The sequence below is a fragment of the Micromonospora sp. NPDC051006 genome, assembly GCF_044456245.1.
GTDB lineage: Bacteria > Actinomycetota > Actinomycetes > Mycobacteriales > Micromonosporaceae > Micromonospora.
The window spans coordinates 78,990-128,757 of the sequence record NZ_JBITFP010000022.1 but is presented as its reverse complement, the minus strand read 5'-3'; the positions used below and the strand labels follow the sequence as shown (position 1 = coordinate 128,757).

The 49,768-nt window shown below is 74.2% G+C and carries 33 protein-coding genes; 9 read left to right on the top strand and 24 right to left on the bottom strand.

Features of this window, described 5'->3' with window-relative positions; genetic code table 11:
• Positions 1-347: 347 nt before the first annotated feature.
• The 3 genes from ACIBBA_RS26740 to ACIBBA_RS26730 are packed head-to-tail and all read right to left on the bottom strand — an operon-like array spanning position 348 to position 2,922.
• Positions 348-992: a response regulator gene (locus ACIBBA_RS26740; protein ID WP_396700683.1), complete on the bottom strand. Its 645-nt coding sequence runs from the start codon at positions 990-992 to the stop codon at positions 348-350.
• On the bottom strand, positions 983-2,113 hold the full coding sequence (locus ACIBBA_RS26735; protein ID WP_396700682.1) for a sensor histidine kinase: 1,131 nt from the start codon (positions 2,111-2,113) through the stop codon (positions 983-985). Before ACIBBA_RS26735 ends, ACIBBA_RS26740 begins: the two co-directional genes overlap by 10 nt.
• A 2-nt stretch (positions 2,114-2,115) precedes the next feature.
• A complete protein-coding gene (locus ACIBBA_RS26730; protein ID WP_396700681.1) occupies positions 2,116-2,922 on the bottom strand; it encodes a DedA family protein in 807 nt (268 codons plus the stop codon).
• Positions 2,923-3,022: 100 nt separating this feature from the next.
• On the opposite strand from ACIBBA_RS26730, the gene ACIBBA_RS26725 reads away from it, so the two are divergent.
• On the top strand, positions 3,023-3,703 hold the full coding sequence (locus ACIBBA_RS26725; RefSeq protein ID WP_396700686.1) for a carbon-nitrogen hydrolase family protein: 681 nt from the start codon (positions 3,023-3,025) through the stop codon (positions 3,701-3,703).
• Positions 3,704-3,730: 27 nt separating this feature from the next.
• Here ACIBBA_RS26725 and ACIBBA_RS26720 read toward each other — a convergent pair whose 3' ends face one another.
• The 5 genes from ACIBBA_RS26720 to ACIBBA_RS26700 form a co-directional block, all read right to left on the bottom strand.
• Positions 3,731-5,227 carry a protein kinase gene (locus ACIBBA_RS26720; protein ID WP_396700680.1) on the bottom strand — a complete coding sequence of 499 codons (1,497 nt, stop codon included), beginning with the start codon at positions 5,225-5,227 and terminating at the stop codon, positions 3,731-3,733.
• A gap of 135 nt (positions 5,228-5,362) precedes the next feature.
• Positions 5,363-5,566, bottom strand: a complete 204-nt coding sequence (locus tag ACIBBA_RS26715; protein WP_396700679.1) for a hypothetical protein — start codon at positions 5,564-5,566, stop codon at positions 5,363-5,365.
• A 2-nt stretch (positions 5,567-5,568) separates the two neighbouring features.
• Positions 5,569-6,633: a LacI family DNA-binding transcriptional regulator gene (locus tag ACIBBA_RS26710; RefSeq protein ID WP_396700678.1), complete on the bottom strand. Its 1,065-nt coding sequence runs from the start codon at positions 6,631-6,633 to the stop codon at positions 5,569-5,571.
• 149 nt (positions 6,634-6,782) lie between these two features.
• On the bottom strand, positions 6,783-7,664 hold the full coding sequence (locus tag ACIBBA_RS26705; protein WP_396700685.1) for a helix-turn-helix domain-containing protein: 882 nt from the start codon (positions 7,662-7,664) through the stop codon (positions 6,783-6,785).
• Positions 7,665-7,808: 144 nt separating this feature from the next.
• Complete coding sequence (locus ACIBBA_RS26700) at positions 7,809-8,048, bottom strand: DUF397 domain-containing protein (protein ID WP_350874693.1); 240 nt, start codon at positions 8,046-8,048, stop codon at positions 7,809-7,811.
• A 260-nt stretch (positions 8,049-8,308) separates the two neighbouring features.
• Between ACIBBA_RS26700 and ACIBBA_RS26695 the strand changes: the two genes are divergently transcribed.
• Both ACIBBA_RS26695 and ACIBBA_RS26690 read left to right on the top strand, forming a co-directional pair.
• A complete protein-coding gene (locus tag ACIBBA_RS26695) occupies positions 8,309-8,956 on the top strand; it encodes a GGDEF domain-containing protein (RefSeq protein ID WP_396700677.1) in 648 nt (215 codons plus the stop codon).
• A gap of 1,070 nt (positions 8,957-10,026) precedes the next feature.
• The gene (locus ACIBBA_RS26690; protein WP_396700676.1) at positions 10,027-13,281 is read left to right on the top strand and encodes a glycosyltransferase; all 3,255 of its coding nucleotides are present in this window, start codon (positions 10,027-10,029) and stop codon (positions 13,279-13,281) included.
• A gap of 79 nt (positions 13,282-13,360) precedes the next feature.
• Here the strand turns inward: ACIBBA_RS26690 and ACIBBA_RS26685 are convergent, their stop codons facing one another.
• The 3 genes from ACIBBA_RS26685 to ACIBBA_RS26675 form a co-directional block, all read right to left on the bottom strand.
• Complete coding sequence (locus ACIBBA_RS26685) at positions 13,361-13,630, bottom strand: hypothetical protein (protein WP_396700675.1); 270 nt, start codon at positions 13,628-13,630, stop codon at positions 13,361-13,363.
• 190 nt (positions 13,631-13,820) lie between these two features.
• Complete coding sequence (locus ACIBBA_RS26680; RefSeq protein WP_396700674.1) at positions 13,821-14,294, bottom strand: SRPBCC family protein; 474 nt, start codon at positions 14,292-14,294, stop codon at positions 13,821-13,823.
• Complete coding sequence (locus tag ACIBBA_RS26675; RefSeq protein ID WP_396700673.1) at positions 14,278-14,622, bottom strand: ArsR/SmtB family transcription factor; 345 nt, start codon at positions 14,620-14,622, stop codon at positions 14,278-14,280. Before ACIBBA_RS26675 ends, ACIBBA_RS26680 begins: the two co-directional genes overlap by 17 nt.
• A 153-nt stretch (positions 14,623-14,775) precedes the next feature.
• On the opposite strand from ACIBBA_RS26675, the gene ACIBBA_RS26670 reads away from it, so the two are divergent.
• Positions 14,776-15,426 carry a flavodoxin family protein gene (locus ACIBBA_RS26670; protein ID WP_396700672.1) on the top strand — a complete coding sequence of 217 codons (651 nt, stop codon included), beginning with the start codon at positions 14,776-14,778 and terminating at the stop codon, positions 15,424-15,426.
• A 70-nt stretch (positions 15,427-15,496) separates the two neighbouring features.
• On the opposite strand, the gene ACIBBA_RS26665 is transcribed toward ACIBBA_RS26670, so the two are convergent.
• Positions 15,497-15,979 (bottom strand): type II toxin-antitoxin system PemK/MazF family toxin, encoded by a 483-nt coding sequence (locus ACIBBA_RS26665; RefSeq protein ID WP_350874687.1) that lies wholly within the window; start codon positions 15,977-15,979, stop codon positions 15,497-15,499.
• A gap of 135 nt (positions 15,980-16,114) precedes the next feature.
• Here ACIBBA_RS26665 and ACIBBA_RS26660 point away from each other — a divergent pair, with 135 nt between their 5' ends.
• From ACIBBA_RS26660 to ACIBBA_RS26645, 4 genes are all read left to right on the top strand, one after another.
• Positions 16,115-16,552 carry an OsmC family protein gene (locus ACIBBA_RS26660; protein WP_350874686.1) on the top strand — a complete coding sequence of 146 codons (438 nt, stop codon included), beginning with the start codon at positions 16,115-16,117 and terminating at the stop codon, positions 16,550-16,552.
• A 57-nt stretch (positions 16,553-16,609) separates the two neighbouring features.
• On the top strand, positions 16,610-17,209 hold the full coding sequence (locus ACIBBA_RS26655) for a DUF4291 domain-containing protein (RefSeq protein WP_396700671.1): 600 nt from the start codon (positions 16,610-16,612) through the stop codon (positions 17,207-17,209).
• 74 nt (positions 17,210-17,283) lie between these two features.
• On the top strand, positions 17,284-18,036 hold the full coding sequence (locus ACIBBA_RS26650; RefSeq protein WP_396700669.1) for a DUF6928 family protein: 753 nt from the start codon (positions 17,284-17,286) through the stop codon (positions 18,034-18,036).
• Positions 18,036-18,557, top strand: a complete 522-nt coding sequence (locus ACIBBA_RS26645; protein ID WP_396700668.1) for an NUDIX hydrolase — start codon at positions 18,036-18,038, stop codon at positions 18,555-18,557. Before ACIBBA_RS26650 ends, ACIBBA_RS26645 begins: the two co-directional genes overlap by 1 nt.
• 197 nt (positions 18,558-18,754) lie before the next feature.
• Here ACIBBA_RS26645 and ACIBBA_RS26640 read toward each other — a convergent pair whose 3' ends face one another.
• Positions 18,755-19,252 carry an N-acetyltransferase gene (locus tag ACIBBA_RS26640; protein WP_396700667.1) on the bottom strand — a complete coding sequence of 166 codons (498 nt, stop codon included), beginning with the start codon at positions 19,250-19,252 and terminating at the stop codon, positions 18,755-18,757.
• Between the two features lie 170 nt (positions 19,253-19,422).
• Here ACIBBA_RS26640 and ACIBBA_RS26635 point away from each other — a divergent pair, with 170 nt between their 5' ends.
• Positions 19,423-20,673, top strand: a complete 1,251-nt coding sequence (locus ACIBBA_RS26635) for a hypothetical protein (RefSeq protein WP_396700666.1) — start codon at positions 19,423-19,425, stop codon at positions 20,671-20,673.
• Between the two features lie 36 nt (positions 20,674-20,709).
• On the opposite strand, the gene ACIBBA_RS26630 is transcribed toward ACIBBA_RS26635, so the two are convergent.
• The 11 genes from ACIBBA_RS26630 to ACIBBA_RS26580 all read right to left on the bottom strand — a co-directional run bounded on the left by ACIBBA_RS26630 (position 20,710) and on the right by ACIBBA_RS26580 (position 49,676).
• Positions 20,710-26,232 carry an amino acid adenylation domain-containing protein gene (locus ACIBBA_RS26630; RefSeq protein ID WP_396700665.1) on the bottom strand — a complete coding sequence of 1,841 codons (5,523 nt, stop codon included), beginning with the start codon at positions 26,230-26,232 and terminating at the stop codon, positions 20,710-20,712.
• Positions 26,232-29,357 (bottom strand): amino acid adenylation domain-containing protein, encoded by a 3,126-nt coding sequence (locus ACIBBA_RS26625; RefSeq protein WP_396700664.1) that lies wholly within the window; start codon positions 29,355-29,357, stop codon positions 26,232-26,234. Before ACIBBA_RS26625 ends, ACIBBA_RS26630 begins: the two co-directional genes overlap by 1 nt.
• Entirely contained in the window at positions 29,354-29,542 is a 189-nt protein-coding gene (locus ACIBBA_RS26620; RefSeq protein WP_396700663.1) for an MbtH family protein, read from the bottom strand. Before ACIBBA_RS26620 ends, ACIBBA_RS26625 begins: the two co-directional genes overlap by 4 nt.
• Positions 29,542-30,495 (bottom strand): TauD/TfdA family dioxygenase, encoded by a 954-nt coding sequence (locus ACIBBA_RS26615; protein ID WP_396700662.1) that lies wholly within the window; start codon positions 30,493-30,495, stop codon positions 29,542-29,544. The genes ACIBBA_RS26620 and ACIBBA_RS26615 overlap by 1 nt, the downstream gene beginning before the upstream one ends.
• Before the next feature lie 26 nt (positions 30,496-30,521).
• Positions 30,522-35,999 carry an SDR family NAD(P)-dependent oxidoreductase gene (locus ACIBBA_RS26610; RefSeq protein ID WP_396700661.1) on the bottom strand — a complete coding sequence of 1,826 codons (5,478 nt, stop codon included), beginning with the start codon at positions 35,997-35,999 and terminating at the stop codon, positions 30,522-30,524.
• Positions 36,000-36,010: 11 nt separating this feature from the next.
• Positions 36,011-39,526 (bottom strand): amino acid adenylation domain-containing protein, encoded by a 3,516-nt coding sequence (locus tag ACIBBA_RS26605; RefSeq protein WP_396700660.1) that lies wholly within the window; start codon positions 39,524-39,526, stop codon positions 36,011-36,013.
• Entirely contained in the window at positions 39,523-41,832 is a 2,310-nt protein-coding gene (locus tag ACIBBA_RS26600; protein WP_396700659.1) for a lantibiotic dehydratase, read from the bottom strand. The genes ACIBBA_RS26605 and ACIBBA_RS26600 overlap by 4 nt, the downstream gene beginning before the upstream one ends.
• Positions 41,829-44,966: a thioesterase domain-containing protein gene (locus tag ACIBBA_RS26595; protein ID WP_396700658.1), complete on the bottom strand. Its 3,138-nt coding sequence runs from the start codon at positions 44,964-44,966 to the stop codon at positions 41,829-41,831. The genes ACIBBA_RS26600 and ACIBBA_RS26595 overlap by 4 nt, the downstream gene beginning before the upstream one ends.
• Positions 44,963-48,439: an AMP-binding protein gene (locus ACIBBA_RS26590; protein ID WP_396700657.1), complete on the bottom strand. Its 3,477-nt coding sequence runs from the start codon at positions 48,437-48,439 to the stop codon at positions 44,963-44,965. Before ACIBBA_RS26590 ends, ACIBBA_RS26595 begins: the two co-directional genes overlap by 4 nt.
• 327 nt (positions 48,440-48,766) lie before the next feature.
• Positions 48,767-49,165, bottom strand: coding sequence for a DUF2267 domain-containing protein (locus ACIBBA_RS26585; protein ID WP_396700656.1), 399 nt, complete (start codon positions 49,163-49,165; stop codon positions 48,767-48,769).
• Between the two features lie 112 nt (positions 49,166-49,277).
• Positions 49,278-49,676, bottom strand: a complete 399-nt coding sequence (locus ACIBBA_RS26580; protein ID WP_396700655.1) for an NUDIX domain-containing protein — start codon at positions 49,674-49,676, stop codon at positions 49,278-49,280.
• Positions 49,677-49,768: the final 92 nt, after the last annotated feature.

Sequence of the window (49,768 nt, the reverse complement as noted above, 5' to 3'; positions counted from 1 at the left end):
GAACTCAACGGACGACCCCGCCAAACCCTCGACTGGCAGAATCCTGCCGAGGTACTCAACAAGCACCTCGTTGCAACAGCCGCTTGAAACCGCCGCCGAGGGACATCCCGACTTCATGGAACTCGAGTCGACCAACCCGACAACCCGCCTGATCCACTCGACATCGCTGTAATGGCGGTATCCACGCGGCCGGAACACCGCCATGTCGGCGACATGGCGGAAGCCCGCCGCCGCAGCCCCACGGCCGGTGGCGACGGCGGGTCGGCTGGGACGAGGGGCGGGGTCCGGGCGCGCGGGATCCGGCGCGGGTCCGGGGTCCGGGGCGCGGGTCCGGGGCGCGAGGTTGGTCAGCTGCCCAGGTAGCGGAGGATGGCCAGGACGCGTCGGCTGTAGCCGACCGCGCCGGACAGGTCGAGCTTGTCGAAGATGGCGTTGACGTGCTTTTCCACCGCGCTCAGCGACACGTGCAGTCGTTCGGCGATCGCGGCGTTGGTGTGGCCCTGGGCCATGTGGTGCAGGACGTCCTGTTCGCGCGGTGTCAGTCGGGTGAGCGGGTCGGCGCGGTCCGAGCCGGCAACCACCTGACGGACCACCTCGGGGTCGAGCGCGGTCGCTCCGGCGGCCACCCGGTCCAGTGCGTCGAGGAAGTCGTCCACCTGGGCGACCCGGTCCTTGAGCAGGTAGCCGACGCCCTCGGGACGGTCGGCGAGCAGCCGGGCGGCGTACCGCTTCTCGACGTACTGGGAGAGCACGAGAACCCTGGTGGCGGGCCGGCGTCGGCGGATCTCCAGCGCGGCGCGCAGGCCGTCGTCGGTGTGGGTGGGCGGCATCCGGACGTCCGTGACGACGACGTCGGGATGTTCCTGGTCGACGGCGGCGACTAGTTCGTCGGCGGTGCCGACCGCAGCGACGACGTGGTGGCCCTCCTCGGCGAGCAGCCGGACCAGACCCTCGCGCAGCAACGTCGAATCCTCGGCGAGGGCTATCCGCACGGCAGTTCCGCCAGCACGGTGGTCGGGCCGCCGGTGGGGCTCTGCACCCGCAACTGCCCGTCGAGGGCGGCCACCCGGCGCGCCAGCCCGGACAGGCCCCGCCCGGAGGGGTCCGCCCCGCCCGTGCCGTCGTCACGCACGCGCATCCGGACCCGCCCCTCCCGTACGTCGACGTCGATGGTGACCAGGGTAGCGGCGGCGTGTTTCGCGGCGTTGGTGAGCGCCTCGCAGGCCACGAAGTAGAGCACCGTCTCGATCTGCCGATCGGGTCGTGCCGCCAGGTCATAGCGGATCCGCACCGGAACGGTCGAGCGCTGCGCGACCATGCCGAGCACCTCACCCAGGTCGCTGTCGTCGAGCGCCGACGGGTAGACCCGCCAGGCCACCTCCCGCAACTCCTGCACCGCCCGCTGGACGTCCTCGTGGGCCTGCGCGATGAGGGCGGACGTCCGCTCGGCGTCCCGGCTGCGCCGGGCCCGGCCCAGCAGCATGCCGAGCGCGACGAGTCGCTGTTGCAGCCCGTCGTGCAGGTCCCGTTCTATGCGCTGGCGTTCGGCGTCCACCGCGGCGATCGCCCCGGCCCGGCTGGTGGTCAGCTCACGGACCCGCGCCTGCAGCGCGGCGCGCGAGTCGGGGTTGAGCAGCCGCCGGGCCAGCCGGACGTCGAGCGCGCCGACGCTGGCGATGGCCTGCACGTTGAGCAGCAGCAGCACCGCGCCGACGACGAGCTGCAGCAGGGTGTCGGCCACGGTCAGCTCACCGCGTACCGCGGCGCGCAGCACGATCGAGGCCAGCACCGCCCCGACGGCGAGCACCGCGAACGCCAGCCCGCCCAGCGCCCCGGGCAGCAGCCGGGCCGCGAGATAGCCGGCCTCCCGCCCGCCGACGGTACGCACCGGCGGCACCGCGTCGGCCGAGGCGAGCAGCCCGGCCAGCCGGCGGCGTTCCCACCGGAGCAGCGTCGCCGCGTACCGCGGGATCGCCGCCGCGACCCGGCGGCGGGCCGCCGGCACCGGCGCGGACCCGGCGGCGGCGACGGACGCGGCCAGCAGGAAGAGCAGCTCCCCGACCGCGGTCAGGACGCCGGCGGCGACACCGAGGACGACCCGTCCGCTCGGCACGGTCAGCGCGCCCCGCCGCCGGTCCGCTCGTCGGCGCCCCAGGAGCCACTGCGGTAGATGGTGCCTCGCCCGCCCGGGTCGGGCACGCCGAACGACGGCCCGGCCGGGTTGGGCGCGGCCGGCTCCTCGGGGTTGCGGGCGGCCCGCCGGGCGCGGAGCACCCGGGACACCACGAACCAGCCGACCGCTGCCACGCAGACCACGATGACGATGTTCTGCAGGACGCCGACGTAGCCCTCGACCAGGTGCCAGTTGTCGCCGAGCAGGTAGCCGGCGAGCACGAAGGTGGTGTTCCAGATCAGGCTGCCCAGCGTCGTGTAGAGCGCGAAGGTGGCGACCGACATGCGCTCGACACCCGCCGGGATGGAGATCAGACTCCGGAAGATCGGGATCATGCGGCCGAAGAAGACCGCCTTGACGCCGTGCCGGAGGAACCACGCCTCGGTCCGGTCCACGTCGCTGAGCTTCACCAGGGGCAGCCGCGCGGCGATCGCCCGGATCCGGTCCCGGCCGAGCGCCGCGCCGATCCAGTAGAGGGCGAGGGCGCCCACCAGCGAGCCGAGCGTCGTCCAGAAGATCGCCCCGACCACACTCATCCGCCCCTGGCCGGCGACGAAGCCGGCGAGCGGCAGGATCACCTCGCTCGGGATCGGCGGGAAGAGGTTCTCCAACGCCACCGCCAGTCCGGCGCCCGGGCCGCCGAGCCGTTCCACCAGGTCCGTGACGTAGCCGACCAGTCCATCCTGAGGTGGCTCGGCGTCCGCCGCGAGGCTTCCGGTGGCGAGCAGGACGTGCGAGGTTCGAATCATGCCCCCACGCTACGAACCGATCCTGAGAGGCCACCATGAGGCCGGCCACCCGACCGCGCGGCGGGACCACACCCGCGGGGGTGCGGGAAACCGCACCCCGCTGCGGCTCGCGGTGGCGCAACCACCCTGCGTACCGAAGGACGTCGCGGCGAACGCGGGGGCGCACGCCGCCGCGGTCCGGGCGGCGCGCGCCCGGGTGGTGGTCTTTCCGGAGCTGTCGTTGACCGGGTACGAGCTGGATGCCGCCGTCGTCGCGGCGGACGATCCCCGGTTGGCGCCGCTGGTCGAGGCGTGCGCCGATACGGGGACGCTGGCGCTGGCCGGCGCGCCGGTGCCCGGGGAGCACATCGGGGTGCTCGCGGTCGACGGCGACGGGGCCGCGGTGGCGTACCGGAAGATGTGGCTCGGCGGGGACGAGGGCCGTCGCTTCGTCGCGGGCGACCGGCCCGCAGTGCTCGACGTCGACGGCTGGCGGTTGGGGCTGGCCGTCTGCAAGGACACCGGCGTGCCGGAGCACGCCGCCGCCACCGCGGCGCTCGGCATCGACGCCTACCTGGCGGGCATGGTCGAGGCGGCGCGGGATGCCGCGGTGCCGGACGAGCGGGCGCGGCGGATCGCCACCGAACACCGGGTGTGGGTGGCGGTGGCCAGCTTCGCCGGGCCGACCGGTGGCGGCTACGCCGACACGGCCGGCCGGTCCGCGATCTGGACGCCGCAGGCGGCGTTGGCGGCCCGGGCGGGCAACGCGGCCGGCGAGGCCGTCCGGGCCGTCCTCGACTGAGCGGCCAAGCGTCGACGGCCGGCCGGGTCAGTCGTCCCGGTCGCTGGGCACGTCGAGCCGGTCGAGCAGGGCGTTGAGGCGGTCCGCGGTGTCGGCCGAGAGCTGTCGCCGCTCGACCTGCTCGGCGATCCGCTCCCGCAGGTCGTCGACCCGCTTGGCCCGGTCCTTCGGCTTGCCCCGGCCGAGGTCGGCCAGCTTGTCGCGCAGGTCCTCGACGGCCCGTCGGTCGATCTCGCCCCGCACCTGGGCCTGGGCCAGGATCGCGGCGAACTCGGCGGCCAGTTGGCGCAGCCCGACCGGGGCGGGCGCGGCGGTGGTCGGCGCCGGTGCCGTGCTCGACGGGGGCACGGGTTCCGGGCTGTCGGCGGTCACCGGCGCCTGCGGCGCCGCGCTCGTCGGGCCGGCCACCTGCGGGGTCCGTGGGTCGTCGTCGCCGAGGGTGAGCGCCGCGCCGAGACCGAGCAGGAGCGCGACCCCCGCCGCCACGAGGGCGACGAGCGGGCCGCGGGACCGTCGGGTCGGACGCTCTGGCGCGGCGGCGGCCGGACGCGGCGTGACCGGCGTGCGGTCGATCAGGGTGGGCGGGTGCGCGGACGCGCCGATCGTGCGCCCGGCGGGCGGGGACACAGGTGCGACGGCCGCCCGCCCGGCCGGCAGGGTGGGCAGGATCGCGGTGGGCGGGTCGGCCGGTGGGCCGGCGCCGAGCCGGTTGGCGAGCTGCGCCGCGGTCGGCCGCCGGGCCGGGTCGGTGGCCAGACAGGCGAGGGTGAGGTCGGCGATGTCGGGCGGCAGGCCGGGGATCCGCAGCGGCGGCACGGGGGTACGCCGCTCCCGCACCTCCAGCGCGTCCTCCCAGGTCTGCACGGGCAGCGGGGCGCGCCCGGCGAGCGTGCGGTAGAGCAGCGCGCCGAGGGCGTAGATGTCACTGGCCGGGTCGGGCGGCCCGGCGGCGAGCCGCTCGGGGGCGAAGTACGCCGGGGTGCCCATCAGCAGCTCGCCGGTCTGGCCGGCGAGCGGGTGGTGCGGGCCGGCGAGCGCGGCGATGCCGAAGTCGAGCACCTTCGCGCCGGTTTCGGTGAGCATCACGTTGCCCGGCTTGATGTCGCGGTGCACCACCCCGATCCGGTGGGCGGCGGCGAGGGCGGCGGCGACCTGCCCGGCCACCCGGACCGCGTCGGGCCAGGCGAGGGGGCCGCCAGTGAGGCGGTCGGCGAGGTTGCGCCCCTCCACCAGCTCCATCACCAGGTACGGCACGACCTCGCCGCCGGGCAACGTCGCCTCGCCGTAGTCGTAGACCTGGGTGATGTGCGGGTGGGTCAGCCGGGCGGCGGCCCGTGCCTCGCGTTGGATGGTGGCCCGCAGGTGCGGGTCGGTGGCGAACTCCGCGACGAGCGCCTTGACTGCGACGGACCGCCCGAGCACCTCGTCGTCGGCGCGCCACACCTCGGACATCCCGCCGAGCCCGATGCGCTCACGCAGAACGTATCGATCGTGCAGTCGGAGGGTGGGCGTGAACGGCGACATGGGCGTCCAGTGTGCCTGCCGCGGGCGGGGGCCCACCACCCGCCGTGCCGGATTACGCGCCTCGCGGCGCGGTGCGTGCCCGGATGATCGGTTCCGGACGTGGCGTGGGTCACTCCGGCACGGCGGGCGGCTCGGTCAGGAGCACTGGGTCATGCTCGGAGCGGGCCGGGGCTGGATCCGGTCGGCGAGGCGGCGCAGGGCGCCTGCGGCGGCCAGCCGGGTGGGCGCGAGGCGGGCCGGTCGGGGGCGTTCGGGCTGGATCGGGGCGTTCGGCCGGGCCGAGTTGACGTGGCGGTGCACCGCGTCGATGGCGGAGATGAAGCCGGCGGGCTGTTCCATGGTCAGCTCCTCTGGACGGGTCCGGTGGAGGTCCGGACGACGAGTGTGGTGGGCAGCAGCACGTGCCCCGCCGCGGGATCCGCGGGTGGGTCGAGCAGCAGTTCGGCGGCGATGCGGCCCTTCTCCTCGGCCGGCTGTCGCACCGTGGTCAGGCCGACCGCGGCGGCCTCGGCGATGTCGTCGAAACCGGTCACCGACAGCGACGGCGCCCCGGAGGCGGCCCGCTCGGTCAGGGCGTCGAGGACGCCGAGCGCGAGCACGTCGGAGCAGGCGAGCACGGCCGTCGGTGGATCGGGGCGGTCGAGCAGGCCGGCGACCGCGGCGGCGGCGGCCGGCCGGTTGTTGCCGGCAGCGCTGAGCACGGTGAGCTCGGGCCAGGTCACCCCGACGGCGGCGAACGCGTCGGCGAACCCGGCGAGCCGACCCCGGGTGGTCGGATGCGGCACATCGTCCACTCCGGACAGTCGCACCGGCCCGGAGGGCAGGTCCGGCAGCACGGCGTCGGCGAGCAGCGCCACCCGTCGGTGACCGAGACCCGCCACGTGCGCGGCGATCCCCCGGGCGGCGGCCCGCTCGTCGATGCCGACGTAGCGGCTGGCGGGCCCGGCGTCGACGGGTGCGGCGGTGGTGACGAAGGGCAGGCCCCGGTCACGGATGGCGTCCAGAGCCCATTCTTCGTCGCCGACGCAGTAGACGCAGAAGCCGTCGACGGCGGCGTTCTCCACGGCCTGCCGGGCCTCGGCGTGCACGCCCGGCATCGGCACCAGCAGCAGGCTGGTGCCGTGCCGCTCGGCCGCCGTGCTGAGCCCGGCAAGGAAGCGCACCGCGAACGGGTCGGTGAAGGCGTACGACAGCTGCGAGGTGAAGAGCACGCCGATCGAGCCGACGAAGCCGCGGCGCAGCGAGCGCGCGGTCGGGTTGGGCCCGGGGTAGCCGATCGCCTTGGCGGTCTCCAGGATGCGCTGCCGCAGCGCCGCCGAAAGCTGGTCGGGGCGGGCGTAGGCGTTGGAGACCGTGCTGCGGGAGACGCCGACGGCATCCGCCACGGCTTGGAGCGTCGGCTTCACCGATTCCCCCTTCTGGATCGATCCAGGTTCTGTATCGATCCAGAGACTAGCCGGAAACGTCGACGTCGGTCAACACCGAAAAAGCCGGCCCGTGGTCGACACGGGCCGGCACCGTACGCGCGGCGAGGCTGGTTGTGCGGGATGCGCGCTCAGGCGGGGTAAAGCTCGTCCCGCAGGCGCTCGAGCAGCTCGGGGGTCCGCTCGGGCGGCTCGGCCTCGACGCAGAGCCGCTCCATGGCCAACGCGTAATAGTCCAGGTCGTCCCGCTTGTCGAGGTAGAGCGCGCTGGTCAACTGTTCGATGTAGACGATGTCGGGCAGGTCCTGGTCACTGAAGCGCAGGATGGTGAAGGCGCCCCCGGCGGCGGCGTGCCCGCCGGCGGTGAACGGGATGATCTGGAGTCGGATGTGCGGCGAGCGGGTCGCCTCGATCAGCGCGGTCAACTGCTCACGCATCACCGCAACGCCGCCGATCGGCCGACGCAGCGCCGCCTCGTCCAGCACGGCCCAGAGCTGTGGCGGCTCGGCCCGCCGGAGCAGCTCCTGGCGCCGGATCCGCAGGTCGACCCGCCGGTCGATCTCGCCGGGGGTGGCCGCGCCGTGCCCGAGCAGCACCACCGCCCGAGCGTACCCGGGGGTCTGCAGCAGGCCGGGAACGAACTGCACCTCGTAGCTGCGAATGAGCGCGGCGGCGGCCTCCAGCCCCAGGTAGGACTGGAACCAGGTGGGCAGCACGTCGCCGTAGCGGTGCCACCAGCCGGGGCTGTTCGCGTCGCGGGCGAGCTTGAGCAGCAGCTCGCGCTCCTCGGCGTCGGTGACGCCGTAGAGGGTGAGCAGATCGGCGACGTCGCGCTCCTTGAAGCCGACCCGGCCCAGCTCCATCCGACTGATCTTCGACTCGGAGGCGCGGATCTCCCAGCCGGCACCCTCCCGGGTGACCCCGGTGGACTCCCGCAGTCGGCGAAGCTGGGAGCCGAGCAGCATGCGCAGCACGGTCGGCCCGGTTGTCGGGCCGCCGTCGGCGGGAACCATCGTCACGTGCCGACCTCCGCGTACGGCCGGGCACCCGGCCCGGCCGACGTGTAAGCATGCCATGGACCGACAGTGAGGGATACTCCCGCGAACCCGCGGGTCGCGGCGGTCGGACGGGCCCCCGTCGGGAACGGGGGCGACCGGTCAGGCGATCAGATGGTCGAAGTCGCCGTCACGGGCACCGAGCACGAAGGCGGCGATCTCGTCGACCGTGTAGATCAGCGCCGGCCCCTCCGGGTGCCGCGAGTTGCGCATCGCGATGCCGGCCCCGCCGGGCAGCTCGGCCAGCTCGACGCAGTTTCCGCTCGGGTTGCTCCGACGGCTCTTCTGCCAGTTCACCGGCGGAAGCTGGGTTGCGGGTACGCCGTTCGGCGGTTGCTGCATGTGGAGCGTCCTCTTTGGTCAGAAGTCGGCCGATGCCGCGGGAGGAGCGGTGGCGGCGCGGAGGAACTGTCGATATCGGACCGTGCTGCACGTGCATCTGCTATTGCATCTGCATCGGACGGCGAGCATGATAACGCACGTGATCGGTACGCATCCGTTCACAATGAGTTACCTGACCTGGGCCACCACCAGGGAAAACGTGGACCTGTCCCGGTATGTCGGCCGCGGCGGGAGGCAGGCGGTCGCGGATGGGAGGGCCTGTGCCGGATCCGGTGAGTGTCGCGTCCGGCATCTGCGCCGCCGGGGCCCTGCTCTCCACCTGGCAACTACGCCGTCGCGCGTTGCGGGCCGAGGCGGAGATGGAGCATCTCCAGGCCGAGCTGGCCGCGGAACGGCACGCCGCCAGCCACGACCCGCTCACCGGGCTGCCCAACCGCCGCGCCTTCTACCGACTGGCAGCGACCCTGCTCACCGACGCGGCCGGCCGGCCACTGATCGCCGTGGTGCTCGACCTCGACGACTTCAAGCAGGTCAACGACCGCTACGGGCACGCCGCGGGCGATCAGGTGCTGATCAGCGTGGCCGAGCGTCTGGCCGCGTTCGCCGGCGACAACCTGGTGGCTCGGCTCGGCGGCGACGAGTTCGCCGGCCTGCTGACCACCCCGACCGTGGACCGGCGCTGGATCGAGCACGCCACCGGGCGGCTCTGCGAGATGCTCGCCGCCCCGATCCCGCTCGGCGGGCTCAGCATCCGGGTGACCGCCTCGGTCGGGCTCGCGCCGGTCACCGGCCCGACCCAGCTCACCGAGGCGCTGCACCGCGCCGATGCCGCGATGTACCGGGCGAAGAGTCTGAGCGGCAGCCGCCCGGCCCGCCAGCTCGTGGAAACCGCTCACCTGGCCGAGTGACCTCCTCGGTCGCCGGCAGACCCGCCCGGACGACCGCAGCGACGCGAACACCGCGCGAATCCCGTTCGCCATGAGGCCCCGGTGGCGCACCCCTCCGCACGTGACCCCTGGGAGGATCGTGCCCTGTCGGGCATAACAGGTAGTGAATGCGAGCTGTATGCCCGTTGCTACCGGACCCTGACGTTCATCCGGTTTTTCTGATTCCGCGCTCTATGTCGCCCAGATTCAGGGTTCATCCGGTTGTTCCGTTAACGTGCTTGTTGCCGCCTCTCATCCGTCGTTCATCCGGTTGTTCGGATAGCGAAATCAGGCGACGGCCGAGGGTTGACAAAGTGGACATAAGGTTCCTATCGCCCTCCTAGCCTCGTCCGGGTGGTCGCACATATTCAGGATGGCGGGTCGCCCTCCGTACCCGACGAGGCTCCCGCTGCCTCCGCCGTCTCCGTCCCGGTCTTCGTCGATGCCACCGGGCGACGACGGCGCCTGGTACACCGATGCGCGGCACTCCTGGCGACCGCTGCTCTCGTGTACGTCCCGCTCGTCGCGGTGGCCGTCCTGGTCGGACCGATGGTCCCGGCCTCCGGTCCACCGCCCGCTGACGGCGAAGCCCGGATGGTGACGGGCGACCAACCCCCCGCACCGGGAGAGGCCGACATGCTGGCGCCACCTGTCGCGCCGGTCGGCAACGAGCCCGTGGAGGAGCCCTTCCCGCCCCCGATCGGGACCGTCCCGGCCTGGCCACCCACCGGCGAGGCCCCGTCCGGACCGGACGATCCACCGGAGCCCGATCCGGCGCGCGGCGGGCCGATCCCGAACCCGGCCCCGTCGACTCCGCCACCCGGCGGTCGGACCCCCACGCCGACGCCGTCGACCGCACGGCCCACCACGACGGCGACGCCGCCGCCCGCCCCCACACCGACGCCAACGCCGTCCGAGCGGACACCGGACCCCACCGACGATGCCGGATCCATCTGGAGGTACCTGGTCTGATGACCTCGTCAACGACGCGCCCAGCGCCCCCACCGGTCCCCCAGCGCGGCCGGAGCCGGTTCCGGCCGCGTACGAGCTGGGTGATCTACGGTGCGTTGATCTGCGTCCTGCTCAGCGTGCTGCTGGTCGAGGCGTACGCGAACTCCGAGTTCACCCCCGACCACGTCCGGGAGACGGGCGACCAGGCCGGGGTACCCGCCGAGATCCGGTCGGGGGGACCGGTGATCGACACGACCGGCGCACAGCCGACGTCCTACCGGATGCCACCGCGAACCATCGCCCTCACCTTCGACGACGGGCCCGATCCGGTGTGGACACCTCGGGTGCTGGACGTGCTGCACCGATACGGGGCCCGGGCCACCTTCTTCACCGTCGGCAGCCAGGTGGCCCGCCACCCCCACCTCACCGGGCGCATCGCGGCGGAGGGACACGAACTGGGCGTGCACACCTTCAGCCACCCGGACGCGACGGTGCTGCCAGGTTGGCAACGGCGGCTCGAGTACACCCAGACCCAGAAGGCCATCATGAACACCGCCGGCGTCAGGACCAACCTGCTGCGCTTTCCCTACTCGTCGACCGCCGACGCGATCGACGACGGGGCCTGGTCGGTGATCCAGGAGGCCGGCCGCCTCGGCTACCTGACAGCGGTGAACGACACCGACAGTCAGGACTGGGCCCGGCCCGGTGTGGACGCCATCGTACGCAACATGACACCACCGGACGGCCAGGGCGCCGTGGTGCTGCTGCACGACGCGGGTGGCGACCGAGCCCAGACGGTCGCCGCCCTGAAGCGGTTCATCCCGGCCATGGCAGCACGCGGGTACGAGTTCACCACCGTCAGCGACGGGGTCAACCGGGGTCGGGTAGAGGCCGATGACGACGCGATCCAGGCGGTCCCCGGGAACCAGCCCGTGCCGAAGCTCGAACGCTGGCGCGCGGGCTCGGTCGTCCTGGCGGTGCGGATCGCCGATCTGTTCGTCACCGGGCTCGGGGTGCTGTTCGTGGTGGTCGGCCTGCTGATGCTGGCCCGGACGCTGCTGCTGCTCGTCCTCGCGCCCCGGCTCGCCTGGCGCCGCCGCCGTTGGTACTGGGGCCCGCCGCTGGACCAACCCGTGTCAATCATCGTGCCGGCCTACAACGAACAGGCGGGAATCGTCGCCAGCGTGCGATCACTGGCCAACGGGGACCATCGCGGGATCGAGGTCATCGTCGTGGACGACGGCTCGACCGACGGAACCGCCGACCTGGTGGAGGCGATGGGGCTGCGCAACGTCCGGGTGATCCGCAAGCCCAACGGCGGCAAGTCGAGCGCCCTCAACACCGGCATCGCCCACGCCAGCCACGAGATCATCGTGATGGTCGACGGGGACACCGTGTTCGAGCGGGATTCGGTACGCCGGCTGGTGCAGCCCTTCGCGGACCCGTCGGTGGGCGCGGTCGCCGGCAACGTCAAGGTGGCGAACCGGCGGGGTCTGCTCGGACGGTGGCAGCACATCGAGTACGTCATCGGCTTCAACCTGGACCGCAGGCTGTACGAGACGCTCGGCTGCATGCCGACCGTGCCGGGGGCGATCGGCGCGTTCCGCCGTCGGGTGCTGCTCGCCGCGGGTGGGATGAGCAACGACACCCTCGCCGAGGACACCGACATCACCATGGCGATTCTCCGGGCGGGCTGGCGGGTGGTGTACGAGAAGCGGGCCCGGGCCTGGACCGAGGCGCCCGCCTCGCTGACCCAGCTGTGGCGCCAGCGGTACCGGTGGAGCTACGGCACCATGCAGGCGATGTGGAAGCACCGCCGTGCGGTGTTCGACCGCGGCCCGTCCGGCCGGTTCGGCCGGTTCGGCCTGCCGATGCTCGCGCTGTTCGGAGTGGCGCTTCCCCTGCTCGGGCCGGTCCTGGACCTGATGGCGCTCTACGGACTGTTCTTCCTCGGCACGACCGAGACCGCCGTCGCATGGGCGCTGATGCTGGCCGTGCAGGCAATCACCGCGCTGGTGGCCTTCCGCCTTGACCGGGAGCGGATCGGCCCGCTGCTGGCGCTTCCGTTGCAGCAGTTCGCCTACCGCCAACTGATGTACCTGGTCCTGCTGCGGTCCACGGTGACCGCCCTGACCGGCACCAGGCTGGGCTGGCGGAAGTTGAAGCGAGCCGGTGACCCGGCGGGCGACCGCCCGGCGCGCCCGTCCGGAGAAGCTGCGACGCAAGCGGAGGAGGTTGGTCGGCCACCGGAACCGACTCGGCCCGGAGGCGACCGGGACCGGTGGTTCGACGCGCTGAGGGCGCTGGCCCTGGCCCGGGTGATCACCTACCACATGTTCGGCGCGGCCTGGATGAGCTTCGCCTTCCCCGCCATGGGGGTCATGTTCGCGCTCGGCGGCTCGCTGATGGCACGGTCACTGGACCGTGCGCCCGGGCAGGCCGTGAACAGCCGGCTCCGGCGGCTGCTGCCGGCGCTGTGGGCAATGGGCGCGCTGCTCGTACCGGTGATGATCTGGCACGGCTGGCCCGACCGGCCGTCCTGGCCCGCGCTGTTGACCTGGCTGGTGCCGATCGCCCAGCCGCCGGGCAGCGCCTGGGCGGAGGACGTCACCGGCGTGCTGTGGTACCTGGTCACCTACCTCTGGCTGGTCCTGCTCTCCCCCGCGCTGCTCGGGCTCTACCGCCGCTGGCCGCTGCCGACCCTGCTCCTCCCGCTCGCTGCCGTGGTGCTGCTGCAGACGGTGCCGCCGGCGCTCGGCAGCGCCGTCGACTCGGTCGTCACCGACCTGGCGACCTTCGGGGCCTGCTGGGTCGTCGGCTTCGCGCACCGCGACGGATGGCTGCGCCGGGTCCCGCTGGCGGCGCTGATCGCCATGGCGGCCCTGTGCCTGGGGATCGGAGTCGGGTGGACCCTGACCCACGCCGAGGACGGATTCGACCTGAACGACATTCCGCTGGCCCAGGCGTTCTACTCGCTCGGTTTCGTGCTGCTGCTACTGCGCGTGTCACCGCCGATGACCTGGCTGGCCCGGGTCCGACCGCTGGACCGGCTGGTCAGCGCCCTCAACGGCCGCGCCCTGACGATCTATCTGTGGCACAACGCGGCCATCGCCGTCTGCTTCGTCGTCGGCGACCTGGTCGACGCCTGGCGGATCGGGCAGGTCGGGTACCTGACGGTGGCACTGGCGCTGCTCTTCGCCGTCGTGCTGGCGCTCGGCTGGATCGAGGATCTCAGTGCCCGGCGCAGACCCCGGCTGGCGCCTTGGCCGGCCGCCATTCCCGCGAAACCGAACCAGACCCGGCAGCCGTCCGTCTCCCCGGCGGCGCCCAGGGTCCGGGTGCGAGCCCGGACCTGACCGTACTGCCTGCGAGAAAGGAGGCGCCAACTGCGGGACGGGCTCCACCGGCCGATCGGACGGAGCCCGTCCCGCCACTTCAGAAGCGTCGCGACTGCCGGGGCAGCCACCCGGTGAAGCGGTGCTGCAGCGCCAGCACCGGCGTGCCCCGCAGGTCCTCGGACGCGGCGGCGAGGCAGGAGGCCAGATAGACGCAGAGCGTGGCCGGCTTCCCCTGGTACTCCTCCAGCAGCCGGCTGCGCCTTGTGGGGCAGGGCCACTCCGCCCCGCAGGTGGCACAGTTCCAGGCCGGCGTCACCGGCAGGTGGTCGTCGGGAGGAGCCTGGTCCCGTGGCGCGTGAGCGGTCATCGCGGCATTCCTCTCCTCCAGGACGACGACGTGGCCGCCGACCTTCTGTGGGCGGAAAACCGGTGCAGCTCCCCAGTGGCACCTCGTGAGCGTCTTCGGTCCCTCCGGTGTTACATCCGGCGGCACGTCGACCGGATCGTACGGCCGGCGGCGGCGGGGACGCCGCATTGGGCGTCCCCCCGCCGAGTCCTCAGAGCAGTGTGGCCAGGTGCCGGTCGAGCGCGGCGTACGACTCGGCCGCCCCCTGGCTCATGCCGGAGTCGAGCATGCCGTCGCGCTCCCCAGTGGTGTCGAAGCGGGTGGTGCCGGTGACCACGGTGCGGCCGTCCTGTTCGGCGAAGACCAGCGTCTCCACCGCGACGTGCCCCGGCATGCCCTCGAACTCGAAGGTCTGCACGATGCGCTCCGGCACGACGATCTCGCGGAACTCGCCGCGGAAGGCGTAGTCGTTGCCGTCCTGCGCGTGCTCCACGAAGCGGTAGCGCCCGCCCTCCCGGAAGTCGATCTCGACGTCGAGCGGGTTGCCCCGCCCCCACCACCGCTTGAGGTGCTCGGCCTGTGTGTGCGCGGCGAACACCAGGTCACGCGGCGCGTCGAAGCTACGGGTGAGGCTGATCTCGTGGTCGGACGGCAGCTCCACCACGACGTCACCGAGCTGGCTCATCGTTCTCCTCCTTCAGGTCACGCAGATATGCGTCCAAGGTGTCGTAACGGTCGTCCCAGAGCCGGCGGTACTGGTCGACCCATTCGGCGAGGGTGCGCAGCGGGGCCGGGTCCAGCCGGCACCGCCGCCACTGCGCCTCCCGGGTGCGCACGATCAGGCCCGCCCGCTCCAGCACGTTGAGGTGCTTGGAGATGGCCTGGACGCTCACCGGGAACGGCGCCGCCAACTCGTTGACCGTCGCCTCGCCGACGGCCAGCCGGGCCAGGATCGCCCGGCGGGTCGGATCGGCGAGGGCGGCGAAGACGAGGCTGACCGGATCTGCTGTCATCACTCGCTCTCAACCACTTGGTTTATCAACCGATGAGTTGAACATACTCTTGGCGGCGGCGTTGTCAACCGATTCCGCTGATCCCGAGGTGTTTCCCGGTATCCGGCGGGGAACAGGAGGTGCACCCGCGTCGCCGGCCGAGAGGAATCAAACGTGGCGAGCATCCGGGCGCTGATCCTCAACTGCACCCTCAAGCGGTCCCCCGCCCCGTCGAGCTCCGAGGTGCTCGGGCGCGAGGTGCTCGACGCCCTCGGTGAGCAGGGCGTCGAGGGCGAGCTGATCCGGGTCGTCGACCACGACGTGCGGTTCGGGGTCTCCACCGACGAGGGCGACGGCGACGGGTGGCCGGCCATCCGGGCCAAGCTGCTGCCCGCGCAGATCCTCATCATCGCGACGCCGATCTGGCTCGGCCAGCCCTCGGCGGTCTGCAAGATGGTGCTGGAGCGCCTCGACGCCGAGCTCTCCGAGACCGACGCGCAGGGCCGCCTGCTCACCTACGGGAAGGTGGCCGGGGTCGCGGTCGTCGGCAACGAAGACGGCGCCCACCACACCATCGGCCAGGTGCAGCAGGCGCTGAACGAGGTCGGCTTCACCTGCCCCGCCGCCGGGGCCAGCTACTGGGTGGGCGAGGCGCTGCACACGCTCGACTACATCGATGCCGGACCGAAGCCGGACACCACCGGCCGGACCACCAAGGCGCTGGCGCTGAACTCCGCGCACCTCGCCCGGCTGCTGGCCGACCAGCCCTACCCGCCGCCGGAGGCCAAGTCCGCCGCGGTCAGCCCGAGCCGGAAACCGTCCTGACCGTCGCCACACCGCTTGAGGTGGCCGGGGCTGCCAGAGTCGGCCCTGCCCGGGTCGACCCGAGCAGTGGTCAGCGCCAGCCGTAGCCGGCGCGCAGGGCCCGCCCGATCCGGTCGAAGCGGGCCCGGTCCAGCACCGCGCCCTCGCGGCGGATGCTGTCCTCCCGCATGGTCAGCACCCGGTCCAGCCGGATCCAACTCGGCCGGTTGTCCCGGTCCCAGGAGCCCGGCCCGAGCGCCAACCAGTGCCGCTGGCCGTCGCGCTCGCTCTGACTGGAGAGCATCAACCCGAACAGGGTGCGGCTGTGCCGGCCGACCACCAGCACCGGGCGGTCCTTGCCCTGCCGCGGATCGTCCTCGTACGGCACCCAGGTCCACACGACCTCTCCCGGGTCGGCCTGCCCGTCCAGCTCCGGGGCGTACGTCAGCTCCCGGCGCTGCAGCGCGGCGACCTGGCGCCGGCGCGCGACCTGGGCCGGACCCGGACCCGGGCGGCGCGGGGACGGGACGACCGCGCCGATCCGGGCGGCCACACTCCTCAACAGACCTGCCACGGCGGGCAGCCTATCCCTCCCCCGCCGGTGCCAGCCCCCGGGCCCGGGGTGTCGACCGGCGAGCGCCACGCCCCTCCGGTCGGGCGTGCTTGACTGGACGCCGTCGGTGCCGGCACTCCCCGGAGGCGATCACGGATGACCATCGAGGTACGCACCCGCAGCCTGCCCGGGCAGCCGGCGGCGATCGGCTCGGCCGGCTCGTACACCCTGGTCGTGGACCGGCCGGCGGACGGCGGTGGCGACGGAATCGGGTTCAACGGCGGCCAACTGCTCTACCTGGCGGTCGCCGGCTGCGTCTCCAACGACCTGTTCCGGGAAGCCGCGGCGCTCGGCATCAACCTGCACCGGGTGGAGGTGACCGTGCGCGGCGACTTCACCGGCGACCCGGCGGTGTCCACGGAGGTGACCTACGACGTACGGGTCGAGGGTGACGCGCAGACCGACGAGCTGCGCGAACTGGTCGACCGGGTCGACGCCATCGCCGAGATCCCCAACTCGCTGCGTAGGGGCACGGCGGTCCGGCTGCGGCGGGCTGAGGTGACCGGCACCGACCGGGCCGGCCCCGGTGTCTGACAGGCCTCGCCCGCAATCCGGTGGATCGGGGCAGCGAGATCGCGCATGATCGACTTCGTGACCGTCCCCGTCCACCAGATCCGGGCTCGCTTCGACGCCGACACCATCACGGTCTACCAGGCGTACCCGCCGGAGATCGCCGAGCCGGCGCTGGCGGCCGGGCGCTTCGTCGCGCCGTTTCGACGCGAGCGGATGACGTGGATCAAGCCGTCGTTCCGGTGGATGATGTACCGCTGCGGCTGGGCCACCAAGCCCGGCCAGGAACGGGTACTGGCCGTCGGGATCAGCCGCGCCGGCTTCGAGTGGGCGCTCGCGAACGCCTGCCTGAGCAACTTCGACCGCGACCGGTACGCCGACCGGGCGGCCTGGTCACGGCAGTTACGTTCGAGCCCGGTGCGGGTGCAGTGGGATCCGGAGCGCTCCCTGCGGCTCGCGGCGCTGGCGCACCGGTCGCTCCAGGTCGGGCTCGGCGGCGAGGCGGTCCGCCGGTACGTCGACGAGTGGCTGGTCTCCCTCACCGACGTGACCGCGGTCGCCCGCGCGCTCCGGGAGCGCCTCGACGCCGGCGACCCGGCCGCCGAGGACCTGCTGCCGCCCGAGCGCCCCTACCCGCTGCCGCCCGACGTGGCGGCCGTCATCGGCGCTGACCCGCACTGATGCGACCGGCGACATCGGGCCTCATATGTCGGAGGCGGCCGATACTGTGCGGCCATCGCGACGAAGGGGAGACGATGGGCGCCAAGACCGGTCTGCTGGCTTTCGGTGGCGGCGACCTGCGGGCCGCGATACGGCACGCCGGCCCCGCCGATCTCCCGGCGAGCGAGGCGCTCGTCCGCCGGGTCCACCCGGGCCATGCCGTCGAGCGGACAGCGGACAGCACCCTCTTCGACGGCACCTATCCGCCCACCGATGTCACGTATGCGGCGGTGACCGACCGGGTGAGCGTCGTCTGTGACCAGCGGCTGATGCTCGACCGGCCCAGCCGCCTGCCGGCCCACCTGCTCGCCCTGGCGGGAGGTGGTCGGATGGTCCTGCACGCCATGCACTCGGTGGTGGATTTCTTCGCCTTCGGGGTGTGGGAGGACGGCCGGATCGTCCGGTCGTTGAGCCTCTCCCCCGACTCGGGCGTGCCGGAGGACATCGGCACACCACTACCGTTCGAGGCGCCGTTCTGGGCGGGCAGCCACCCGGTCGAGCCCGTCCCGGGCTGGCCGGACCGGCGCCCATATCCGTTGCCGTTCCATCCGCTGCACCTCGGCGAGGAGGCGTTGCGGGCACTGGTCGGCTTCACTATCGAGGGGCAGCCGGACGAAACGGATGTGGACGCTGACGCGATCGCGACGTACGGCTTCCACGTCACCGATCCGACCGGCCAGGAGCAACGGTCGCGCGAGGCGGCGATGGCCCGGGCGCTAGCCGCCATGGGCCCACCGCGACGGTTCCGCATGGGGCCGGACGGCGGCCTCGTCGAGGTGGAGCAGTGATGATCCCGCCCGACCTGCCGAGGGATCTGCCCGTCATCGAGCGCGGCGCGGTGCGGCTCGTGGTGCTCGATGCCGACGAGCGGGTGCTGCTGTTCCACACCCGCGATCCGGACCATCCGCGGCTGGGCACCTGGTGGGAGCTGCCCGGCGGCGGTCTCGACCCGGGCGAGACGTACCTGGAGGCGGCGGTACGCGAGCTGCGGGAGGAGACCGGGATCGTGATCGCGCCGGCCGAGGTCGGCGCACCGACGTGGCGCCGCCGGGCGAGCTTCGTGCACCGGCAGCTGCGGCACGTCCAGGACGAGGTGATCGTGCTGGTCCGGCTGTCCGGCCCGGGGCCGGACGTGGACGAGGCGCACCGGCTGGACTACGAGCTGGAGGACTACTTCGGCTTCCGCTGGTGGCCGGTGGCCGAGGTGGTGGCCGGTGGCGAGCGGTTCTATCCGGGGCGGCTACCGGAGCTGCTGACCGGTTTCCTCGCCGGCGAGGAGATCGACGAACCCTTCGAACTCTGGTCGTGACCTGCCGACCCGGGAGCTCGCCGCACGCGTGTTGATCCACCCGTGTCGCCGTGATGGCGGCCTCCGCGCGTGCCGGACCCCGCCATCACGGCGACCCGGTGTGGATCAATCCCCGGGCCGACCGAGACCAGGACTTCGCGGCGATCGCGCGGATGCCGCAGCGGCGCGGACGCGATCCAGGCACCGCCCCGGACGTGTCACGAGGTGCGCGGCAGCGCGAGCCAGTCCTGCCAGGTGATCTCGCGGCCCAGATAACGGGGCTGCTGGAAGGGCCAGTCGGCGGCGATCCACTGCGGGACCAGCGCGTCGAGCGCGCGCTCCACCTCGCCGCCGACGAGGTCGTCCACCACCCACCAGGAGACCTCTCCGTCGGAGCCGGTGCGCTCGGGCGGGTCGATGTAGACGCAGCCGAGGATCGCCGTCTCCTCCTCGTCCAGCAGCGCGTAGTTGAACGACTGGTGCGCGGCAATTTCCTTCTCGTGCCGCAGCAGGTCGACGCGGTCCTCTTCGTAGGTCATCGTCTCCTTGGGCCAGGCCCAGGCCGGGCCGAAGATCTCCCACAAGCGCTCTCGGGAGCCCATCACGGCGGGGTAGTCGAGCGCGGTGTCCGCCTCTCGGATCGGCCGCAGGTGGAGCGCGGTGCCGGGCACCGGCACGTGGACGGGGTGGACGAAGTCGTCAGGCAGCCAGCTCACAGGGGCCGAGGCTACAGCGGGTCGGACGACTGCCCACCACTCGACCGGGCTCCGACGATCGCGCGCCGATCGCCTCGGTCCTGTTCCGGAGGTAGCGGCCGCCGACGTGGAACCCGCCGCCGGGGGCGGACAGGGCTGACGCTTGCGCGATCAGCGGGCACAGTGGAGCGGTGACAGTTCCCAACGGGCCCGTGGTCCGATACGCGCAGCGGATGCACGACCTCGTGGACGACGGGCACCACATCGCCTCGCCGCTCGGCGCCTGGCTGCTGCTCGCCCTCGTGGGCCCCGCCGCGACCGGCGACACCCGGGCGGCGCTGGCGGAGGTGCTCGGCGTCGACGTGGACACGGCCGCCGCCACCGCCGAGGCCCTGCTGGCGGCGCCGCATCCCCTGGTGGCCTCGGCGAGCGCCCTCTGGGAGCGGACGCCCCTCGAGCAACTGGACAGCTGGCGGGCCAACCTGCCGGCGAGCACCGAGACCGGGCCGCTGCCCGACCAGCCGACGTTGGACGCGTGGGCCCGGGAGCGCACCGGCGGCCTGATCGGGGGGTTCCCGCTCGTCGTCGACCCGGAAACGCTCCTGATCATGGCCACGGCGCTGGCCACCCGGGTCGCCTGGGAGACGCCGTTCCAGCTCGCGGCCGGTGCCGAGCTCGGCGCGGGCAGCCCCTGGGCGGGCCGGTTGCGCCACGTGCTGCGCTCCCCCTGGCACGGTCACGACTGCTGGATCGCCCCCACCGCCCGGGCCGGGGACGTGGCCGTGCACAGCGCCGCGGCCCGACCGGAGACCGTCGACGGCCGGGAGACCGGGTTGCTGGTCGTCTCGGTCGCCGCCGCGCCGGGCGTGCCCGCCGGCGAGGTGCTCGCCGCCGCGCACGAGGTGGCGACCGGTGCCGTCAGCGCACCGCCCGGCACGGCGACCGCTCGGCGCTCCCTCTTCGACCTGCCGCTCGGCGACACACCGCTCTGGGCGTTGCGGGAGGTGCCCACCCGGGCGTACGGCGGGCGGGAGGAGCGGTTCACCGCCGTGCTGCCCTGCTGGTCGGCGGAGAGCCGACACGACCTGACGGCGGACGGGTTCGGCTTCGGCGTGGCCGCACAGGCCCTCGGCGAACTGATGCGGGCACCGTCGCTGCGCTTCGACGCCGCCCAGACCGCGATGGCCCGCTACGGCCGGTACGGCTTCGAGGCCGCCGCGGTGACCGCGTTCGCCGCGGCGACCGGGCTGCCGCCGGAGGGGGTCGCCCGCATCGCCGAGCTGCGCTTCGGTCACCCGTACGCGGTGGTGGCGGTGGCCACCGACAGTTGCGACGGCCTGCCGGCCGGGCCGTGGCACGGTCTGCCGGTCTACTCGGCCTGGGTGACGGAGCCGACGGAGCTGCCGGAGTCGGACCTGGCCGACCCGCCGTCCGCGTGGTGAGGTGGGGGCCTCCGGGTGACCGGAGGCCCCCGTGCCTCACACGGCGGCGGGCACCTTCTCCGCCTCCCGCTCGGCGGCCCGGGCGGCGAGCCGGCGCTCCCGCTCCTGGGCGCCGATCAGGTCGTCCGGCAGCGAGTCCTCGACCTCAATGTCGAAGCGGCGCAGCAGCCGGATCGCGAAGCCGCCGAGGGTGATCAGCACCAGCGCCGCGCCGAAGCAGACGTACGCGAACCCGATCCCCCGGCCCGGACCGGTGCCGATCACCGCGCCCACCGACCCGGCCAGCGCGCCACCCGGGGCGAGCAGCGGCTCGAAGAGGCTGGTGGCGGCCGGGGCGAGCAGCGCGAAACCGATCGGCAGGGTCGACCAGGAGATGGTCTGGTTCAGGCTGAACACCCGCCCGTGGAAGCGCTGCGGCACCTTGACCTGGACGATGGTGGCGTAGATGGACTGCGCCGTGGTCATCGCCATGGCCAGCCAGAACGCGCCGACGCAGATCACCGCCACCGAGGCGTCCAGGCCGATGACGATGCAGCCGACCGCGGTGCCCAGGTTGCCGATCAGCACCCCGATCATCCGCCGGTGTCGGGGACCGCCCCAGAGCGACATGAGCACACCGCCGGCCACCGCCCCGCACGCCTCGGCGAGCGCCACCTGGGCCACCTGGGTCGCCGAGCCGAAGGAGAGCACCAGCGGCGTGACGAGCACCAGCGCGGGGGCGAGGAAGATGTTGCCCAGCGCGAAGTAGCCGAGCATCAGCCGGAACCCACGGTGCTGCCACGAGTAGCGCAGCCCGTTCGCGATCGCGACCAGCAGCCGCTCTCGCGGTCGCCAGCCGAGCAGGTCCGGGAAGCGGACCAGGGCCAGGGTGAGCACCGCCAGCAGGTAGCTGGCCACGTCGATGAGCAGGATGCCCTTCAGCTCGATGGCGGCGAGCAGACCGGCGGCGAAGACCGGCATCAGCAGCATGGCGAAGCCGTTGGAGAGCTGGGTGATCCCCATGGCGTGGCCCAGGTAGCGCTTGGGCACCAGTTGCGGTACGGCCGACTGGAACGCGATCCGCTGGAACGAGCCGGCGACCTGACTCAACGCCACCAGGGCGTAGATGTGCCAGAGCACCAGGTTGTCGGTCCACAGCAGCGCGGCGAGGACCAGCTGGATCGACCCGGCGGCGGAGCTGGCGATCAGCATGATCCGGCGCCGACTCACCCGGTCGGTGATCGCCCCGGCGACCGGCAGCATCAGCACGCCGCAGATCAGCGCGAGCGCCCAGAGCAGACCCAGGTTGGCCACCGATCCGGTCTGGGTGAACAGCCAGATCGGCAGCGCGAACGCGGTCAGCGCCGAGCCGGTGGTGGAGACGAGCTGCCCGGCGGTGACCGCCACGAACCGGGCCATGCTCGGCTTCACCGTGTCGCGCCCGGACCCGTCGTCCGCGCCGACCCGCAGCGTGTCGTGTACCGCCCAGCCGGCGTCCTCGCCTCGCGCCTCGCGGCTCAGGTCGTCGACGTCGCCGGCGGCCAGGGCCCGGTGGGTACGGGTGACGATCTCGGCCAGCTCGTCTGCGCGGTACTTGAGGAAGAAGTGTCCGGCCTGGTCGAGCACCACCAGCGCCAGCCGGTCGCTGAGGAACTGCCATTCGGTGTAGCGCTCGGTGTGGTAGTCGGTGACCGGGTCCTCGGAGCCGACCACGGAGACGATCGGTGCGCGCAGCTTGGTCGCCCGCCGGTCCAGCAGACCGGTGAAGTACTCCTCTGAGGCGCGGGAGTCGGCCCGCATGTTGCTGATGATCCGGTCCGCCTGCTCCGGGTCCAGCTCGTCGGTGTCCACGCCCATCGACTTGAGCCAGCTGGCGTAGTGCCGGTTGCTGCGCAGCTTCTCCAGCCGGGTGCGCACCGCGGCGAAGAGCCCCTTGGGGCGGGCGAACGGGAACATCGCCCCGATGTAGAGCACCTCCAGCTCCCGCCCGCCGGCCTCCACCTTGCGGGCCACCTCGGTGACGACGGCGCTGCCCACCCCGCAGTGGCCGTACAGGGCGAGCGGACCCTCCACCCGCTCCAGGATCTCCTCGGCGACCCGGGTGGTCAGCTCGTCGAAGGGCAGCCCGTCCTCGTTGAGCCCGACGTCGTGGCCGGGAATGGCGAGCGACCAGAGCGCGTGCCCGGCCGGCAGCGCGTCCGCGAGGGGCTGGTAGACGATGGCGCTGCCGCCGCCGTACGGCACGCAGACGTACGTCAGCACCCGCTGCGCCGCCGGGATCGGCTTGGTCAGCTCGTAGAGCAGCCGGCGCGGTCCCTGCTCGCCGGCCGAGCCGGACATGAAGGCGGCCAGCTCGCGGATGGTCCGCTGCTGGAACAGGTCCATCACGCCGACCTCGCGGCCGCCGTGCTCCGCCTTGCGGATCTTGGCGACCACCTGGGTGGCGAGCATCGAGTGCCCACCGAGGTCGAAGAAGTCGTCGTCGATGCCGAGCGTCGGCACGCCCAGCACCTCGGACCAGATCCCGGCGAGCAGCCGCTCGGTGTCGTCACGCGGCTCGACCAACGCCACCGAGGCCTCGCGGGTGACCACCGGCGCGGGCAGCGCCCTGCGGTCCAGCTTGCCGTTGGGGCTCAGCGGCAGCGCGTCGAGGGTGACGAAGGCGGCCGGCACCATGTACTCGGGCAGCGTCTCCTTCAGCGCCGCCTTCAGCTCGGCGTGCTCGGCCGTGCCGACCAGGTAGGCGCTCAGCCGCTTGTCGCCCGGGCTGTCCTCACGGACGATCACCGCGGCCTCGGTCACCCCGGGCCGCTCGCGCAGCGCGCTCTCGATCTCGCCCAGCTCGATCCGCAGACCGCGCAGCTTGACCTGGTGGTCGATCCGGCCGAGGAACTCGATGACCCCGCCCGGCTCGGCACCGTCGCCGGCCCCCGGGGCGATCCGCCAGCGGGCCAGGTCGCCGGTGCGGTAGAGCCGGGCGCCCGGTTCGCCGGAGAACCGGTCCGGCACGAACCGCTCGGCGGTCAGCGCCGGCCGGCGGTGGTAGCCACGGGCCAGCCCCACCCCGCCGATGTGCAGCTCACCGGCCACCCCGACTGGGCACTCGTTGCCCGCGGGGTCGAGCACGTGCAGCCGCAGGTTGGCGATGGGCGCGCCGATCGGCACGCTGGCCAGCGCGGCCAGCAGCGCCGGGTCGCACGCCCAGGAGCTGACGTCGATGGCCGCCTCGGTCGGCCCGTACAGGTTGTGCAGTCCGCACCAGGGCAGCCGCGCGGTGAAGTCGGTCGCGGTGGCCAGCGGCAGCTCCTCGCCGGAGCAGATGACCCGACGCAGCGCGGTGGCCGCCTCGACGCCGTCCTCGGCGAGGAAGACGGTCAGCATCGACGGGACGAAGTGGGTGGTGGTCACCGCCTCGGCGACCAGCAGGTCACGCAGGTAGCCGGCGTCCTTGTGCCCGCCGGGCTTCGCCAGCACCAGCCGGGCCCCCACCCGCAGGGGCCAGAAGAACTCCCAGACCGAGACGTCGAAGCTGGCCGGCGTCTTCTGCAACACCGCGTCGTCGGGGCCGAGCCGGTAGGTCTTCTGCATCCAGTCGAGCCGGTTGACGATGCCCCGGTGGGTGTTCGGCACGCCCTTCGGTCGGCCGGTGGAACCGGAGGTGTAGATGACGTACGCCAGGTGCTCCGGGCCCGCCGCCGGGGTCGGGTCGGCGGTCGGCTGGTCGGCCCAGACCTGCTCGTCGTCGAGCGCCAGCACGGTGGCGTCGGTCGCCGGCAGCACGTCGCGCAGGTGCCCCTGGATGAGAACCACCGGCGCGTCCGCGTCGGTGACCATGAACGCCAGCCGGTCCGCCGGGTACTCCGGGTCCAGCGGCAGGTACGCGCCGCCGGCCTTGAGCACGCCGAGCAGGCCGGCGACCAGCTCGACCGAGCGCTCCGCGCAGACCCCGACGAGGGTCTCCGGGCCGACCCCGGCGGCGCGCAGCCGGTGCGCGATCCGGTTCGCGGCGGCGTTCAACTCGGCGTACGTCACCGACCGGCCCTCGAAGCGGAGCGCGACCGCGTCCGGGGTGCGCGCCGCCCGCTCCTCGATCGGCCCGTGCAGGGTTTCGGTGCGCGGGAAGTCCGCGGCGGTGTCGTTCCAGGTTGCCAGCAGCTCCCGCTCGGCCGGGGCGAGCAGGTCGAGCGCGGAGATCGGGGTGTCCGGCGCGGCCACCACCGCGCGGAGCAGCGCGGTGAGCCGCCCGGCCATCCGCTGCACGGTGTCCCGGGTGAACAGGTCGGTGTTGAAGACCAGCTTTCCCCAGAGTCCGTCGAGGGTCTCGACGGCGTGCAGCTCGAAGTCGAACCGGGTGGCGCGCAGCTCCATCGGCGTCCAGTCGAACGTCACGTCGCTGACGCCGGGAACCTCGGCGTACCGGCCCATGTCGTAGTTCTGCAGCACGAACATGGCCTGGAACACCGGCGAGCGGCTGACGTCGCGGGGCAGGCCCAGCTCGTGCACCACCTTGGCGAACGGGACGTCGGCGTGCTCCAGGCCGTCCAGCACGCTGCGCCGGGTCCGCTCCAGCAGCTCGGCGAAGGTCGGGTCGCCGGCCAGCTCGGCGCGCAGCGGCAGCATGTTGATGAACATGCCGACCACGTTCTCCAGCTCCGGCGCGGAGCGGCCGGCGACCGAGGCGCCGACGGCGAAGTCGTCCTGCCCGGCGTGCCGGGCGAGGAAGACCTGATAGGCGGCGAGCAGCGTCATGAAGAGCGTGCCGCCGTACGCGCGGGTGAGGGCGTTCAGCCCGTCCGTGGTCGCCTTGTCGAGGGTGAACTCGACGAAGTCGCCGGAGTAGGTCTGGGTCGCCGGGCGGGGCAGGTCCAGCGGCAGTTCCAGCGGGGTGATCCCGGCCAGCCGCTGCTTCCACCACGCCAGGTGCCCCTGCGCGGCCGGGCCGGCCAGCTCCCGGGCCTCCCAGACGGCGAAGTCGCCGTACTGGACGGGCAGGGCAGGCGGCTCGCCGCCCCGGTAGAGGGTGATCAGGTCGCGCAGCAGCACGTCCACCGACCAGCCGTCGCCGACGATGTGGTGCTTGCCGAGGAAGAGCACGTGCTCCTCGGGCGCCAAACGGATCAGCAGGGCGCGCAGCAGCGGGCCGTGCGCCAGGTCGAACGGCTCGGCCGCGGCGGCGTCCACCAGTTCCTGCGCCGCGACCGGGTCCGGGGCGTCCACGATGGTCAGCGGCACCTCGACGGTCTTCTCGACCACCACGCTCGGCCGGCCGTCGGCGTCCGCCGGGAACCGGGTGCGCAGCGACTCGTGCCGGCGGGTCAGCCCGGCCAGCGCCGCCCGCAGCGCCGGCACGTCCAGCGGGCCGTGCACCCGCAGCGGCACCGCGATGTGGTAGGCCGCCTCGCCCGGAGCGAGCTGGTCCATGAACCAGACCCGCTCCTGGGCGTACGACAGCGGCAACTCGGCGTCCGGCGGACGCGGCGTGATCCGCGCCGTGGCCGCGGCGGGCTGTCGCCGCCGCAGCCGCTGCGCGATGAGGGCCTGCCGGGCGGCGTCCCGGGCCGGGTCCTTCAGGTCGGTCATCAGGGAGTGTCCTTCTCCGCCGCGAGCAGCGCGGCGACCTCGGTTTCGGAGAGCCCGTCGAGCTCGGCGGCGATCCGCTGCTCGATCTGGGCGGCCAGGTCGGCCACTACCGGGCTGGCGAACAGCGCCCTCATCGGCAGGTCCACCTCGACCTCGGCGCGGATCCGGGCCATCGCCCGCATGCCGCGCAGCGAGTTGCCGCCGAGGTCGAAGAAGTCGTCGAGCGCGCCGACCTTGTCCACCTGCAGGATCTCGGCGTAGACCTCGGCGACCAGCACCTCGGCGTCGGTGCGCGGGGCGACGAAGCCGTCGGCGGCGGCGGTGGCCACCGGGGCCGGCAGCGCGGCGGTGTCCAGCTTGCCGTTCGGGGTGAGCGGCAGCGCGTCCAACCGGACGAACGCGGTCGGCACCAGGTGCGTGGGCAGCTCCCGGGCCAGCTCGGCGGCGAGGGTCGCCGGGTCGGCGCTGCCGACCAGGTAGCCGACCAGCTCCGCCTCCCCGGAGTCTGTGCGGACCAGCACCGCTGCCTCCCGCACGTCCGGGCGGGCCAGCAGCACCGACTCGATCTCGCCCAGCTCGATCCGCATGCCGCGGACCTTCACCTGGCTGTCCCGGCGGCCCAGGTACTCCAGCGTGCCGTCGACCCGCCAGCGGGCCACGTCCCCGGTGCGGTACATGCGCTGCCCCGGCGCCCCGTACGGGCAGGGCAGGAAGCGCTCCGCGGTCAGCGCGGGCCGGCGCAGGTAGCCGCGGGCCAGCTGGTCGCCGGCGACGTACAGCTCGCCGGCCACGCCCGCCGGCACCGGGTTGAGCGCCGCGTCGAGCAGGTAGGCCCGGGTGTTCCAGGTGGGACGGCCGATCGGCACCGGGCCGGCGGGCAGCGTCTCCCCCGGCGCGATCCGGGCGGCCACGCAGCCGACGGTCGCCTCGGTCGGCCCGTACTCGTTGACCACCGCGACGTCCTCGTGGCCGGCCCGCCAGCCGGCGAGCTGCTCGCCGGTGAGCGCCTCGCCGCCGATCACCAGGTCCGCGGTGGGCGACAGCTCGGTCGACAGCAGCGGCAGGTGACTCGGGGTGATCTTGAGGAAGGTCGGCGGCCCGCCGGCCGACGCGCCGCCGTCGTCGAAGGCGGCCAGCCGGACGGTGCCGCCGGCGCTCAGCGTGCCGAGCAGGCCGGTGACGGTGAGGTCGAACGAGACCGGCGAGTGCAGCAACGCGGTGCCGGCCAGCCCCGGGTAGGTGTGCCGGGCCCAGGCGAGGTAGGCCGCGAGCGCCCGGTGCTCGACCACCACGCCCTTCGGCCGGCCGGTGGAGCCGGAGGTGTAGAGCACGTAGGCCGGGTGCTCCGGGCGCAGCGGGGCGCGCCGGTCGGCGTCGGTCAGGTCCACCTCGGCCAGGTCCGCGCCGGTGCCCGCGTCGAGCACCAGCGCGCCGGCCGGGACGAGCCCAGCGGTCGCCGTGGTGGCCAGCACCAGCGCCGGCTCGGCGTCCTCGATCAGGTAGGCGATCCGGCCGGCCGGGTAGCCGGTGTCCACCGGGACGTACGCGGCGCCGGCCTTCAGCACCGCCAGGATCGCCACCACCAGCTCCGCCGAGCGGGGCAGCGCCAACGCCACCCGGGTCTCCGGACCGGCCCCGCGCTGGACCAGCAGCCGGGCGAGCCGGTTGGCCCGGGCGTTCAGCTCGGCGTACGACAGCCCGACGCCGTCGTGGACCAGGGCGGTGGCGTCCGGGTCGGCCGCCGCGCGCCGCTGCACCTCGTCGACCACCGTGCCCGCCGGCGCCTGGTGCGCGGTGTCGTTCCAGGTCACCAGCACCCGCTCCCGCTCGGCGTCGTCGAGCAGCCGCAGCGCGGAGACGCGCTGCGCCGGGGCGCCGACGGCGGCGTCGAGCAGCCGGACGTAACGGGCCGCCAGGGTCTCGGCGGTGGCCCGGTCGAAGAGCGCGGTCCGGTAGACCAGCCGGCTGGTCGTGGTGGTGATGTCGAAGGCCAGGTCGTCCTTCGTGGTGCCGAGCGCCACCGGGTCCAGCCCGGAGTCCGGGATGAAGTTCAGCGCGGTCTGGAAGATCGGCTGCACCGACGGGTCGCGCTGCGGGGCGACCGCCTCGACGATCCGCTGGAACGGGGTCTGGCCGTGCTCCATCGCGTCGACCAGACCGGCCCGGACCCGGCCGAGCAGCTCGGCGAAGCTCGGGTCGCCGGAGAGGTCGCAGCGCAGCGCCACCGGGTTGACGAACATGCCGATCAGCGCGGCCAGCTCGGGGGTGTCCCGGCCGGCGGTGGAGACCCCGACCACCACGTCCTCGTCGCCGGAGATCCGCGACAGCAGCGCGGCGAACGCCGCCAGCAACACCATGTACGGGGTGGCGACCGCGTCGGTGGCGAGCTGACCGACCCGGTCGAGCAGGCCCTCGGGCAGCTCGAAGTGCACCTCGTCGCCGGCGAAGCCGAGCTGGGCCGGGCGGGGCCGGTCCAGCGGCAGACCGGTCACCGCGGGCGCCCCGGCCAGGTGGCCGCGCCAGAAGTCGAGCTGCCGGTCCAGTTCCGCGCCGGCGAGCTGCCCGCGCTGCCAGACCGCGAAGTCGGCGTACTGGATGGGCAACTCGGGCAGCTCGGCGGGCGCACCGGTCAGCGCCGCGCGGCTGAACGCGGCCAGGTCGGCGGCGAAGAGCACCGCCGAGTGGCTGTCGAACACCGCGTGGTGCACCACGAACATCAGCGTGAACCGGTCGTCGGCGAGCCGGGCCAGCCGCGCGCGCCACAGCGGCGGGGCGTCCAGCGGGATCGGCGTGCGGGCCAGCTCGGTCAGCGCCGCGTCGAACCGGCGCGTCCGCTCCCCGGCCGGCTGGTCCCGCAGATCCAGCTCGGGCAGCTCGACCGGCCCGGGCGCGCACACCACCTGCACCAGCGTCCCGTCGTCGACGCGCAGGTAGGTACGCAGCGCCTCGTGCCGGGCGACCACCCGCTCGAGCACCTCGGTGGCCTGCTCCCGGGTCGTCCCCACGGGGAAGCTCCACGGGTTGGACACGTTGTAGACCGGCGAGCCGGCGTCGAGCTGGTTGGCGATCCAGACCCGCTCCTGCGCGAAGGAGGCAGGGAAGGTCCACTCCTGTGCGGTGGTCATGATGCCGGCTCCCGTACCGAGCGGGGACGCATGTCGGTCCAGACGGTGTCGATGTGCGCCAGGCACTCCTCGCGGGTGCCGGCGAACCCGGCCTCCTGCCAGCCCGGCGGGAGCTCCCGGTCGGCCGACCAGATCGAGTACTGCTCCTCGTCGTTGCGGACGACCAGGAATCGGGATTCGGCCATTACTTCGCTCCGTTGCTCTCGGGGGTGTGCGGCTCGGCCATCGCGACGGCGATCTTCCGGGCGCCGGTGAACGGCTCCCGGCCGTGCGCGGCGGTCATGTTGTCCACCACCAGCACGTCGTCGCGCTGGTAGTCGAAGCGGACGCTCGCGGCCCGGTACGCGGCCCGCAGGTGCTCCATCACGTCGGCGGGGATCTCCGCGCCGTCGCCGTAGTAGGTGTTCGAGGGCAGCCCGTCGGCGCCGAACATCGCCAGCAGCCCCTCCTGGTAGTCCTTCGGCAGGGTGCTCAGGTGGAAGAAGGTGGCGTGGTTGAACCAGCGCGGGACGTCCGAGCCGGGGCGGTGGTGCACCACGTCGCGCACCGCCCGGGTACGCAGCCCGTCGGCGCCGCGCCACTCCAGCTCGATCCGGTTCGCCGCCGCGTACGCCTCGACCTCGGCCCGGTCGTCGGTGTTGAACACGTGCTGCCACGGGGTGCCGAAGTCGGCGTGGAAGTTGCGCACCAGCATCCAGCGGCGCCGGATGAACTCCTCCCGCACCGCCGGGTCGATCTCCTGGTAGACCCGACGCACGTCGGCCAGCGGCGTCGCGCCGAGCGTCTCCGGCGCGGTGATGCAGTAGAAGAAGAGCGTCAACGGCCAGCGGGCCTGGTACGAGTTCTCGTTGTGCAGGAAGATCTCCTCGTCCGGCGGGTAGTCGGTCGAGGTGTAGACCCGGCCCTTGATGGCGTGCCGGGGCGAGGAGCGCTCGGTGTAGGTCAGCGGCTCACCGGAGAGGGCGCGGACCACCCGGTCGAAGCCGTCCACCCCGCCCACGTCGAAGCCGCGGAACAGCAGCCCGCCGTGCTCGGTCAGGGTGGCGCGCAGCTCCGAGCGCCGGTCGGTGATGAGGTCGGTGAGTTCGCGGCCGTCGTTCTCGACGACCACCGGCAGCGTGGCGATCGTGTCGCTCATTGCTCTCTACTCCTGTTGTCTCGTGGTCAGCCGCGGGGCAGCCGCGGGATGGCGGGGATCGCCGCCGGCGCGGCCGGCTCGTCGGTGGTGGGCGCGCTCGCCCGCAGTTCCTCGATCCGGGCGGCCAGGCCGGACACGGTGGGCGTCTCAAAGAGGCTGCGCATCGGCAGCCGAACCCCGGTGGCCTTACGCATGGCCGCGATCAGCTGCACCGCCACCAGCGAGTTGCCGCCGAGGGAGAAGAAGTCGTCGTCGACTCCGACCTCGGCCACCCCGAGGGCGTCACGCCACACCTGGGCGATGGCGATCTCCAAATCGGTGCTGGGCGCCGCCGAGCCGCCGCCGGTCGCGGCCGGCGCGGTGAGCGCCGTCTCCGGCTCGTCGGCCAGGCTCTCCGTGGTCACCCGGCCGGCCCGGTCGCGGATGTCCGCCACCATGCGGGTGGCGATCACCACCTGGGCGCCGAGGCCGGCGGTGAGGCTGCGGCGGAACGCCTCCGCCCCGTCCACCGGCCGGATGTCCTCGCTCGGCCCGGCCGGCGCGGGCTCGGCCGCCCCGGCCGACGCGGTCGGGGCCAGCCCGCCGGTGACCGCCCCCTGGTCGACCCGCCGCAGCACGAAGTCGCTGATCGCGACCAGTTCCCGGCCGTCGGGGTCGAGCAGGGTCAGGTCGGCGGCGACCACCTCATCGGTGGCGCTGTCCCGGTGCCGCAGGTGGCTGGCGAAGCGCGCCGGCAGCGAGCCCCGCACCACGATCCGGCCGTACGACAGCGGCAGGTACGTGCCGGAGCCCTGGCCGCGGCCGAACGCGGTCGCCACGTCGAGCAACGCCGGGTGCAGCCCCCACTCGGCCAGGTCGCCGATCGCCTCCGCCGGCGCCTCGATCCGGGCCAGCTCCTCGCCGGCGCCCAGGTGGTGCTCCCGCAGCGAATTCCAGCGCGGCCCGAAGGTCAGCATGCTGGTCCGGCCCCGGCCGAACGACGCGTCGTCGTCCACCCGGCGGCCCGGGTCGGCGACCGACCGCTCGGCCGGCGCGGGCTGCGCGGTCCAGCCGGCGGCACCGCGCACGTGGGTACGCTCCTGGCCGCCGGCCAGGCTGCGCACCGCGAAGTCCACCCCGTCCTCGCTGGGGGTCAGCTCGACCCGGTACTGCGCGACGGTGCCGTCCGGCACCGCGAACGGCTCCAGGAAGACCACGTCGCGAAGCTCCACGGCGGCTTCCTGAGCGGGGGCGGGCACGGCGGTGGCCACCGCCGCGCGGACCGACTCAAGGTGTGCGGTGCCCGGCACCACCGGCACCCCACCGATCCGGTGCTCGTCGAGCAGCCAGTGCGTCGCGGCGGAGACGAGGCCGTGCAGCACCGTGCCGTCCGGCCCGGTGACCCGGGTGGTGAGCACCGGGTGGTCGAGCGTGGTGGTGACGGTGTTCCGCCCGGCGGCCCGGAAGCCGGCCGGGGCGGCGGTCTCCACGGCCATGCCGACCTCGGCCCAGCCGCCCCAGTTCTGCGACAGCACCGGGGCGGCCCAGCCGCGCCCGGCGCGGGCGTGCGCGTCGAGGAAGGCGTTCGCCGCGCAGTAGTCGACCTGGCCGAAGCCGCCGATCACGGCGGTGATGGACGAGCAGAGCACCACGAAGTCCAGCGGCAGGTCACCGAAGACCTGGGCCAGCGCGAGGGTGCCGGCGAGCTTCGGGGCGAGCACCCGTTCCGCCTCCGCGCGATCCTTGATCTCGGCCATGCCGCCGCCCGGCAGGCCGGCCGCGTGCACGATGCCGTCGATCCCGCCGAAGGCCTCCTCGGCCGCCGTCCGCACTCGGCGCAGGTCGGCGGGGTCGGTGACGTCGGCGGCGAGCACCAGGACCTGTCCACCGGCCGCCTCCATCCGGCGGATCGCCGCGATGGCCCGGCCGGTCCGGTCGTCGCTGCCGTGCACGGCGAGGTGGTCGTCCCACTGCTCGCGCGGGGGCAGACCGGTGCGGGCCAGCAGCACCAGCCGGGCCCGGGCCCGGCGGGCGAAGTCCTCGGCCAGGGTGATGCCGATACCGCCGACACCGCCGGTGATCAGGTACCGGCCGCCGTCGCGCAGCGCGCCCGGATCCCCCTCGGCGTCGACGGTGACCTGCTCGTAGCCGGCCACCCAGCGGCGGCCGCCGCGCAGCGCCACCTCGGCGTGCTCCGGGTCCGACCCCCGGCGCAGCTCAGCCACCAGCGCCTGCCCGCCGTCGTCGGTCGGGTCGGCGTCGACCAGCCGGACCGTCAGGCCGGGCAGCTCGGCGGGGAGTACCCGGGCCAGTCCCGCGAGGGTGGCGTGCTCGGGGCGGAGCAGGTCGTCGCCGCGGACGTCGCCGACCCCGGCGGTGACCAGCTCGAGGGTGAACCCGCCCGGTTCGGCGGTCAGGCCGGCGCCGGCCAGGGCCTGCACCAGGTGCAGCGCGCTGAAGAAGCCCCGCTCCTGGGCCGCCCAGGTGGCCGCGATGTCGGTGCCGGTCGGCACGCCGTCCAGGGTGAACGCGTGCACCAGCCGGGTCGGCACCCCGTCGACGGCGAGCGCGGTTACCAGCGCGTCGTAGTCCTCCCGAACGCCGGGGCGCAGCTGGTAGCCGTCCGGGGTGGCGGCGAAGGCGTCGCCGGGGCGTACCCGCACCGGGTCGGCGCCGGCGGCGCGCAGCCCGGCGAGCAGCGCCTCGCCGCGTGGGCCGCCGGCGAGGACCAGGCAGCGGCCCAGCGGCTCGGTACGCGTCTGCGTCGCGGCCTGCCGCCAGACCGGCACGGCGAACCACTCCGGCAGCGGTCGAGGTCCGGTCTCCACCGGCGCCGCCGTCCGCTGCTGCGGGTCCGGCTCCACCCAGTAGCGGCGCCGCTCGAACGGGTAGGTGGGCAGCGGCACCCGGCGCGCCTGCGGGTCGGCGCCGAGCCGCACCGGCGCGCCGGCGGACCAGAGCGCCGCCGCCGTGCCGAGCAGGGTGGCCAGGTCGCCGGTGGACTCGCCGGGGCCGGGCAGGCTGCCCAGCGGGGTGAGCTTGCGCTGCTCGGAGGAGGCCTTCGCGACCTGCATCCGGGCCAGGTTCGCCAGCTGCTTGCCGGGGCCGCACTCGACCAGCTGCCAGGTGCCCTCGCTCAGCAGGGTGGCGACGCAGTCGCCGAAGCGCACTGGCTGACGCAGGTGACTCGCCCAGTACGCCGGGTCGGTGGCCTGCTCGTCGGTGATCCAGGTGCCGGTGACGTTGGACAGGAACGGCAGCGCCGGCGGGCGCAGGGTCACCGACGCCATCAGCGCGGTGAACTCGCCCAGGATCGGCTCCATCATCGGTGAGTGGAAGGCGTGCGAGGTGCGCAGAGCCTTGCTCTTGCCCTTGAGCAGCTCGGCGAAGGCCGCGACCCGCTCGGACTCGCCGGCCACCACGCAGGTGCCCGGCCCGTTGACGGTGGCGACGGAGATCCCCTCGGGCAGCCGCTGCGCGATCACCGACTCGTCGAGCGAGACGGCGAGCATCGATCCGGCCGGCAGGGACTGCATGAGCCGTCCCCGGGCGGCGACCACCCGCAACGCGTCCGGCAGGCTCAGCACGCCGGCCACCGTGGCGGCTACGTACTCGCCGATCGAATGCCCGATCATCGCTGCCGGCCGGGCCCCGGCGTCCTGCCAGAGCCGGGCCAGCGCGTACTCGACGACGAAGAGCGCGGGCTGGGTGTAACGGGTCTGGGTGAGCTTCTCCCCCGCCTCCGGGTCCCGGCCGAGGATCAGGTCGCGGAGGTCCAGGTCGAGGTCGGCGCGGAGCAGCTCGGCGCACTCGTCGACGGTGGCCGCGAAGGCCGGCTCCTCGGCGTAGAGCTGCGCGCCCATTCCGGCGTACTGCGCGCCCTGGCCGCTGAACAGGAAGGCCAGCCGAGGCGGGGGGCCCTCGGCCACGCCGCGCTGCACCCGGCGCGGGGTGTTCAGCGCCGCGACCGCGTCGGACACGTCGGTGGCGACCACGGCGGCGCGGTGCGGGTACTCCCGCCGGCCGACCCGCAGGGTGTGCGCCACGTCGGCGAGGTGCTCCGGCCCGGCGTCCACCGCTTCGGCCAGGTGCGCGGCGAGCCGCTGCACCGCGCTGTCCAGCGCGGTGGCGGTCTGCGCCGAGACGTGCAGCAGCTGCGCCGGGCGGACCCGCCGGGTCGACCGGTAGACCGCCGGCGCCTGCTCCAGGACGACGTGCGCGTTGGTGCCGCCGATGCCGAACGAGCTGACCCCGGCCCGCCGCGGCCCGCCGTCGGTGTCCCACTTGGTCAGGGTGTTCGCCACGTAGAACGGGGTTTCGGCGAACTCGATGGCCGGGTTCGCGGTCTCGTAGTTGACGGTCGGCGGGATCAGTCCGTGCTCCATGGCGAGCACCGTCTTGATCACGCTGACGATCCCCGACGGCTGGCTGAGGTGCCCGATGTTGGACTTCACCGAGCCGATGCCGCACCAGCCCCGGTCGTCGGTGTCCTTCGTGTAGACCGCGGAGAGGGCGGCCACCTCGATCGGGTCACCCATCGCGGTGCCAGTGCCGTGCGCCTCGACGTAGCTGATGGTCCGCGGGTCGACGCCGGCCATCGCGACCGCCTGCGCGACGGCCTCCATCTGGCCGTCGACGCTCGGTGCGGTGAAGCCGACCTTGCCGGCGCCGTCGTTGTTGATGGCGTTGCCGAGCACCACCGCCCGGATCGGGTCACCGTCGGCGACCGCGTCGGAGAGCCGCTTGAGCAGGGTGACGCCCGCGCCGCTGCCCCAGACGGTGCCGTTCGCGCCGGCGTCGAACGGGCGGCACCGCCCGTCGGGCGAGGTGAAGCCGTCCATGCCGAGGTAGCCGACGTGCGGCAGCTCGATGTTCACCCCGCCGGCGAGGGCCATGTCGCACTCGCCGTTGCGCAGCGCCTCGCAGGCCAGGTGGAAGGCGACCAGCGAGGTGGAGCAGGCGGTGTGCACGGTGAGGCTCGGCCCGCGCAGGTCCAGCCGGTAGGACACGTTGGTGGCCACGTAGTTCGGCGAGTTGCCGGTGGCGAGCGACACCGCGCTGTGCGGGCTGCCGCCGACGCGCTTGTTGCGCAGCACGTAGCGGTGCAGGTAGGTGTTGCCGCCGGTGCCCGCGTAGACGCCGATCGCGCCGTCGTAGCGCGACGGGTCGTAGCCGGCGTCCTCGAGGGCGGTGTGGCAGGACTCCAGGAACAGCCGGTGCTGCGGGTCGGTGATCTCCGCCTCGCGGGCGGTCATGCCGAACAGCCCGGCGTCGAACTCGTCGTACCCGTCGACCAGCGGGGCGCGGCTGACCCAGCCGGGGTCGTCCACCTCGTCGGCGGACGCGCCCCGGGCCAGCTGCTCCTCGCGGGTGAGTTCGGTGACCGACTCCACCCCGTCGACCAGGTTGCGCCAGAACGCGTTCACGTCGGCCGCGCCGGGTAGGCGGGCGGCCAGACCGACGATCGCGATCGGCTCGATGCCGTCGCCGTCGCCGGACAGTTCGGTTGCGGTCGAAACGTCCATCACGGTGTCCTTCAGTGCGCGGTGCCGCCGGGGCGGCGGGGCGGGTTACGGCGGGTACGACTGCGGCGGGCGGCGGCCCGCAGGGCGGCGCGGGCCAGCTCCGGCCGGTCGGCGGCACCGTCCAAGCTGGCGGCGAGCGCCCGGATCGTGGGGTGGCGGAACAGGTCGAGCATCTTGATGGAGCGGCCGGTCGCGGCGGTCAGCCGGGCGTGCACCGCGGCCAGGGCGAGCGAGTGCCCGCCGATGTCGAAGAAGTTGTCGGCGACACCGACCCGGTCGCGCTCCAACACCTCCCGCCAGATGCCGGCGATCAGCTCCTCGGTCTCGGTCAGCCCGTCCGGGCCGGCGGGCAGAGCGGTCCGCGGCGCTTCGGCGGCGGCCACCGTCATCGCGCCGAGCTGGGCCACCCGGACGGTCGGCCGGGGCAGCTCGACGGCGACGTCGCGGGCCGTCGCGTCCTCCTCGGCGGCGAGCGCGCCGACCAGCGCCGCCAGGTCGTCCAGGAGCGCCTCGATCCGCTCGCCGTCGAACAGGTCGGGGTTGTGCACCACCTCGACGCCGATCCGGCCGGCCCGCTCCACCACGTAGACGGTGATGTCGAAGGGCGAGCCGGGCTTCGGCACCGGGACCGGCTCGCCGACCAGCCCGGTCAGCGTCAGTCGGGGTGGCACGAAGTTGAGCACGTTGAACAGCACCTGCACGAGGGGCGCGCGGGAGGTGTCCCGGCCGACACCGAGCGCCTCGACGATCCGCTCCAGCGGGGCGCCGGGATGGGTGGTCACCTCGTGCAGCTCGGCCGCGCACCGGTCGACCAGCTCGGTGAAGCTCGCCCCGCCGGTGCGGACCCGCACCGGCACGGTGTCGATGAAGAAGCCGACCACGTCGTCGAAGGCGGCCAGGCGGCGGTCCGCGACGATCGCGCCGAGCACGTGGTCGTCCCCGCCGGTGAGCCGGGCGAGCAGCTCACCGAAGCCGGCCAGCAGCACCGCGGCGACCGTCGTTCCGCGCCGTTCGGCCAGCTCGCGCACCGCGCGGTCGGTCGCCTCGGTGAACCGCACCGCCGCCTCGGCGCCGGCGTAGGTCTGCTCCGCCGGCCGGGGACGGTCCCGGGGCAGCTCCAGCACGGTGGGCGCGCCCGACAGGTGCCCGGTCCACCAGGCCAGGTCCGCCTCGCCGCGGCGCCGGTCCCGCTCCGCCCGCCACACCGCGTAGTCCGCGTAGGTGGCGCTCAGCGCCGGCAGGGCCGGCACGCGCCCGGCCAGCGCCTGGGCGTACGCGGCGGCGAGATCGTCGTAGAGGACCGCCTCGGACCAGCCGTCGAAGACCGCGTGGTGCAGGGTGACCGCCAGCACGTGCTCGTCCGTGCCGAGCCGGTAGACGGTCACCTGCCAGGGCGGCCCGGTGGCCAGGTCGAAGGCGTGCCCGGCGCCGGCGGCGAGCATCGCCGCCAGCTCGCCGTCGGCGTCGGCGCGGTCGGTCAGGTCGACCACCGGCACCGCCACGTCGGTCGGCTCCTCGCGGACCGCGTACGGCACGCCCGCGGTCTGCGGGATCCGCCAGCGCAGCACGTCGTGCCGCTCGACCACCGCCCGCAGCGCCGCGCCGAGCGCGGTGGTGTCCAGCGGGCCGTGCAGGCGGTGCGCCACCGCGATGTTGTACGGCGCGCTGGACGGCGCGAGCTGGTCAACGAACCAGAGCCGGCGCTGCGGCGGGGAGAGGGTGGGCGGGTTGCCGGTGCTGAGACCGTCCGCTTCGGACGGCGCGGCGGCGGCGACCCGGTCGACCAGGTCGGCGAACGTCCGGCCGGTGAAGACGTCCCGGGTGTCGACGTGCCGACCCAGCTCTGCCCGGAGCGCGGCGACCAGTCGCATCGCCGCGATCGAGTTGCCGCCGGCGGCGAGGAAATCGGTCTGCGGTTCGGGCGCCGCGCCGAGCAACCGGGCCCAGATCCGGGCCACCGCCCGGTCGACCGGCTCGTCCGCCACCGGGCCTACCGGCGCGTCCGGGGTGGGCCGGCCGGCGGTGTCCAGCGCACGCAACGCCGGGCGGTCCAGCTTGCCGGTGGTCGGGCTGACCGGCAGCTCGGCGAGGCGCAGCACCCGGGCCGGCAGCATCGCGGTGGTCAGCCGTGGCCCGGCGTACGCCCGCAGCCGCTCGTCGTCGGGCGCGTCGGCCGGGGTGAGGAAGGCGACCAGCTCGGTGCCGGCCGGACCGGGCACCGCCTCGATGGCGACCCGGTCCACGCCGGGCAGGTCGGCGAGCACCGCCTCCACCTCGCCCAGCTCGATGCGCTGGCCCCGGATCTTGACCTGCCGGTCGGCCCGGCCGAGGTAGACGATCCGCCCGTTCCGCTCCAGCCGGACCAGGTCGCCGGTGCGGTACAGCCGCTCGCCCGGCTGCCCGGAGTACGGGTCCGGGACGAACCGCTCGGCGGTCAGGCCGGGCCGGTTGAGGTAACCGTCGGCGAGGCCGGGGCCGCCGATCAGCAGTTCGCCGGTCTCCCCCGGCGGCACCGGGCGCAGCGCGTCGTCCACCACGTAGGCCCGGTGGTTCGGCAGCGGCACGCCGATCGGCACCGGATCGGACTCGGCGTCGGTCAGCGGGCCGCTGACCGCCAGCACTGTGGTCTCGGTCGGCCCGTAGCCGTTGAGGAAGGTGCGTCCGGGCGCCCAGCGGCCGGCCAGCTCGGCGGGCACCGCCTCGCCGCCGCAGAGCACCACCCGCCACTCAGGCAGCTCGGCCGGGTCGAGCATGGCCAGCACGGTGGGAGTGATGAAACCCCAGTTCACCTCGTGCGCGGCGATGAACCGGGCGAGCCGGACCGGGTCGGCCCGGTCGTCCGCGCCGAGCAGCTGCACCGCCCCGCCGAGCAGCAGCGGAACGAAGAGGTCCATGGTGGCCGCGTCGAAGCCGAGCGAGGCGATGCCGAGGCTGCGTACGCCGGCGTCGGCGCCGCTGAGCGCGATCACGCCGTGGACGAACTCGACGGCGTTGCGGTGGGTGGTGAGCACCCCCTTGGGCCGGCCGGTCGACCCGGAGGTGAAGAGCACGTACGCGGGGTCGCCGGGGCGGGCCGGGCATGGCGCGAGCGGCGCCGGTCCGGGCAGGGCGATCGCGGTCACGCCGGGCACGTCGGCGAACTCGGCTTCGGCCGCGTCGCCGACCACGACGGACACGTCCGCGTCCGCGGCGATCTCCCGCAGCCGCCGACGCGGACCGCCCGGCTCCAGCGGCACGTAGCAGGCCCCGGCGAGCAGCACGCCGAGCACGGTGGCGACCAGCTCGGGCCGGCGGTGTCCACACACCCCGACGCGGCTCTGCCGCCCGACGCCACGCGCGCGCAGGGCGGCCGCGACCCCGGCGGCCTGGTCCAGCAGATCCCGGTAGCTGAGTCGGGCGTCCCACTGGCGCACCGCGACCGCGTCCGGCGTACGGGCGGCCTGCGCGACGATCAGCTCGGCCAGCGTCGCGTCCGGCCAGGGCAGCGGCTCCCCCTGTACCACGCTGATGGACAGGATGTCGGTCACCCGTTCTCTCCCCGGTAGCTCATCGGATCGGTGATCTGCAGGCGCAGCTCGCTGACGTAGCCACGGCCCTGCGCGTCGGTCACCCAGGCGTCGTCCGGGCCGGGCAGCAGCTCGCTGACCACCATGGACACGTCCGGGTCGGTCTTCGCGGCGGCGTCGGCCATGGCGCAAAGCGACTGAGCGTGCAGCGGGGCGGTCAGGTCGAGGTAGCAGGGCTTGACCTCGGTGCCGACCTTCACGAAGACCCGCTCGGGCAGCCCGAGGCGCTGCCGCCAGCGGCGGGCCGCGAGGAACCGATGCGCGTCGCCGGCGACGCCGGCCAGTCCGCTCTCCCCGACCGTGGTCTGCCAGGTGCGCCGGGCCACCACCAGCCGGTCGATGGTGATCCGCGGCGTGTGCGGGGCCGGCGCGACCAGCTTGAAGCTGTCCAGCAGCAGCGCGCCGAGCAGGTGCGCGAAGATCTCCACCAGCGGCCACCGGCTGCCGTCGGGCAGCACCGCGGCGAGGTCGTCGCCGTCCGGCTCGACCCGCACCTCGGTGGCCGGGACGAGCTTGTCGACGTCGGCGCCGCGGGCGGTGTCGATGCCGAACTGCCGGTCGCCCGGTCGGGTGGACGCGTAGGTGGTCCGGGTGGTGATCCGGGGGAAGCCCGCCGGGTAGAGCACCCGGGCCCGGGCCGGCCCGAGATCGGCGTCGAGTCCGGTGCGCAGCGCCGCCGGGTCGGGGTGGAACGGAACGAAGACCACCCCGTCGAACGGCGCGTACGCCGGATGCAGCTCACCGAGGACGAGCAGGAACTCGCCCCGGTTGATCGCGGCCACGTCGGTGGCGCTGATCTGTACGTCGGGGCTGTGGATCCGGGCCGACGGCCAGCCGGGGCCGGACGCCGCGAACAGCGTGGTAGCCCGCTCGGCCAGCTCGGCGCTGCGCAGCCGCAGCTCCGGCTGCGTCGGCCCGGCGCTGTCGAGGTCGAACAGCTCGGCCCAGCGGGCGGTGAACTGCGCGCTGGCCGAGGCGAGCGGCCCGTCCGGGGTGACCAGCAGGCCCTGCGCCAGCGACCAGATGTCGGCCAGCCGGACCGGGCCGTCGCCGCGCAGCTCGGCGTGCAGCTCGTCGAGGAGCCGCCGGATCGCGTGGCCGATCTCGGCGGTGAGCCAGCGGGCGGCTTGGAGCACGATCGCCAGCGGCGCGGCGAGCGCGTCCAGCACCGCCGCTCCGACGGTGACCTCCAGGTCCCGCGCGGTCTCCTCGTAGAGCACGGTGCGGCCGACGTACATCTGCCCGCCCTGCCGGGTCGCCGGCCGGCCGGTGACCGCGGTGAACTCGGCGTTGAGCGCGGCGAGCGCGACGCCTAGCCGCTGCGGGTCGCCGGCGGCCTCGGCCACCGCGTCGCGGGCCACGCAGAGCCGGTCGAAACCGGCGGTGACCTCGGCGCGGACCGTGGCGTCGCCGATCGCGGCGAGCCGGTCGCGCAGCACCCGCTCGGCGCGTGGGCTGATCGGCAGGGCCGCGTCCCAGGCCAGCAGCGCCCGCTGCACCAGTCGGTCGAGCAGCAGGTAACCGTCGGCTTCGGTACGCAGCCCGCAGTCGCCGTCGGCGAGGGCCTGCCGCACCACCGTCTCGGCCGGGGTCCGCCCGTCGCAGTGCGACAGCAACCGCGCCTCGGCGACGGTGAGTTCCGTCGGCGGGTGCAGCGGCCGGCGCAGCTGCCGACCCGCGACGCTCAGGTGCGGGGGCAGCGCCGGCGCCCACCACCGGCGCACGGCCGGGTCCTCGGCGAGCCGGTCGGCGTACGCGATCAGCGCCCACGCCTCGAAGTGGACCTCCCGGCGGGCGACCAGGTCCCGACCCGCGCGCAGCCGGGTGACCGGGTCGTCGGGGTCGAAGCTCGCCCAGCAGACCGGCCCGAAGAAGCCGATGGTCTCGGCCTTGCCGCAGTAGCGCTGCCAGTACCGCAGCAGGGCGGACTCCCGGTTGCGCCGGCGCCAGTTGCGCGCGGCCGGGTCGCTGCGCAGCAGACCGTCCAGGGCGACCAGCATGTCCGGGTTCTGCCAGGTGACCGCCTCGCGCAGCAGCGGATCCGCGGCGATCGCGTCGGCCTGCGCGGAGGTGTCGAGCAGGGCCGCCTGGAACGCCTTGTCGAACAGCTCCCCGCTGCCGTCGCCGGCGAGCAGCGCGTCCGCGGCGGCTGCCGCGTCCGGGGCGGCGAACGCCGCCAACCCGGCGGCCGGGAATCCGGCGGTACGCAGCACGACGTCCCGCCAGACCCACCAGCCGGTGTCACCGAGCGGAATGCGGTGGCTCATCGTTGCGCCACCTCCGACTCGTCGGCGGCCACGATGTGCAGCCGCAGCTCGCTGAAGTAGCGCCGGCCTGCCGCGTCGGGCACCCAGGCGTCGCCCGGGGTCGGCAGCATCTCGCTCACCACCAGCGAGGCGTCGTCGCCGCCGTCGGTGCGGGCGGCCCGCACCATGGCGCAGAACATGTTGGCGAACGCCGGGCTGCTCAGGTCGACGAAGCACGGCTTGGTCTCGGTGCCGAGCTTGACGTAGACCCACTCGGGCAGGCCGAGCCGGCGACGCCAGGCACGTACGGCCAGGAACCGCTCCCGCTCCCCGGTCACCGTGCCCAGCCCGCTTCCGCCGACCGTGGTACGCCAGGTCTGCCGCGCCACGACCAGCCGGTCCAGGGTGATCCGGGGGGTGTACGGCGCCGCCGCTACCAGCTTGAACCCGTCGACGGCGTGCGCGGCGAGCAGGCCGGCGAAGATCTCGGTCAGCGGCCAGCGCTGCCCGTCCGGCGCGGTCACCACCAGCCGGCCCGCCTCGTCGGTCACGGTCAGCGCGACCGTGGGCAGCACCCGGCGCGGGTCGGCCCCGGGCGCCGGCGCGAAGGCCAGCTGCTGGTCGGTCGGGCCGATCAGCGCCTCCGCGACCCGGCTGGTGCGCCGCGGCCAGTCGGTGGGGAAGAGCAGCCGGATCCGCCGCTCGCCGAGGTCCTCGGCCAGCGCGGCGCGCAGCCGCTCCACGTCGGGGTGCGACGGGGTGAAGACCTGACAGTCGAAGGAGGGCCAGGCGGCGTGCAGCTCGCCGAGGACGACGGTGTAGTCGCCGCGGGCCAGCGCGTCGGCGTCGGCGGCGCAGATCTGCAGGTCCGGGCTGTGCAGCCGGGCGTTGGTCCAGCCGGGTCGGACGTTGGGGAACGCCTCGGCGGCCCGGGCGGCGAGGTCGTCCACCCGCAGCTGGACCTCGGTCGTCTCGGCGGGCAGGGCGTCCAGCCCGAACAGCCCCGCCCACCGGCCGGCGAAGTCGGCGGCGACCGCGTCCACCGGGCGCTCACCGCCGCCCCAGAACAGCCCCTGGGTCAGGAACCAGAGGTCGGACAATGCCACCGCGGCGTCGCCGGCCTCGGCGCGCAGCTCGTCGTAGAGCTCCCGGAACACCGCCCCGTACGCCTGCTCGAGCGCGCCGGCCAGCCACTGGGCGGCCTGGAGCAGCACGCCGAGCGGGGCGGCGACGCTCTCCAGCAGTGGCGCGCCGAAGACCACGTCGAGATCGCGGCTGGTGTCCTCGTAGCAGAGCGTCCGCCCCGCGTACATCTGCCCGTCGCGTCGTCGGGGCAGCTGACCGGTCAGCGCGGTGAACGTCTCGTCCAGAGCGTCCAGGGCGACGCGGAGCCGGTCCGGATCGCCGGCCGCGGCGGCGACCGCGTCCCGGGCCGCGCAGAGCTGGTCGAAGCCGGCCCGGGCGGCGTCCCGGGCGGCCGGGTCGCCGATGGACCCGATCCGCTCCCGCAGCACCCCCTCGGCGGCGGGGCTGACCGGCAGCGCCGCGTCCCAGGTGATCAGCTCCCGCTCGACCAGCCGGTCGAGCAGCGCGTACCCGTCCTCCGGGCGGCGCAGCCCGATGGTCGGGTCGGTGACCAGCTCCCGGGCGGGACGCTCGCCGTCGGCGGCGGCGAGCAGCGCCGCCTCGACCGGGGAGAGCGGCACCGGCGGCCGGCCGGGCCGGCGCACCTCCCGCTCGACCAGCCGCAGCTGCGGGGCGAGCCGCGGCGGCCACCAGCCGCGCACCGCGAGGTCCTGCCCGATCCGATCGGCGTAAGCGGTCAGCGCCCACGACTCGAACCACACCCAGCGGCGGCGGGTGAGCGTCGGGCCGGGGCGGATCTCGGCGGTGCCCGGGAAGCTCGGGTCGATGGTGGCCCAGCAGCTGGGGCCGAAGAAGCCGACCGTCTCGTTCTTGCCGCAGTAGCGCTGCCAGTACTTGAGCAGGGCGCGTTCCCGATCGCGCCGGCGCACGTTGCGCGGGGCGTCCGGGCCGCCGCGGCGCAGTCCGTCCAGCGCGACCAGGGCGTTGCGGTTCTGCCAGGTCACCGCCTCGCGCAGCAGCGGGTCGCCGGCCAGCTCGGTCAGCCGGCGGCCGGTGGCGGTGACCGCCTCGGCGAACTCCTTGTCGAACTGCTCGACACCGGCGCCGCTGGCCAGCAGCTCGTCGGCGGCCGCCGCGGCCTGTGGGGCGGAGAGCATGGTGAGCCCGTCGGCGGGGAAGCCGGTGGTACGCAGGATCGCGTCACGCCAGACCGACCAGCCGCTGTCGCCCAGTGGCACCCGGTGCGCGCCGGCCCTCGCCGCCGCGGTCGCGGGCGTGGCACTGTCCGCGGCCACCGCGGTCTCGGCGGTCGCAGCGCCGGCGGCGGGGTTGCGACCGGCCAGTGCGGCGGTGAGGTCGGCGCGGATGGCGGTGAGCAGCTCGGGCAGCGCGTCGTCCAGGAAGAAGTGCCCGCCGTCGATCTCGTGCAGGGCGAAGCCGGCCGCACTGTGCTCCCGCCAGGCCGCGCTCTGCTCGGGGCTCACCGCCCGGTCCCGCCGACCGCTGAACACGACGATCGGCACCGGCAGCGGCTCGCCGGGTACGTAGCGGTAGCTGTCCACCCGTCCGAAGTCGGCACGCAGCAGCGGCAGCAGCAGCTCGACCAGCTCGGGGTGCTCGAGCACCTCGGCGGGAAGCCCGCCGCCGTCGCCGAGGCGGCGCAGCAGGTCGTCGTCGTCGACCGTGGAGAGCCCGTCGAAGAGGCTGGGCGCCGTGACGTGCGGGGCGCGGGCGCCGCCGACGTAGAGCCGCAGCGGCAACCGGTAGCCCTCCCGGCGCAGCTCACGGACCACCTCGAAGCCGAGCCGGCCACCCATCGAGTGGCCGTAGATGGCGTACGGGCCGGTGGCCCGCTCGGCGATGGCCCGCGCCACGTCGGCCACCCGGAACCGGGGGTCCTCGGTGATCCGGTTCTCCCGGCCGGGCAGCTGCACCGGCAGCACGTCGACGTCCGCGCCGATCCCGTCCTGCCAGCGGCGGAACGCGCTGGCGCCGGCGCCGGCGTACGGCAGGCAGAAGAGCTGGACCGGCGCCGGGTCGCGGCCTCCGGCGGAGACGAACCAGTTCACCGCGCGCCTTTCTGAGCAGGGTCGATCCAGTACCGCTGGCGCTGGAAGGGGTAGGTGGGCAGGCTGGTGCGGCGTACCGCCCCGTCGGGGTGCAACGCCGTCCAGTCCACGTCCCGGCCGGCCACCCAGGCGGCCGCCAGCTCGCGCAGCTCCGCCGGCTCCCCGGCCACCCGGGCGTCGGTCGCCAGCAGGTCGTCCAGGGCGCTGATCGCCCCGGTCAGGTCCGCGGCGACCACGGCGGCCCGGCAGTCGAACGCCCGCCGGCCGAGCGCCAGCGTCGCGGCCACCTCGGCCAGCGCCGGTGCGGCGCCGGCCAGGTGCTGCCGCAGCCGGGTCACCACGTCCCGCAGCGCCGCCGGGGTACGCGCGGAGAGCGGCAGCAGGTGCGCCGTGGGCTGCGGACCGTCGACCGGATCGACCGGGGGTGGCTGCTCGACCACGACGTGCGCGTTGGTGCCGCCCAGCCCGAACGAGCTGACGCCGGCCACCCGGCGCGGCGCCTCCGGCCAGTCGCGGGCCTTGGTGGGCACGTAGAACGGACCGCTGGCCAGGTCGATCTCGGGGTGCGCGCGGGTGTAGTGCAGGTTCGGCGGGATCACCCCGTGCTGCACGGCGAGCACCGCCTTGATCAGCCCGGCGATGCCGGCGCCGGCGTCCAGGTGCCCGATGTTGGTCTTCACCGAGCCGAGCGCGCAGGTCTCGGCCGGGCCGCCCGCGTAGACCTCGTGCAGGGCGGCGACCTCGATGGCGTCGCCGAGCGGGGTGCCGCTGCCGTGCGCCTCGATGAACCGGACCTCACCGGGCGGCACCTCGGCCGCGGCGAGCGCACCGGCGACCGCGGCGGCCTGTCCGGCCGGGCCGGGCACGGCGAAGCCGGCCCGGTCCGGGCCGTCGTTGGTGACCGCCCAGCCGGGCAGGATCGCGTAGATCCGGTCACCGTCGGCCTGCGCCTCGGCGAGCCGACGCAGCGCGACCACGCCGACTCCGGAGCCGAAGCCGGAGCCGTTGGCCGCCTCGTCGAAGGCGCGGCAGCGTCCGTCGGGTGAGGCCAGGCCGCCGGGGGTGTGCCGGTAGCGCGGCCAGGTGACGTTGACGCCGCCGGCGATGGCGATGTCGCACTGGTAGTCGGCCAGGCTCTGCGCGGCGAGGCACACCGCGACCAGTGAGCTGGAGCAGGCGCTCTGCACGGCCACCGCGGGCCCGGTCAGCCCCAGCCGGTAGGCCACCTGCCCGGGCAGGTGGTCGGTGAACTGCCGGCCGACCAGCCGCGCCTCCCAGTCGTCCGGGTCCACGTCGCCGACCACGGCCGGGTTGTCCATCAGGTGGAAGAGGAAGTAGCGGTTCGCGGAGGTGGCCGAGAAGACCCCGACCAGGCCCGGGAAACGGGCCGGGTCCTGCCCGGCGTCCTCCAGCGCCTCCCAGGCCGCCTCGAGGAAGAGCCGGTGCTGCGGGTCGGTCCGGGCGGCCTCCTGCTCGCCGAAGGCGAAGAACTCCGCGTCGAAGTCGGTGACGTCGTCGAGCCGGCCGGCGGCCCGTACGTGCCGGGGGTCGGCGCGCAGCCCGGGCCCGATGCCCAGCGCGGCCAGCTCCGCGTCGGTGTGGTCGTGGATCGCGTCGACGCCGGCGCAGAGGTTCCACCAGAAAGTGGCCACGTCGGGCGCGCCCGGGAAGCGCCCGGCGAGGCCGACGACGGCGATCTCGTCGCCGGTGTACTCGCGGGCGGCCACCGAGGGCGCGGGCGGCGCGGCGAGCGCCGGGGCCGGCACCCGGTCGGTGGTCGACGGTTCGTCGACCAGTCGGGCCTGCGCGGCCACCGTGGGGTGCGCGAAGAGCCGCAGCATCGGCAGCCGGACCCCGAACCGCTCGGCGAGACGCTGCTGCACCTGGCCGAGGAGCAGCGACTGGCCGCCGATGTCGAAGAAGTTGTCGGTGCGGGCGACGGCGTCCCGGCCGAGGACCGCGCACCAGATGTCGTGTACGGCCTGCTCGGTCGGGCTCGCCGGCTGGGCGCCGGCCGGCACGGGGCGGGTCGGGTCGGGCAACGCCCGCTCGTCGACCTTGCCGCTGACGGTGAGGGGGAACTCGTCGACCGGCACGACGGCGCGCGGCAGGGCGTAGTCGGGCAGTTGCCGGGCGAGGGCGGCGCGCAGGGCGGCCGGGTCGACCGGGCCACCGGCCGGCCGGACGTACGCCAACAGTTCGCCGTCGCGGGCGATCGCCCGGACCGCGGCGACTCCCGGCTCGGCGGCGAGCAGCGACTCGATCTCGGTCAGCTCGACCCGGAAGCCGCGCACCTTGACCTGCCGGTCGAGCCGGCCGAGGCAGCGCAGCTCGCCGCCGGGCAGCCGCTCGCCCAGGTCTCCGGTCCGGTACGCGGGCACGCCGTCCGGGTCGACGCCGAACCGGTCGCTGTCCTGGTCGAGATAGCCGGGGGCGAGGTGCTCGCCGCGTACCACGATCTCGCCGGTCTCGGCCAGGCGCAGCTGGTAGCCGGGAAGCGCGGTGCCGATCGGCAGCGGCCCGGTGGCGGCCGGGTCGGCCTCGGCGAGTGGCAGCGCGTAACGGGCGGCGAAGGTCATCTCCGTCGCTCCGTAGCCGTTGACCAGCACACAGCCGGGAGCGAACCGGCCCCGGCCGCGGGCGACGTCGGCGTGGGTGGCCTGCTCACCGCCGAGCAGCACCACGCGGACCCGGTCGAGCCGCTCGACGCCCGGGGTGTCCAGCAGGAAGCGGTAGACCGTCGGGGTTGAGTGGTAGACGGTGGCGCCGTGCCGGGCGAGCTGCTCGACGGCGTACGACAGCCCGTGCCGGCGCAGGTCGACTGGGATGACGGCGGCACCGGTGAGCAGCGCCGGATAGAGGTCGGGGATGGCCGCGTCGAAGCTGAACGAGGCGAGCAGGCTGAGCCGGTCGGCGGGGCCGATCTCCAGGGTGTCGATCTGGTTGCGCACCACGTGCAGCAGGTTGCGGTGGGTCTGCCCGACCGCCTTCGGCACGCCGGTGGAGCCCGAGGTGAACAGCACGTAGGCCAACGCGTCGGGGTCGACCGGCACGGGGCGCAGCGGGGCGGGGCGCACCTCGTCGACCGGGACCAGCCGCAGTTGGGGCCGGTCGGCGCCGAGGCGCCGGGCCAGCTCCTCGTGTTCCGCCGCGCACAGGACGGTGCGCACACCGGCGGCGTCGAGCATGTGCCGCAGTCGGCGCGGCGGGAAACCCGGGTCCAGCGGCACGTACGCGCACCCGGCGGCGAGCGCGCCGAGGATGGCGGCGATGGTGCGGGCACCGTGCGCGGTCAGCAGCGCGACACGGTCCCCCGGCCGGGCACCCGCGGACACCAGCGCGTCGGCGTACCCACCGGCCAGGCCGGCCAGCTCGGCGTAGCTGAGCTGTTGGGTCTCGCCGAGGACGGCGGTGTGCTCGGGGCAGGCGGCGGCGACATCGCCGAAGCGATGGATCAACGTCTCGTGGGCCATGTCAGGACGCGGACGTCGCTCCATAGAGGACGGACACGCAACGATAGACAGCCGTGATCATGATCCCCCCCAGGACTACACAATGGAAGCAGCATATGACTCAATGGGTGGGCTCAAAGATCATCAATGAGAGTCCGGCCGAAGAGTCGATCGGGGCTGAGCCGACGGCCGACAGAAATAGGCCGATCATCCCTCTAGCGGATTGAGGAAACACCGCTTAGACGCGTAGCTGCGGGGAATCCTTCGGCCTCAACGCCATATGACCGGCAAATTTCCGACAACGTGGGGCGATGTCGGACCTTGGACAGGATGGGTGGGCTGCCCGCCTCACCCATCGTACGGGGCAGGAGGCGTGGGCTCGATTCCACCGTCGGCACCGCGGGGCAGCCGAGTCACCATCTGCTGGAACTCGCCCACGGTGACCGTCTCGCGCAGGGTGGCGAAGACCGCCGCCGTGCCGGCCCGGGCCGCCACCTCGTCGATCCCGGCCCGCTCCCCCACCCGGCGCAGGAACTCCGCCGGACCGGACGCGGACTGCGCCGGCCCCGCCCCGGCGCCCAGATAGCCGTCCAGCTCGTCCGGCAGCTGACCCGCGAGATCGTCCGCCTCGCCCCCGGTGACCCGTTCGGCCATCGTCTGCAGCACGGCACGGGCGACGGTGGCGGCCTGCTCCGGCGCGAGCCCGGACCGCCGGGACACCGCGTCGATGAACCGGGGAAACTGCACGCCGCCCCTCCTTCGTCACCGGCACCGCGCATACCCCCGGCGGGTGGCGGCAAACGACGCCCGGCCACCGGATGACGCCGGGACCGGCGCCCGGCGGCCAACCGGGGCGGCGTCAGCGCAGCAGGCCGGCCGCGCGCAGGTGGTCGAAAATGATCCGGTCCACGGCGGAGACGCGGTGCCGGTCGGCGTAGCCCAGCCAGGCCGTCTCGGCGATCTCGGCGGCGGCCGCCAGCTTGCCCCGGTATCCGGCGGTGTAGCAGGTCATCCGCACCGTCACGCCCGCGGCGTGCCCGTGCGCCGGCGCACTGAACGTGCCGACGTGCACGGCGCTCTCCGCGTCCACCTCGACGCTCAGCTCCTCGGCGATCTCCCGGCGCAGCGTGTCGCGGTCGCTCTCCCCCGGCTCCCGCTTGCCGCCCGGCAGGTACCACACGTCCTTGCCCTGGGAACGGGTGCTCAGGATCCGCCCGTCGGCCAGCAGGATCCAGGCCACCTTGTCGATCTCGGCCATCCCGGGGGGGGCGCGGCCCGGGGGGGGGGGGGGGGGGCGGGGGGGGGCGGGGGGGGCGCGGGGGGGGGCGGGGCGGGGGGGGCGGCGCGGGC

Coding starts and splice junctions, on each gene's coding strand:
- ACIBBA_RS26730 (WP_396700681.1), bottom strand. CDS start 2,922: ATGATTCGAACCTCGCACGTCCTGCTCGCCACCGGAAGCCTCGCGGCG.
- ACIBBA_RS26720 (WP_396700680.1), bottom strand. CDS start 5,227: ATGTCGCCGTTCACGCCCACCCTCCGACTGCACGATCGATACGTTCTG.
- ACIBBA_RS26715 (WP_396700679.1), bottom strand. CDS start 5,566: ATGGAACAGCCCGCCGGCTTCATCTCCGCCATCGACGCGGTGCACCGC.
- ACIBBA_RS26705 (WP_396700685.1), bottom strand. CDS start 7,664: ATGGTTCCCGCCGACGGCGGCCCGACAACCGGGCCGACCGTGCTGCGC.
- ACIBBA_RS26700 (WP_350874693.1), bottom strand. CDS start 8,048: ATGCAGCAACCGCCGAACGGCGTACCCGCAACCCAGCTTCCGCCGGTG.
- ACIBBA_RS26685 (WP_396700675.1), bottom strand. CDS start 13,630: ATGACCGCTCACGCGCCACGGGACCAGGCTCCTCCCGACGACCACCTG.
- ACIBBA_RS26680 (WP_396700674.1), bottom strand. CDS start 14,294: ATGAGCCAGCTCGGTGACGTCGTGGTGGAGCTGCCGTCCGACCACGAG.
- ACIBBA_RS26675 (WP_396700673.1), bottom strand. CDS start 14,622: ATGACAGCAGATCCGGTCAGCCTCGTCTTCGCCGCCCTCGCCGATCCG.
- ACIBBA_RS26660 (WP_350874686.1), top strand. CDS start 16,115: ATGACCATCGAGGTACGCACCCGCAGCCTGCCCGGGCAGCCGGCGGCG.
- ACIBBA_RS26650 (WP_396700669.1), top strand. CDS start 17,284: ATGGGCGCCAAGACCGGTCTGCTGGCTTTCGGTGGCGGCGACCTGCGG.
- ACIBBA_RS26645 (WP_396700668.1), top strand. CDS start 18,036: ATGATCCCGCCCGACCTGCCGAGGGATCTGCCCGTCATCGAGCGCGGC.
- ACIBBA_RS26630 (WP_396700665.1), bottom strand. CDS start 26,232: ATGACCGACCTGAAGGACCCGGCCCGGGACGCCGCCCGGCAGGCCCTC.
- ACIBBA_RS26625 (WP_396700664.1), bottom strand. CDS start 29,357: ATGACCACCGCACAGGAGTGGACCTTCCCTGCCTCCTTCGCGCAGGAG.
- ACIBBA_RS26620 (WP_396700663.1), bottom strand. CDS start 29,542: ATGGCCGAATCCCGATTCCTGGTCGTCCGCAACGACGAGGAGCAGTAC.
- ACIBBA_RS26615 (WP_396700662.1), bottom strand. CDS start 30,495: ATGAGCGACACGATCGCCACGCTGCCGGTGGTCGTCGAGAACGACGGC.
- ACIBBA_RS26610 (WP_396700661.1), bottom strand. CDS start 35,999: ATGGACGTTTCGACCGCAACCGAACTGTCCGGCGACGGCGACGGCATC.
- ACIBBA_RS26600 (WP_396700659.1), bottom strand. CDS start 41,832: ATGAGCCACCGCATTCCGCTCGGTGACACCGGCTGGTGGGTCTGGCGG.
- ACIBBA_RS26590 (WP_396700657.1), bottom strand. CDS start 48,439: ATGGCCCACGAGACGTTGATCCATCGCTTCGGCGATGTCGCCGCCGCC.
- ACIBBA_RS26580 (WP_396700655.1), bottom strand. CDS start 49,676: ATGGCCGAGATCGACAAGGTGGCCTGGATCCTGCTGGCCGACGGGCGG.